The following is a 42382-nucleotide window of genomic DNA, read 5'->3' on the forward strand; positions in this document are numbered from 1 at the left end:
GACGTTGATAGGCCGGGTGTGTAAGCGCAGCGATGCGTTGAGCTAACCGGTACTAATGAACCGTGAGGCTTAACCTTACAACGCCGAAGATGTTTTGGCGGATTGAGAGATTTTCAGCTTAGATTACAGATTTCAGGAACGAAAGATAAAAGATTCGTTTCTGACAACAGAATTTGCCTGGCGGCGACAGCGCGGTGGTCCCACCTGACCCCATGCCGAACTCAGAAGTGAAACGCCGTAGCGCCGATGGTAGTGTGGGGTCTCCCCATGTGAGAGTAGGGAACTGCCAGGCATCAAATTAAGTGTGCTGATATGGCTCAGTTGGTAGAGCGCACCCTTGGTAAGGGTGAGGTCCCCAGTTCGACTCTGGGTATCAGCACCAGTTTTTAGGTTAAAGTTCGGCGATTTGAAAAGAATTTGCCTGGCAACGATAGCGCGGTGGTCCCACCTGACCCCATGCCGAACTCAGAAGTGAAACGCCGTAGCGCCGATGGTAGTGTGGGGTCTCCCCATGTGAGAGTAGGGCATTGCCAGGCATCAAATAAGTGAAAAGCCCATCCTGACGGATGGGCTTTTTGCGTTTATGCGGCTGAGAAAATATCCATTTATACCAGACCTGGCAATGACAATTTGCCCATTTGATCTTATCTAAAGGATCGTTTCCCGAGCTTCAGCTGCCGGTATTGCAGTTTAAGCATTGTGGAGCTTACCTTCGGGGAAAAGCAGTGCCGGAGCTCGCTCCGGCACCTGTCATGGCAGAGAAAAGAAAGGAATTAACGAGTCAACGCCACGATGCCGAGCGTCAGGCCAGCGACGGCAGCTGCGCCCCCGGCAATCGCGCCGGCGGTTTCCCAGTTATCCTGGGTCGTTCCTTTCATACAGGTATTGGTGTGCACTAATCTGCCTTCAGAATCATAGACCGGTACACACGGAGAGTCATGTGCACAGCCGGCGAGTAGCGTTGCCAGCAATGCCACTATAATAACTTTATTCATGATATTACCTCTAAATAATCCGCTTCGCTGTATTGGAGAACCCATACCTGCGCGGAACGGTTTATTTTATCATCAGCAATATGGGGTGCCGCTAGAGTAAATAATCTCAATTTATGAGTAACGTAAATATCATGAAGAAAACCAGAGAACTATGGGGAAATAATGTGTATTGGGTACCGCAGAAATAAATATATTTAATATCATCAGGATAGTTATCGAAACGCAGACGAAAAAAAGGCACCTGAAAGGTGCCTTTAGAAAAACATATTTACTCTGCGTGTTTCGTAAAGCGGCGTCTTACCACGACGAAGAAGACAGGAACAAAGAAGATCGCCAGTAATGTTGCCGTCAGCATTCCTCCCATAACGCCGGTACCGACCGCGTTTTGGGCGCCGCTGCCGGCTCCATGGCTAATAACCAGAGGCAGAACCCCGAGGATAAAGGCCAGCGAAGTCATCAGGATAGGGCGTAAACGCATACGCGATGCTTCAAGTGTGGCTTCGATAATTCCTTTGCCTTCTTTATCCATCAGGTCTTTCGCAAACTCCACGATAAGAATCGCGTTTTTCGCAGAGAGGCCGATAGTTGTTAATAAGCCCACCTGGAAATAAACGTCATTATTAAGCCCGCGTAACGATGCTGCCAGTAATGCACCAACTACCCCTAATGGAACGACGAGCATGACGGAGAAGGGAATAGACCAACTTTCATAAAGCGCCGCAAGACACAGAAAGACAACAATAAGCGAAATGGCATAGAGCGCGGGCGCCTGGTTACCGGATAAACGTTCTTGATAGGACATTCCTGTCCAGTCGTAACCAATACCGGCAGGAAGCTTGCTGGCTAACTGCTCCATTAAAATCATCGCATCGCCGGTACTTTTCCCCGGAGCAGCTTCACCCAAAACTTCCATAGAGGGTAAGCCATTATAGCGCTCCAGGCGCGGTGAACCATAAACCCAGCGTGAGGTGACAAAGGCGGAGAACGGAACCATTTCGCCATTCGCGCTGCGGACGTACATATTATTGATATCGCTCGGCAGCATACGGAATTTTGCATCGGCCTGAACGTAGACTTTTTTCACTCGTCCATGGTCAATAAAGTCGTTGACGTAGTAACCCCCTAGCGCCGCGGAAATGGTTTCATTGATATCGGATAGCGAAATACCCAGAGCCTGAGCTTTCTCCTGATCAACATCCAGCTTGAATTGCGGCGTGTCTTCGAGCCCGTTGGGGCGAACGCGTACCAGCTGGTCAGGATGCTCTCTCACCATACCCAGAAGTTGATTACGGGCCAGGGTTAACGCGCTATGGCCAAGGTTACCCTGATCGATAAGCTCAAAGTCAAAACCGGTCGCCGTACCCAGCTCGATAATTGCCGGCAGATTGAAAGGAAAGACCATAGCATCTTTAATCTGACTGAAGGCAACGGTCGCACGTTTGATGATTGCCTCAACGCCATTCTCTGCGCCACTGCGTTCTTCCCATGGCTTCAGGCTGACAAACGCCATACCGGAGTTTTGACCCTGACCGCTAAAGCTAAAGCCGTTAACGGTAAAGACGCTTTCAACATTCGCCTTCTCTTTATGCAGATAGTAATCGGTAACCGTATCAAGAACCTTTTGCGTGCGTTCCTGCGTTGCGCCTGAAGGAAGCTGGATCATGGTCATAAATACCCCCTGATCCTCATCCGGCAAGAAGGAGGTGGGCAGGCGCATAAACAGGACGGCCATACCCACAACGATCAGCAAATAGATGATCAGGTAGCGTCCGGTACAGCGCAGAATCCCGCTGACGCTGTTAGTGTAGTGGTTCACGCTACGATCGAATTTCGCATTAAACCAGCCAAAAAATCCTTTTTTCTCATGATGATCGGCTGATGCGGGTTTCAGTAATGTGGCACAAAGCGCGGGGGTCAGGATCAGCGCGACCAGTACGGACAGCGCCATGGCGGAGACGATGGTGATAGAAAATTGCCGATAGATCGCCCCCGTAGAGCCGCCAAAGAAGGCCATCGGGACAAACACTGCCGATAGCACCATGGCAATGCCGACCAGCGCCCCCTGAATTTGCGACATTGATTTTTCCGTCGCTTCTTTGGGGGGAAGCTTCTCTTCTACCATGACGCGTTCGACGTTTTCCACCACCACGATAGCATCGTCGACCAGAAGGCCTATTGCCAGCACCATACCAAACATCGTTAGCGTATTGATGGAGTAACCGAACATTGCCAGTACGGCAAAGGTCCCGAGCAGGACGACCGGAACCGCAATGGTGGGGATCAGCGTGGCCCGGATATTCTGTAAGAACAGATACATCACCAGGAAGACGAGGATAATCGCTTCAAACAGCGTCTTCACAACCTCATGAATAGAGATTTTCACAAACGGCGTAGTGTCGTAGGGATAGACGACCTTCATCCCCTGCGGGAAGTACGGCTGCAGTTCGGCAAGCTTCGCTTTAATCGCGGCGGCGGTATCGAGGGCATTGGCGCCGGTAGCGAGCTTAATTCCCAGTCCTGAAGCCGGTTTTCCATTGATTTTTGCGACAACGTTGTAGTTTTCACCTCCCAGCTCAATACGGGCCACATCTTTCAGGTGCACCACTGAGCCATCCGCGTTCACGCGCAGAGTCACTTTGCCAAACTCTGCCGGATCCTTCAGTCGCGTCTGAGCAATAATGGATGCATTTAGCTGCTGGCCTTTAAGGGCCGGCGTACCGCCAAGCTGGCCTGCTGCAATCTGATCGTTCTGTACCTGCAGTTGGTTAATGACGTCGACAGGCGTGAGGTTGTACTTATTCAGGAGATTACCATCCAGCCAGACGCGCATGGCATACTGCGCGCCGAAGAGCTGTACATCGCCGACGCCGTTAAGGCGGCTGATGGTATCTTTGACGTTCGATGCAACGTAGTCGGATATATCATCCTGAGTAGTGCTTGTGTTATCGGAGATGAATCCAGCAACCATCAGGAAACTACTGCTTGATTTCTCGACGCTAATCCCCTGCTGCTGTACTTCCTGAGGAAGAAGCGGCGTCGCCAGCTGCAGTTTATTCTGCACCTGAACTTGCGCAATATCCGGATCCGTACCTGATTTAAAGGTCAGGGTGATGGTAACGCCGCCTGCGGAATCGCTGGTTGAGGACATGTACATCAGATTATCGATACCGTTCATGTTCTGTTCGATAACCTGAGTCACCGTATCCTGAACGGTTTGTGCGTCCGCACCTGGATAGGTTGCGGAGATGGCCACCGCTGGCGGCGCGATAGTCGGGTATTGTGCAATCGGTAGCTGCATAATTGCGAGGCCACCGGCAATCATCATGATGATCGCCAGCACCCAGGCGAAGACCGGTCGATGGATAAAAAACTTAGACATAGGGATTTGTACCTTATTGCGCGACGGACGTCGCGGTATCCTCTTCGGCCTTCACGGTGACGCCGGGACGTACTTTCTGCAGACCGCTGACGATAACCTTTTCACCGGCTTTCAGACCGCTCGTGATTAACCACTTATCGCCAATCGCCTGTGAGGCGGTGACGGCTCGCGTTTCCACCAGGTTTTTATCATTAACGAGCATCACGCTGGCATCGCCGCGCGGCGTCCGGGTGACTCCCTGCTGAGGAACGAGAATGGCATTCGGTGAAACGCCCTCATCAATGCGGGCGCGAACAAACATCCCTGGCAGCAGAGCGTGCTGTGGGTTGGGGAAGATGGCGCGAAGCGTAATTGAGCCGGTGCTCTCATCTACCGTGACGTCAGAGAACTGCAGCGTGCCCTGAAGCGCATAAGGTTTTCCGTTTTCCATAATCAACTGCACGCTTTTGGTGTCACTGCCGTGCTGCAGGCTTTCCTGTTTCAGGCGCATGAAATCATTACTGGATTCGGTGACATCCACATAAATGGGATCGAGCTGCTGTACCGTCGCCATTGCGTCAGCCTGACCATTTGTCACCAGGGCACCTTCGGTCACGCTGGATTTGCCGATGCGGCCGCTGATTGGCGACGTCACTTTTGTGTACGCCAGGTTAATACGCGCGCTTTCCACGGCTGCTTTTGCGGCGATAACGTCGGCATCGGCCTGGCGCGCGGTCGCCACCGCCTGATCGTATTCTTGCTGGCTGATATATTTTGTGCCGAGAAGAGGCGCGTAGCGTTTGACCGTTAAGTGGGCGATAGCCGCCGCGGCTTCTGCTTTCGCTTCATCACCTTTTGTGCTGTTGTAAGCCGCCTGATAAGTCGCCGGATCGATTTGATAAAGAGACTGTCCAGCGGTGACATCGCTACCTTCGACAAAGTTACGTTGCAGGATAATCCCGCTGACCTGCGGGCGGACTTCCGCGACGCGGTAGGCAGATGTGCGGCCAGGTAGCTCCGTGGTGACGGACAGCGGCGCGCTGTGTACGACATAAACGGAGACCTGAGGTATCTGCGCATGCGGTTGCCGATCGCCTGAATTATCGCAACCGCTGAGCAGGATGGCCGGGATGATAAGGCTGGATAAAAGTGTAACCCTGACATGAGGTGTCATTGCTGTTCCTTATAGATTATGAGCCAGGCATGGCCACGAATCTGTGCAAGAAATAATGAATTAAAATGCGGTTTGTTATCCTACAAATAAAAAACGATGGATGTAAGACATAGTTATTTTTTAGCCATCAGCAAGGCACGTAAAAACAAAATATCAGGAATAATGTTTTTAGAATGAACTTAAATTAAAATTTGCTTACATTGATATTTAATATATGAATGTATTTATCTTAATTATTCTTGTGGTGTATTTATTGGGGAGCGTTTGAGATTTAACTCATCTGTATTTTTGCTAAACAATATTGATTGTCAGATGTTAGGTTTATAGGTATCCAGCGATTTCCCCACACTCTCAATCTGGCGTTGAGTGGAGCACCGTATGCCCAGAAGAACGAAAGAAGATGCGTTAAAGACGCGGCAGCTTCTGATTGAGTCTGCCATTCAGCAGTTTGCCTTACGTGGCGTGACCAGCACGACCTTAGCCGATATCGCTGATGCTGCTGGCGTGACGCGCGGAGCGGTGTACTGGCACTTTGCAAGCAAAGCTGAGCTATTTAATGAAATGTGGCAACAGCAGCTGCCGCTACGCGACCTGCTTCAGCATGAATTTAACCTTAAAGACGATCAGGATCCGCTCAGCACGCTACGAGAGAAATTTATTATTGGCTTACAATATATCGCTAATAATCCCCGTCAACGTGCCTTAATGCAAATTCTGTATCAGAAGTGTGAGTTTTCCAGCGACATGATGCCGGAAGCTGAGATTCGCAAGAGAATTGGTTTTAGCTATCCGATTATTCGCAGCATTTTGCAGCTCTGTATTCGTAACGGATTATTGCCAGCGGAAACCAATGTTGAAATTTCATTAATTGTATTACACAGCGCATTTACCGGTATTATTAAAAACTGGCTGGTGGAGCCCGGGCAATTCGATCTGTACCGCCAGGCACCCGCCCTGGTTGATAATATTATGTCGATCCTTTGCGGGGCTAACGGGCGGCAGACGATAGCCAGCCATTAAAATTCATGTAATAAAAAAGGCGCTTCCCCATGCCGAAGAGCGCCTTTTATATCAAACATTTAACTGATTAGTATCAGTTCATGCCGTATTTTTTCAATTTTTTACGCAGAGTACCACGGTTGATGCCCATCATCAGGGCAGCACGGGTCTGGTTACCGCGGGTGTATTGCATCACCATGTCCAACAGGGGCTGTTCTACTTCAGCCAGTACCAGCTCATACAGGTCATTAACATCCTGACCGTTCAGTTGAGCAAAATAGTTCTTCAGTGCCTGTTTAACCGAGTCACGCAGGGGCTTTTGAGTCACCTGATCCTGAGAGTTAACGGTAGAAACGGTCAGTACGTCAGAATTTACGCGTTGTTCGAACATAGTTCTGTCAGCTCTTTATTTCTATTACGCAAAATTTTCGAAGTATGCCTCCAACGCCTCCAGCTGTTCGCTGGAATCTTCTATGGCGTTGAATGTGCGCCGAAACTGGTCATCTGGAGCGTGTTCCTGCAGATACCAGGATACGTGTTTGCGTGCGATTCGGTACCCTTTTGCCTGGCCATAAAAGCCATGCAGTTCCCGAACGTGTGCACAAAGCAAGCGCTTAACCTCTGCCAACGGCAGCGGCGGCAGCAGCTCTCCAGTGTCCAGATAGTGCTGGATTTCCCGAAAGATCCAGGGTCTTCCCTGAGCTGCACGGCCTATCATAAGGGCATCTGCCCCCGTATAGTCGAGCACAGCTCTGGCTTTAAGCGGGTCAGTAATGTCACCATTCGCGATAACCGGAATGGAAACTTTCTGCTTAACTGCCCGAATACTGTCGTACTCAGCATCTCCGTTAAACAAACAGGCGCGCGTGCGTCCGTGAATAGTCAGAGCCTGAATGCCACATTCTTCAGCCAGTTGGGCAATTTCTACACAGTTACGGTGTTCCGGTTCCCAACCGGTGCGAATCTTGAGAGTTACGGGAACGTCCACTGCTTTGACGACCGCCGTCAGGATAGACTTCACCTGCTCGGGGTACTGCAAGAGGGCTGAACCTGCAAGCTTTCGATTCACTTTTTTAGCCGGGCACCCCATATTGATATCAATAATTTGGGCGCCGCTTTCCACGTTAATACGGGCGGCTGCAGCCATCTCTTCCGGTACGCTACCGGCGATTTGCACGGTACGAATACCGGGCTCATCAACGTGCACCATCCGTAAGCGTGACTTGTCGCTCTCCCAAACCTGCGGGTTGGAGGACATCATCTCGGATACGGTCAATCCTGCTCCCATCTCGTAACACAACGTGCGGAATGGTCTGTCAGTAATGCCAGCCATAGGCGCTGCGATGAGTCGATTCCTGAGCTGGTAGTGTCCGATGCGCATGAGTTAAGAAATGACCATACTGTGACTGCAAGGCGGCGTATATTACGCATTTTTTGCACGAGATGAAAGGCCAAACTTTGAGCAATCCTCTGCGGTGGATCAAAGAATCGCCTTGCAGGTCAGTGTGCATGAATAATTAGCTATATAAATCATTGCATTAAAAACATGTGATGAATTTATCTACACATATAATTTTGTCTAACTTCTCATTTTTTCTTCCCGACGCAGGGAACGGGCAAGATAATCTGCTGAAGAAATCAGCAAATTACCTTGGCTTTATGTGAGTTGGCTCTCATTTCAGAACATGATCGTGAAGCACAGCTGATGTTTATTCTATGACCACGCGACCATTCAGCGGCTGTACCGGACGATTGTTATCGTGATGCATAGCGTGGCTAAATTTTGCCAGCTGCGCTGATGAAAGTGTCAGGGGATGTTTAAGCACAATCCAGGTTACCCCCTCGGAGCAAGGCGGCGTGGTCAGGGAGCCGCTGAAACGCCAGTATGTCTTGTCTGCGGGAAGAAGGGCGTTGAGATCCATTTGGGTGACGATTTTAGCCGTCTGATCGGCTTTCTCGGGCATGGTGGCCCATAGTTTGTTCAGTTCGCTATTTTCCGCGCCCTGGTCGAACATCACCGCCACGACGGCAACGGCGCCTTGAGCGCTTTTATGTACCAGATGCATCTCCATCGCATAGTGCTTACCGTGAACGGTGTTTTCGCTCGGGGCATGAAAATGGAACTGCTGAAGGGTAAATGGCGTACCGTCAATCGTAACGGTATCCGCTGTTGTGGTCTTTAACCCCGCCTGGATAGTGTGACCATTGTTGATGAGCGTAATGGGGCCATCGATGTAGTGCGTATCCAGCGGTGAAAGGTGTGTCTTAAACGTGGTATCGATGTTGATAGGGGATTGATTCATACCATTTTGACAGGTTTTGTACTCCTCATTGAGCGCCCCCCAGTGTTCCGGCGAACCTTCGCCTTCATAGCTCCAGTGGGAAGCGAAAACCGTCACGGGCATCATGCTTAACGCCAGTAATGCCGCCTTGCCTAAAGTTGTTTTCATATCATTCGTCCAATGAATAAATTTATGATTTTATTGGTAACTACAATACGTTACCGCATCATCTTATTCTCATTGAGCGAATGATTTTGTGCAGAAAGCGCGAAAAGCGGTGGCCTGCGATGAGGCCACAGGGAGATTACTTTTTATAACCGGTGATCCGGCACCACTCCTCTTTCTCCACGACGGGATCGAGGTTAAAGAGATCGGCGTACGCTTCACAAACGCTTTCCGCCTGGCTGGCAAGGATGCCGGAAAGCCCCAGCAGACCGCCTGTAACCGGCAGCACGCTGATAAGCGGAGCCAGTTCGCGTAATGGGCCGGCCAGAATGTTTGCGACCACCACATCGGCTTTCATCGCCTCTGGCTGATCTTTAGGCAGATAGAGTTCCAGGCGTTCAGAAACCCCGTTACGCTCGGCATTATCGCGGCTGGCCTGAATGGCCTGCGGGTCGATATCAATACCGATAGCTTTCGCGGCGCCCAGCTTTAATGCCGCAATGGCCAGAATGCCTGAGCCACAGCCAAAATCGATAATCGTTTTGCCCGCGAGATCGAGGCCATCCAGCCACTGCAGGCACATCGCCGTGGTGGGATGCGTACCGGTACCAAACGCCAGGCCCGGGTCGAGCATCACGTTAACGGCGTTTTCATCCGGCACATCGCGCCAGCTCGGGCAGATCCACAGGCGTTTACCGAAGCACATAGGGTGGAAGTTATCCATCCATTCGCGCTCCCAGTCCTTGTCTTCCAGTTGTTCGATTTTATGCACGAAACCGGCGCCCAGCAGCGGATTCTGCTCCAGCATCGCAATCACTTCTTTCATATCGGTCTCGGCGTCAAACAGGCCGATAACGTCAGTATCGCCCCACAGACGGGTTTCGCCCGGCAGAGGTTCGAATACCGGCGTGTCGTGCGTATCCTGGAAAGTAATGGAAACGGAACCCGCTTCCATTAACGCATCGCTCAGTTCTTCCGCGTTCGCGCCGGTAGTGTTCAGTTTCAGTTGGATCCATGGCATGGCAAAACTCTTTATTTATCAGTAGTCAATACGGCGGCTTGCGGGGCGGAGGTACCGAACCGGTTTCCGACCAGGAAAGCCAATAAGCTTAACAGCAACGCGGGCACTATCGGATGGAAGCCCAGGTACTGCAGATTAAAAGTGGCGAGTATGGCATAGAGTACGCCGCCGACGATCATCGCGCTCAACGCCCCTTTCGCGTTCGCGCGTTCCCAGTACAGGCCCAGCACCAGCGGCCATAAGAACACGGCCTCCAGGCCGCCGAACGCCAGCAGGTTGAGCCAGATAATCATCTCAGGCGGACGCCAGGCTGCCAGCAGCAGTAAAGCGCCCAGCAGCAAGGTGATCGTTGCCGACATCCGCTTCAACCGGGCTTCATTTGTTATCTGCGCGGGGCGCAGATTCAGATACAGATCTTTAATGATCGTAGCGGAACTTTGCAGCAGCTGGGCGTTGATCGTCGACATAATGGCGGCCATCGGCGCGGCGAGGAAGATCCCGGCGGCAAAGGGCGGCAATACTTTCACCATGAGCGTCGGGATGACCAGATCCGGCACCGTCAGATCCGGGATCACCGCCCGGCCTAACGCACCCGCAAGATGCATCCCAAACATCAGGATCGCCACCACGATGGTGCCAATGATAATTCCCCGGTGCACCGCTTTGCTGTCTTTATAGGAGATGCAGCGAACGGCGGTGTGCGGGAGGCCAATTACCCCGAAGCAGACCAGCACCCAGAAGGAGGTCATAAAGGTGGGGGAAAGAATGTCATCAGCCCCCTGCGGGGAAACCAGCTTAGGATCGATGGTTTGCAGGGTTTCTACCGCATTATGTAGCCCGCCCGCCGCATGAACGACGCCAACCAGCAGGACGATAGTGCCGACCAGCATCACCATTCCCTGGAGCGTGTCGTTGAGGACGCTGGCACGAAAACCGCCGAACGCGGTATAGAGCGCGATACTCACGCCAAAAATCAGCAGACCGGTTTCGTAGGGAATACCCGCCGCGGTTTCCAGCAACCGCGCCCCGCCGATGAACTGCACCGTCATTGCCCCGACAAACGCCACCAGAAGGCTCAGGCTCGCGAGCCAGACCAGCAGACGGCTTTGGTAGCGGGCAAAGAGCATATCGTTCAGGGTTACGGCATTATAGCGGCGCGCCAGAATGGCGAATTTCTTACCCAAAATCCCCAGAGAAAGCCAGATCGCCGGCAGTTGGATCATCGCCAGCAGCACCCAGCCGAGGCCATATTTATAGGCCGCGCCGGGGCCGCCTATAAACGAACTGGCGCTGATATAGGTAGCGGTAAGCGTCATGGCTAATACAATGCCGCCCATCGAGCGGCTGCCGAGGAAATATTCGTTCAGGAAGGAACCCGTTGTGCGCTTACGCATTGCATAGATGGAGAGAGCAAACACCACCAGCAGGTAGGCGATAAGCGGCAGTATGACTTCAAGCTGCATCGTCATCCTCCAGAGGAATATCGCGATAGATAACTTTTACCATCGCCCAGCACAGCAGAATAAACACCAGCGGTACCAGCAGGCAGGCCATTTCGAACCAGTGCGGCAGGCCGGTTAGGCCAATACCGACGCCCGGCAGATAGGCGGCAGCCAGCCAGGCCGCAAGATAGAGAAGGGTTAGCCACAGCGCCCAGCGCGCCTCTTTATGGGCCTGAACAAAGCGTTTGTCCATTTTTTGTCCCTTGAGGATAAAGAAAGCGGGGATTGTACCGCATGGAAAAGAGGAGAGGAGAGAAAAAGAAAAAAGGCCGGATTATCCGGCCTTTTGCAGCGATGGCAGAATTACTTCTCCTGCAATCCGAGTTTTTTCTCCAGATAGTGGATATTGGTGCCACCATTCTGGAAATGCTCGTCGTTCATGATGCGAATCTGCAGATCAACGTTGGTTTTGATGCCATCGATAATCAGCTCCTGCAGCGCATTTTTCATGCGGGCAATCGCGACATCACGGTTTTCGCCATAGCAGATCAGCTTACCGATCATTGAGTCATAGTACGGAGGCACGGTGTAGCCCGCGTAGATATGAGACTCCCAGCGCACGCCAAAACCGCCCGGCGCGTGGAAGCGGGTAATTTTACCCGGGCTCGGCAGGAAGGTGTTCGGGTCTTCGGCATTGATACGGCATTCCACCGCATGGCCTTTAACCACAACTTCTTCCTGCTTGATGGACAGCGGCTGGCCGGCTGCGATGCGCAGCTGCTCTTTAATCAGGTCGACGCCGGTGATCATTTCGGTTACCGGGTGTTCAACCTGAATACGGGTATTCATTTCGATGAAATAGAACTCGCCGTTTTCGAACAGGAACTCAAAAGTACCCGCGCCGCGATAGCCGATATCGACGCACGCTTTGGAACAACGCTCGCCGATATAGCGACGCAGTTCCGGCGTAATGCCCGGTGCTGGCGCCTCTTCGACCACTTTCTGGTGACGACGCTGCATGGAGCAGTCGCGCTCAGCCAGATAGATAGCGTTACCCTGACCGTCAGCCAGTACCTGGATCTCGATGTGACGAGGATTCTCCAGGTATTTCTCCATATACACCATGTCGTTGTTAAACGCGGCTTTGGCTTCCGCTTTGGTCATGGAGATGGATTGCGCCAGCTCAGCATCGCTGCGCACAACGCGCATACCGCGACCGCCGCCGCCGCCGGAGGCTTTGATAATCACCGGGTAGCCAATACGTTTTGCATGGGCGCGGTTAACGTCCATATCTTCGCCCAGCGGGCCATCAGAGCCCGGTACGGTCGGAACGCCCGCTTTCTTCATCGCGGTGATCGCAGACACTTTGTCGCCCATCAGGCGGATTGTGTCAGCTTTCGGACCGATAAAGATAAAGCCGGAACGCTCAACCTGCTCAGCGAAGTTTGCGTTTTCGGACAAAAATCCGTAACCCGGGTGAATAGCCACCGCGCCGGTGATTTCAGCAGCGCTGATAATCGCCGGGATATTGAGGTAGCTTTTTACGGACGGAGCCGGGCCAATACAGACCGTCTCATCCGCTAACAATACGTGTTTTAAATCGCGATCCGCCGTTGAGTGCACAGCAACGGTCTTGATGCCCAGTTCTTTACAGGCACGCAGGATACGCAATGCAATCTCGCCGCGGTTGGCGATAACAATTTTATCCAGCATGTTCGCCTCGTTATTCGATGACGACCAGTGGCTCGTCAAATTCTACCGGTTGACCACTTTCGACCAGAATGGCTTTCACCACGCCGGATTTATCGGCTTCGATCTGGTTCATCATTTTCATGGCTTCAACGATGCACAGGGTATCGCCCGCGTTAACTTTCTGACCGATTTCGATGAAGGCTTTCGCGTCCGGGCTCGGGGTGCGGTAGAAAGTACCAACCATTGGGGAACGTACGATGTGGCCACTGATTTCCGCTGCCGCAGGGGCTTCCATTGCTGGCGTTGCCGCAGAGGCGACTGCGTTAGACAGCGCTGGCTGTTGCTGCATCATCGGTGCGGCGTAAGCCTGTTGCATCACCGGGAAACCTGCGTTTGGCGCGGCACGGCTGATGCGTACAGACTCTTCGCCTTCAGAAATTTCCAGTTCGGAGATGCCTGATTCTTCAACCAGCTCGATCAGTTTTTTAATCTTACGAATATCCATGAGTGGGTTCCGTACTCTTTGTTTAGTGTGATTGTGACAGGCGTGTTAGCACCGTCTGTAAAGCATATGAATTACTGCTGTTGCAAGACGCCGCGCTTCTTCAGAAGCCGACAGGTTAAGCCTCCGATGCTCGAAAGCAAAAAGCGAAACTTATCGGCCAATATGCGGCTATCTTCTGCCATTCTCGGGTAAAAAACAAAATATACCTTCGATGCGCGATTGTCACCTTTTCGGGACTCAAAAAGCCCGTCAGGAAAACCAAAGTCGCACATTATAACGATTTCGTAGCATTTGGCAGCTAAATACTGGTCTTATCAGGGAAGATTATCAACCGCTATCGTGTAAAGAGTGGCGGTTGATAAAAGAACTGCGGGAAACTGCACATATCCGGAATTAGCGCCACCACTGGCGGAACTTCTTATATCGCCATGCTAAAAGCAGGATCGCCAGCAGCGCATAAATGAGCGGTTGGGGGGATAAAATCTTCACCGACCATAGGTAGTGAATGGGGGCGAGGATCGCGACAACATAGACGAAGTTATGCAATGTTTGCCAGCGACGACCCAATCTTCGCTGCATCGCTTGCGTTGACGTCGCCGCCAGCGCCAGCAGAATCAGCCAGCTGATTAACCCCAGCGTCAGATAAGGGCGGGTGAGGACTTCTGTACCCAATAGCGCCAGATTGTTAATCCCAAGTTCGAGCAGCGTATAGCTGGTCAAATGCAGCGTAGCCCAGGCAAAGCACCATAAACCAAGTAAGCGCCGGGTGCGTATCAATAACGGCTGTTTAGCGTAGCGCGCCAGCGGCGAAACAAGCAAGGTAGCCAGCAGGAATTTAAGAGCCATCCTACCGGTAAAGTGCTGGATATCCTTTGCCGGGTCGGCGCTGAAATACCCCTGATGTCCGGCCCAGAAGAGCCAGACAAAAGGCAAAAATCCGGCCAGATGGAGAAGCACTTTCAGCCAGGTAATCTGCTTTACAGTCAGGCGCACTAGTAATTCTCCCGCAAATTCAGGCCCCGGTAGAGCGATGCTACTTCGTCAGCATAGCCGTTAAAGAGCAGTGTTGGCTGGCGTTTGACGTCGAGTACGCCGCCTGCGCCGATAAAGCGCTCAGTTGCCTGCGACCAGCGGGGGTGATCGACATGCGGATTGACGTTGGCGTAGAAGCCATACTCCTCAGGTCCGGCGAGGTTCCAGGTCGTGGGGGGACGTTCACGCGTCAGTTCGATACTGACGATAGACTTAATCCCTTTGAAACCGTACTTCCAGGGCACGGTGAGTCGGACCGGCGCACCGTTTTGCGGAGGCAGCGCTTTGCCATACACGCCTACGCTGAGCAGCGTCAGAGGATGCATGGCCTCGTCGAGCCGCAGCCCTTCGACATAGGGATACGCCAGCCCGCCGCCGATAAAACGGTCTTTTTGGCCCGGCATCTGCTCAGGCGCATAAAGCGTTTTAAACGCGACGTAGCGCGCATTGCTGGTGGGCTCGACCAGCGATAACAATTTATGCAGCGGGAAGCCGACCCAGGGAATCACCATCGACCAGGCTTCGACGCAGCGCATCCGGTAAATTCGCTCTTCCAGCGGAAATCGGCTGGTCAGGTCGTCATGATCGAGCGTAAGGGGTTTTGCCACTTCGCCGCCAATCGTCAGCGTCCAGGGGTCAGTGCGCAGGCTTCCGGCATTGGCCGCCGGATCGGCTTTATCCAGGCCGAACTCATAAAAGTTGTTGTAGCCTGATACCTTATCTTCCGGCGTGAGCGTGAGAGTGTTTTGCCATTGCGCCGGTTTATCGAACGTCAGCGCTTTACCTGCCGGCGCCGGCGGGCGGTCGTTGCCTTTAAACCAATCCAGCAGGTCAGCTTGCGCGGAGGGTGAGAGGGAAAGGGCGGTGGCGCTAATTCCCAACATTTTCAGGATCTGGCGACGCTGCAGCATAAAAACGGATTCTGCCGTTACGTCGGCTTCCGTCAGTTTTTTGGATTTCATGGCATCCTCCGTCGTGCGTTTTTCTTAGCATGACGGAGGCGGAGCGTTATTGCGAATATGTCACGAAAAATTGCAGATTAGGCGATTTTAACCAGCGTGCGCCCCTGAATCTTATTGGTCATGATCTTATCGGCAAATTCAGGGGCTTCGGCGAGGGAGATTTCCGTCGCGCTTTGCGCGTAGAAGGATTCCGGCAGATCGCGCACCAGACGCTGCCAGGCCTCGGCCCGGCGCGCGGCTGGCGTCATTACCGAATCAACGCCCTGCAGGCGCACGTTACGCAGAATAAACGGCATCACGGTCGTGGGCAGGGCAAAGCCGCCTGCCAGACCGCAGGCCGCCACGCAGCCGCCGTAGTTCATCTGCGCCAGCACTTTTGCCAGCACCTTATCGCCAACGGTATCAACGGCACCGGCCCACAGCTGTTTTTCCAGCGGGCGGGTTTCGGCGAACTCATCGCGGCTAAGAATGCGCTGCGCGCCGAGGCTTTTAAGATATTCATGGGTGCTTTCGCGCCCGGAAACCGCCGCCACCTTGTACCCGAGATGATGCAGCAAAGCGACCGCGGTGCTGCCGACGCCGCCGCTGGCCCCGGTGACCACGACTTCGCCATCTTCCGGACGAACCCCGGCGTCTTCCAGCGCCATCACGCACAGCATCGCGGTGAAACCGGCGGTCCCAATGACCATGGCTTTACGACCATCCAGGCCTTGCGGCATCGCCACCAGCCAGTCGCCTTTAACGCGAGCGCGCTCCGCCAGTCCGCCCCAGTGGTTTTCCCCTACGCCCCATCCGGTCAGCAGGACTTGCTGGCCGGCGTGGAAACGCGGATCCTCGCTGCTGTGGACAAAACCGGCAAAATCGATGCCAGGAATCATCGGAAAGTTGCGGATAATTTTTCCTTTACCAGTGATGGCCAGCGCATCTTTATAGTTAAGGCTGGACCAGTGGATATCCACTGTCACATCCCCCTGCGGCAGCTGGCTGGCGTCAATGGTTTGCACCGAAGAGAGAGTTTTGCCATCCTGCTGTTCTAAGATTAAAGCCTGCATGCGCCGGTCCTCATAGGTTGGATGATTGGAAAATTTTTTCTGCAGACTATACTCGCTAACGGCATTATTACACCGATGTAACGCAATAAATTGCCAGATGCGCCAGCTTTGATAGTATGCGTCGCTCTTTAGAAAGTTAGTGCTTACTTTAGTTTAGGCGCCAGCACAGGAGCCCGGATGTTTATCGGGTAGTCATTCACACGCGGAGTTAACACAGGGATGCGATTAACGACGAAATTCTCAGCGTTTGTCACGTTACTCACCAGCCTGACGATCTTTGTCACGCTGATTGGCGCTTCGCTGAGTTTTTACAACGGCATTCAGCTAAAAATGACCAACCGCGTTCAGGCGGTGGCGACCATGCTGGATAACCGTCTGGTCTCTATGTCTTTTGACCAGATTGAACCGCAGATGGATGAGCTGATGACGCCGATCGACGCGGCGCGCGTTGACTTTCAGCTTAATGGCAAATCGGTCTATAGCCATTCCCGCACCGATAACTATCGTCCTTTAGGTAGCAGCAATCAGTTTCGCGATATCACGGTACCGTCGCTCAAGCAGCCCGGTATGGCAATCCATCTGGTGTACCTGGATCCGATGGCCAATTACTTCCGTTCACTGCACATCACCGCGCCGCTCTCCATCGCCATTGGTTTTATGGTGCTGATTATCTTTTTTTCCGTGCGCTGGATCCGTCGCCAGCTGGCGGGCCAGGAGCTACTGGAACTCCGCACTGCGCGTATTCTTAATGGCGAACGCGGACCGCAGGTGCGAGGGTCGGTACACGAGTGGCCAGCGAATACCAGTAGCGCGCTGGATATGCTGCTATCCGAACTTCAGTTCGCCAGCGATCAGCGAAGCCGCATGGATACCCTGATCCGTTCCTATGTCGCGCAGGATTCAAAAACCGGGCTGAGTAACCGATTATTTTTTGATAATCAGCTGTCGACGCTGCTTGAAGATCAGGAGAAAGTGGGGTCATACGGCATCGTAATGATGATCCGCCTGCCGGATTTCGACCTGCTGCGCGATAACTGGGGGCGCGCAGCGACCGAAGAGCACTACTTTACGCTGATCAACATGCTTTCCACTTTTATTATGCGCTACCCTGGCGCACTGCTGGCTCGCTACCACCGCAGCGATTTTGCCGTTCTGCTTCCGCATCGCACGTTGAAAGAGGCGGACAGCATTGCCGGGTTACTCCTGAAAGCTATGGATGCCCTGCCGCCGACGCGAATTCTCGATCGTGACGATATGATGCATATCGGGATCTGCGCTTTCCGCAGCGGACAAACGGCGGCCCAGGTAATGGAGCATGCGGAAGCGGCCACGCGTAATGCGGTGCTGCAGGGCAGCAACAGCTGGGCCGTCTATGACGATTCTCTGCCGGAGAAAGGGCGTGGCAACGTGCGCTGGCGTACGCTTATCGAGCAAATGCTTAGCCGCGGCGGCCCGCGACTTTACCAGAAACCCGCCGTCACTCGTGATGGTCGCGTACATCATCGTGAGCTAATGTGCCGTCTTTATGATGGTAAGGAAGAGGTGATTGCGGCCGAATATATGCCGATGGTGCTGCAGTTTGGCCTGGCGGAGGAGTATGACCGTTTGCAAATTACGCGATTGCTGCCGTTTTTAGGCTTTTGGCCGGAAGAAAACCTCGCGCTGCAGGTGACGGTCGAGTCCTTGATCCGCCCTCGATTCCAGCGCTGGCTGCGCGATACTTTGATGCAATGCGAAAAATCGCACCGTCGACGTATTATTTTTGAACTTGCAGAGGCGGATGTTTGTCAATATATCGGCCGCCTGCAGCCGGTTATGCGGTTGGTTAACGCTTTAGGTATTCGAATTGCCGTGGTTCAGGCCGGTTTGACGCTGGTTGGAACCAGCTGGATCAAGCAGCTCGATGTTGAAGTGATTAAGCTGCATTCGGGGTTATCGCGCAATATAGAAAAACGCAGTGAAAATCAGCTGCTGGTGCAGAGCCTGGTAGAAGCCTGTAAAGGAATGCCGGTTCAGGTTTTCGCAACCGGGGTACTCAGCCGAAGCGAGTGGCAGGTGCTGTCTCAATGCGGTGTTACCGGTGGTCAGGGGGAATTTTTTGCCGCCTCACAGCCACTTGACACAAATGTGAAAAAATATTCGCAAAGATACTCTGTTTGATCTGCCGTTTAGCGTGATTTCACGTAGAATAATGCGCGCCATAGTGATGGGGGTGTGCTTGTCTACCTGCCGGATTGTCGCAATGTAAATGCCAGTGAATGACCTTTGACAGGTTGCAGATTCAAGCGCGGAGCGCTGCTGAAGATTTCTGCGTTGGACGGACTCAGTCAAATTTGTAACAAAGGTAACGAACTGCACTAATTTTCACCGCAGCAGATGATTTTTGCGCCTTGTCGCTGCTGCGCGTGGTTGGTAAAGTAAGCGGATTTTGTTTTCCGCCCCAGCTTTCAGGATTATCCCTTAGTATGTTAAAAAAATTTCGTGGCATGTTTTCCAATGACCTGTCCATTGACCTGGGTACCGCGAATACCCTGATTTATGTAAAAGGACAAGGCATCGTATTGAATGAGCCTTCCGTTGTGGCCATTCGTCAGGATCGTGCCGGATCGCCGAAAAGCGTCGCCGCTGTGGGTCATGAAGCGAAGCAGATGCTTGGGCGTACACCGGGCAACATTGCAGCTATTCGCCCAATGAAAGACGGCGTTATCGCCGACTTCTTCGTTACCGAAAAAATGCTCCAGCACTTTATTAAACAGGTGCACAGCAATAGCTTTATGCGTCCGAGCCCGCGCGTGCTGGTCTGCGTGCCGGTTGGTGCGACCCAGGTTGAACGTCGCGCGATTCGTGAGTCCGCACAGGGCGCTGGCGCCCGTGAAGTCTTCCTGATTGAAGAGCCGATGGCGGCTGCGATCGGCGCAGGCCTGCCGGTCTCCGAAGCAACCGGTTCAATGGTTGTGGACATCGGCGGCGGTACTACTGAAGTGGCGGTCATCTCCCTTAACGGCGTGGTTTACTCCTCTTCTGTCCGTATCGGCGGCGACCGTTTTGACGAAGCCGTCATTAATTATGTCCGTCGTAACTATGGCTCCCTGATCGGCGAAGCGACCGCAGAACGCATTAAGCACGAAATCGGCTCCGCTTATCCGGGTGATGAAGTCCGCGAAATCGAAGTTCGCGGGCGTAACCTTGCTGAAGGCGTTCCGCGCGGCTTTACTCTGAACTCCAACGAAATCCTCGAAGCGCTGCAGGAACCGTTGACCGGTATCGTCAGCGCGGTGATGGTCGCGCTGGAACAGTGCCCACCGGAGCTGGCTTCCGATATCTCCGAACGCGGGATGGTTCTGACCGGCGGCGGTGCTCTGCTACGCAACCTTGACCGTCTGTTAATGGAAGAGACAGGAATCCCTGTCGTAGTTGCAGAAGATCCACTGACCTGCGTCGCTCGTGGCGGCGGTAAGGCACTGGAAATGATCGATATGCACGGCGGCGACTTGTTCAGCGAAGAGTAGTCAGCCTGAGATCCGGGTAGCTGGCCTACGGCTGCCCCGATCTTAACTGACACGAGAATACGCATAGCCTATGAAGCCAATTTTTAGCCGTGGCCCGTCGCTACAGATTCGCCTTATTCTGGCGGTTTTGGTGGCGCTTGGCGTGATAATCGCCGACAGCCGCCTGGGTACGTTCAGCCAAATTAGAACGTACATGGATACAGCCGTCAGCCCTTTCTACTTTGTCTCTAATGGTCCCCGGGAACTGCTGGATAGCGTTTCGCAAACGCTGGCCACCCGCGATCAGCTCGAACTGGAAAATCGCGCGCTGCGTCAGGAGTTGCTGCTCAAGAACAGCGACTTACTGATGCTGGGTCAGTACAAACAGGAGAACGCGCGTCTGCGCGAGCTGCTGGGCTCTCCGCTGCGCCAGGACGAGCAAAAAATGGTGACCCAGGTCATCTCAACGGTTAACGACCCCTATAGCGATCAGGTGGTTATCGATAAAGGCAGCGTTAACGGCGTTTATGAAGGCCAGCCGGTTATCAGCGATAAAGGCGTTGTAGGTCAGGTGGTCGCGGTCGCGAAGCTGACCAGCCGCGTGCTGCTGATTTGCGATGCCACGCATGCGTTACCGATTCAGGTACTGCGTAACGATATTCGCGTCATTGCCGCAGGCAACGGTTGTACTGACGATTTACAGCTGGAACATCTGCCGGCCAATACCGATATTCGCGTCGGCGACGTGCTGGTCACTTCGGGTCTCGGCGGCCGCTTCCCTGAAGGGTATCCGGTCGGGGTGGTTTCGTCCGTTAAGCTGGATACGCAGCGTGCGTATACGGTGATTCAGGCGCGTCCGACTGCCGGTCTGCAGCGCTTGCGTTATCTGCTGCTGCTGTGGGGAGCCGATCGCAACGGCGCGAATCCGATGACGCCGGAAGAGGTTCATCGCGTAGCGAATGAACGCCTGATGCAGATGATGCCGCAGGTTCTGCCTGCGCCGGATGCGATGGGGCCGCAGATGCCCGCGCCGGCAACCGGTATGCCACAGCAGCCTCTGCCAGCAGGAGGGCAATAGTGGCAAGTTACCGTAGCCAGGGACGCTGGGTTATCTGGCTCTCGTTTCTTATCGCACTATTGCTGCAGATTATGCCCTGGCCGGCGGACATTAGCGTCTACCGGCCAAACTGGGTATTGCTTATCCTGTTGTACTGGATCCTCGCGCTACCCCACCGGGTTAACGTTGGCACAGGCTTTGTGATGGGCGCGATCCTCGATCTCATCAGCGGGTCGACGCTTGGCGTTCGCGCACTATCATTAAGTATTGTGGCTTATCTGGTTGCGCTAAAGTATCAACTGTTCCGTAACCTGGCGCTTTGGCAACAGGCGCTGGTGGTAGTCATGTTATCCCTCTCCGTGGATATCATTGTTTTCTGGGCAGAGTTTTTAGTGATCAACGTCTCTTTCCGTCCGGAAGTGTTCTGGAGTAGTGTAGTAAACGGTGTGCTCTGGCCATGGATTTTCCTGCTGATGCGTAAAGTGCGCCAGCAGTTTGCGGTGCAATAAGGTTGATATGACGATTCTGTATCTTGCTTCAGGTTCTCCGCGTCGGCAGGAACTGCTGACACAGCTTGGCCTCGCTTTTGAGCGCGTGGTTCCCGGTATTGAGGAACAGCGCCGCCCGCAGGAGAGCGCCCAGCAGTATGTGGTCCGGCTGGCGCGCGAAAAGGCCCAGGCTGGCGTCGCGCTGGCACCGCGCGATCTCCCGGTTTTAGGCGCGGATACCATTGTCATCCTTAACGGTGAAGTGCTGGAAAAACCGCGCGATGGCGGGCACGCCGCCGAGATGCTACGCATGCTTTCCGGAAAGACTCATCAGGTGATGACCGCCGTGGCGCTGGCTGATAAGCGGCAGACGCTGGATTGCCTGGTGGTCACGGAGGTCACTTTCCGCGTGCTCTCAGGGCAGGATATCGCCGATTATGTCGCCAGCGGCGAACCTTTAGATAAAGCAGGTGCATACGGTATTCAGGGGTTGGGTGGCTGTTTCGTCAGGAAGATAAATGGCAGCTATCACGCCGTCGTTGGCTTACCGCTGGTGGAAACGTATGAGTTGCTAAGTAACTTTAACTCACTGCGTGAAGAAAAGGGATAAAGATGACTGCTGAATTATTAGTTAACGTAACGCCATCAGAAACGCGCGTCGCTTACATTGATGGCGGTATTCTTCAGGAAATTCATATTGAGCGTGAAGCGCGACGCGGAATAGTAGGCAATATCTACAAGGGTCGTGTCAGTCGGGTGCTGCCGGGAATGCAGGCGGCTTTTGTAGATATTGGCCTGGATAAGGCCGCGTTTCTGCACGCTTCCGATATTATGCCGCACACCGAGTGCGTGGCGGGCGAAGAGCAAAAACAGTTCGCCGTACGCGATATCTCCGAGCTGGTGCGCCAGGGGCAGGATTTAATGGTGCAGGTGGTGAAAGACCCCCTCGGTACCAAAGGCGCCCGCCTGACCACCGATATCACTATTCCCTCTCGCTATCTGGTTTTTATGCCCGGCGCTTCGCACGTCGGCGTCTCTCAGCGTATTGAAAGCGAAGCGGAACGTGAACGCCTGAAAAAAGTGGTCTCTGAATACTGTGACGAGCAGGGCGGATTCATTATCCGTACCGCGGCGGAAGGCGTTCATGAGCAGGAGATGGCTGCTGATGCCGCCTATCTCAAGCGCGTCTGGACGAAAGTGATGGAACGCAAAAAGCGCCAGCAGACCCGATATCAAATGTACGGCGAACTGGCGCTGGCGCAGCGCGTGCTGCGTGATTTCGCCGATGCGCATCTTGACCGGATTCGCGTTGACTCTCGTCTGACTTACGAATCGCTGCTGGAGTTTACCGCCGAATATATTCCGGAGATGACCAGCAAGCTGGAGCACTACAGCGGCCGTCAGCCGATTTTCGATCTCTTTGACGTGGAAAATGAAATCCAGCGCGCTCTGGAACGCAAAGTTGAGCTGAAATCAGGTGGTTATCTGATCATTGACCAAACGGAAGCGATGACCACCGTTGATATCAACACCGGGGCATTCGTCGGTCACCGTAATCTTGACGATACTATCTTTAATACCAATATTGAGGCGACCCAGGCGATTGCCCGCCAGCTGCGGCTGCGCAATCTCGGTGGGATTATCATCATCGATTTCATTGATATGAATAATGAAGATCACCGCCGTCGGGTGCTGCACTCTCTTGAGCAGGCGCTGAGCAAAGACCGGGTTAAAACCAGCATCAACGGCTTCTCCCAGCTTGGGCTGGTAGAGATGACCCGCAAGCGTACTCGCGAAAGCGTGGAGCATGTGCTGTGTAATGAGTGCCCTACCTGCCACGGTCGCGGTACGGTGAAAACGGTGGAAACGGTGTGCTATGAAATCATGCGCGAGATCGTGCGCGTGCATCATGCCTACGATTCCGACCGGTTCCTGGTCTATGCTTCTCCTGCGGTAGCGGAAACGCTGAAAGGGGAAGAGTCGCACGCGCTGGCAGAAGTCGAGATCTTTGTCGGTAAGCAGGTCAAAGTGCAAATTGAACCGCTCTATAATCAAGAGCAGTTTGATGTAGTAATGATGTAATCATCCGTTTTGCTTGCTGATGTCGGGATAAAGAGGCGGGCAAAAGGATGACGCGTAACAGGCTGACAAGGAGAGATGCGTGAGGCGACTGCCCGGGATATTACTGCTCACCGTGGCAACATTGATTGTTGTCGTCGCACTGCTGGTGAGCGGTCTGCGTCTCGTTCTGCCGCAGTTAAACAGCTGGCGTCCGCAGGTGCTGGAAAAAGTCTCCGCGATGGCCGGCGTACCGGTCGATGCTTCAAATATTGTCGCCAGCTGGCAGACTTTTGGCCCGACGCTTGATGTCCGCGATGTTAAGGCCGGCCTGAATGATGGCGGCGAGCTTTCCGCTAAACGCGTCACCCTGGCGCTCGACGTCTGGCAAAGCCTGCTGCATATGCGCTGGCAGTTTCGCGATCTGACCTTCTGGCAGCTGCAGGTTCATACCAATACCCCCATTCAAACGAATAATAGCGGTGAAGGGCTGAAAACCGACCGTATCAGCGATCTTTTCCTCCGCCAGTTCGATCACTTTATTCTTCGCGATAGCCATCTGAGCTTTCTGACCATCTCCGGCCAGCGTGCGGAGCTCGCCATTCCGCAGCTTACCTGGCTGAACGGTAAAAATCGCCATCGCGCGGAGGGGCAGCTTAGCCTCAGCAGCCTGACCGGCCAGCACGGCGTGATGCAGGTGCGAATGGACCTGCGCGATGAAGACGGCCTGCTCAATAAGGGGCGCGTCTGGCTTCAGGCGGATGATATCGACGTTAAGCCGTGGCTTGGGCGCTGGATGCAGGACAACATCGCCCTGCAGAGCGCGCGGTTTAGCCTGGAAGGCTGGATGACTATCGACAAGGGCGATGTCGCCAGCGGCGATGTATGGTTGAAAAAAGGCGGCGCCAGCTGGCAGGGCGATAAAGAGAAGCACCATCTGTCGGTTGATAATCTGACGGCGCACATCTATCGCGATAATCAAAGTTGGGGCTTTCACATCCCTGATACGCGCATCTCGATGGATGACAAACCCTGGCCGCGCGGCGCGCTGTCGATGGCGTGGATCCCGGCTCAGGATGTGGACGGAAAAAATGGTCAACGCAGCGATGAGCTGCGCATTCGCGCCAGCAACCTTAACCTTAGCGGTCTGACCGGGTTGCAGCCGATGGCGGATAAACTGGCTCCGTCGCTGGGCGAAATCTGGCGTACGACGCAGCCGGACGGCAAAATCAATCTTCTGGCGCTGGATATTCCGCTGCAAATGGCGGAAAAAACGCGCTTCCGGGCGGACTGGAGCGACATGTCCTGGAAGCAGTGGAAGCTGCTGCCAGGGGCTGAGCATTTCTCCGGCAACATTGCCGGGAGCGTAGAAAACGGTACTCTGCATGCCAGCATGACGCAGGCGAAAATGCCCTACGAAACGGTCTTTCGCGCGCCGCTGGAGATCGCCAAAGGCGATGCGACCCTCAGTTGGGTGAAGAATGACAAGGGTTTTATGCTCGATGGTCGCGATATTGACGTACAGGCTACCGGCGTTCGCGCTCGCGGTGGGTTCCGCTATCTGCAGCCGCAGGGCGACGAACCCTGGCTCGGTATTCTGGCCGGTATCAGTACCAACGATGGCGGACAGGCCTGGCGCTACTTCCCGGAAAATCTGATGGGCAAAGCGCTGGTGGATTACCTCAGCGGAGCCATTAAAGGCGGTCAGGCCACCGATGCGACGCTGGCTTATGGCGGTAACCCGCATCTTTTCCCGTACAAGCATAATGAGGGGCAATTCCAGGTCACGGTGCCGCTCAAGAACGCCACCTTTGCCTTTCAGCCTGACTGGCCCGCGCTTACCGGGCTTAATATCGACCTTAACTTTATCAATGATGGGCTATGGATGAAGGCCGATAAGGCGATGCTCGGCAACGTGACCGCCAGCAATCTCGATGCGGTGATTCCCGACTATTCGCGAGAAAAGCTGCTGATTGATGCCGACGTTAACGGCCCGGGTAAAGAGGTTGGCCCTTATTTTAACGAGACGCCGCTGAAAGAGACCCTGGGCGCGGCGCTGGATGAGCTCCAGCTGGACGGTAATGTTAGCGCTCGCTTACATCTTGATATCCCCCTGGATGGCGAGATGACCACCGCTAAAGGTGATGTCCGGTTGAACAATAACAGCTTGTTTATCAAGCCTATCGATACCACATTGCACAACCTGAGCGGTAAATTCAGCTTTGTAAACGGCGACCTGAAAAGCGAACCGATGAGCGCGAGCTGGTTTAATCAGCCGCTGAATCTTGATTTCTCGACCACCGAAGGCGCGAAAGCATTTCTCGTGAACGTCGGGATGAACGCCAGCTGGCAGCCTGCGCGTACCGGTTTATTGCCGAAATCCCTGGACGGCACCCTGAGCGGCAGCGTGCCCTGGGACGGAAAAGTCGCGATTGAGCTTCCGTATCGCGGTAGCGCGGCCTATAAGGTTGACCTCAACGCTGACCTGAAGAGTGTAAGTAGTCACTTACCTGCGCCGTTAGATAAGCAGGCCGGGGAGCCGTTGCCGGTAAAAATTAAGGTCGATGGCGGCTTAAGCAGTTTTAATCTGGCCGGCTCAATGGGGGCGAAGAACCATATTAATAGCCGCTGGCTGCTGGGTCATAAGCTGACCCTGGACCGCGCTATTTTAACCACGGACAGTAAAGCCGTTTCTCCGCTTCCCGAGCAGCCAGGCGTGGAGCTGAATATGCCGCCGATGGATGGCGCGCAGTGGCTGGCGCTGTTCCAGGGCGGAGCGGCGAATGACGTCAGCAGTAATCTCGTCTTCCCGGAGCAGGTCACGCTGCGAACGCCGGCGTTAACGATGGCGGGCCAGAGCTGGAATAACGTTAGCCTTGTCTCCCGGCCCGATGCCGGGGGAACGAAGATTGAAGCCCAGGGGCGTGAAGTCAACGCAACCCTGACGATGCGGAAGAACGCCCCGTGGCTGGCGGCCATTCGCTATCTCTACTACAACCCAACGGCGGCGAAAAGCCGCGGGACAGAAAAAAGCAGCGCCCCGCTGGCCGATACCAACATTGATTTCCACGGCTGGCCGGACCTTCAGCTTCGCTGCGCCGAGTGCTGGCTGTGGGGGCAAAAATATGGCCGTATCGAAGGGGATTTTGATATTCGCGGCGATACCCTGACGCTGGCGAACGGACTGGTCGATACCGGTTTTGGCCGTCTGACGACCGATGGCGTATGGGTGAGCGCGCCGGCGGGCGTACGAACCTCTTTGAAAGGTAAGCTGCACGGTAATAAAACTGACGATTTCGTGAACTTCTTCGGCGTCTCCACGCCGGTAAAAGGTTCGTCGTTTGATATCGATTATGACCTGCACTGGCGTGCGCCGCCGTGGCAGCCCGACGTTGCCTCGCTTAATGGGATCCTCAAAAGCCGTCTTGGAAAAGGCGAATTTACCGACCTCAGCACCGGTCATGCCGGCCAGCTTCTGCGTTTGTTGAGCGTTGACGCGCTCCTGCGCAAGCTGCGCTTCGACTTTAGCGATACGTTCAGCGAAGGGTTCTACTTTGATTCCATTCGCAGTACGGCGTGGATTAAAGACGGCGTTCTGCATACCGACGATACGCTGGTCGATGGTCTGGAAGCGGATATCGCCATGAAGGGGTCGGTGGATCTCGTGCGTCGTCAGCTGGATATGCAGGCCGTGGTCGCGCCGGAGATTTCTGCGACCGTGGGCGTCGCCGCGGCCTTTGCCGTTAACCCGATTATCGGCGCCGCGGTCTTTGCTGCCAGTAAGGTACTGGGGCCGCTGTGGAACAAGGTCTCTATTTTGCGCTATCGCATCACCGGTCCTATCGATCAGCCGCAAATTAACGAAGTGCTGCGCCAGGCGCGGAGCGACAAAAAGCAATGATTTGACGATTGTGCGTAATTACCGCACTCTCAATAGATAGCCTTTTTTATTTCCGCCCCTGAGGCGGCAACAAACGAGTAGCAAAACGATGAGTCTGAACCTGGTAAGTGAACAATTACTGTCGGCAAACGGCCTGAATCATCAGGATCTGTTTACCATTCTTGGCCAGCTGGCCGAGCGCCGTCTGGATTACGGCGATCTCTATTTTCAGTCGAGCTATCACGAGTCCTGGGTTCTTGAAGACAGCATCATTAAAGATGGTTCGTACAATATCGACCAGGGCGTTGGCGTCCGCGCGGTGAGCGGGGAAAAAACCGGCTTTGCCTATGCTGACCAGATTAGTCGACTGGCGCTGGAACAGAGCGCACAGGCGGCCCGCACCATTGTACGCGACCATGGGGATGGTAAAGTGCATACCCTTGGCGGGGTGGAACATCGTTCCCTCTATACCAGCATCGATCCGCTGCAAAGTATGAGCCGGGAAGAGAAGCTGGATATTCTGCGCCGGGTGGATAAAACCGCCCGCGCGGCCGATAAGCGGGTGCAGGAAGTTTCCGCCAGCCTGACCGGCGTCTACGAGTTAATTCTTGTCGCCGCCACCGACGGCACGCTGGCGGCGGACGTTCGCCCGCTGGTTCGCCTTTCCGTCAGCGTGCTGGTGGAAGAGGATGGTAAACGCGAGCGCGGCGCCAGCGGCGGCGGCGGCCGCTTTGGCTACGACTATTTCCTGGACTCGCAGGATGGCGACGTTCGCGCGGATGTTTGGGCGAGAGAAGCCGTGCGTATGGCGCTGGTCAACCTGACCGCCGTCGCGGCGCCTGCCGGGATGCTGCCGGTTGTGCTGGGCGCGGGCTGGCCTGGCGTCCTGCTGCATGAAGCCGTCGGTCACGGCCTGGAAGGTGACTTTAACCGTCGCGGGACGTCGGTATTCAGCGGCCATATGGGCGAACTGGTGGCCTCTGAGCTGTGCACCGTAGTGGATGATGGCACCATTGCTCACCGTCGCGGCTCCCTTGCCATTGATGATGAAGGCACGCCGGGCCAGTATAACGTTTTGATCGAAAACGGCATTCTCAAAGGCTATATGCAGGACAAGCTCAACGCCAGGCTGATGGGCGTGGCGCCAACCGGTAACGGTCGTCGCGAATCCTACGCGCACCTGCCTATGCCGCGTATGACCAACACCTACATGCTGGCGGGGAAATCTACGCCGCAGGAGATTATCGAATCGGTCGATTACGGCATCTACGCGCCGAACTTCGGCGGCGGTCAGGTGGATATCACCTCCGGGAAATTTGTCTTCTCCACGTCTGAAGCCTACCTGATTGAAAAAGGTAAAGTGACCAAAGCGGTGAAGGGCGCGACGCTTATCGGTTCAGGTATCGAAGCGATGCAGCAGATTTCGATGGTGGGGAACGATCTGAAGCTGGACAGCGGCGTCGGTGTTTGCGGCAAAGAGGGCCAGAGCGTACCGGTTGGCGTCGGTCAGCCTACGCTCAAAGTGGATAAACTCACCGTCGGCGGTACTGCCTGATACTTCTCAATGCGCTTTCGCCCGCGGCGAAAGCGCAAATCACCTCCGCGGAGTCGCGATGAAAGCCGCGCGTCAGCAGCAGATAGTCGAACTACTCAACCAGCATCACACCTTAACCACCGAAGCGTTGTCCCATCTGCTGCAGGTCAGTATCGAGACCATTCGTCGCGATTTGAGCGAGCTGCAGAAGCAGGGGCGTATTCAGCGTAGCCACGGGCAGGCGCGCGTTCTCCAGCGTAACAATCACAACGGCGAGAAGCCTTTTCAGCGCCGCGTGAAAAGCCATTATGCCCATAAATCTGATATCGCGCGTACGGCGCTGGCGTGGATTGATGAAGGGATGACGATCGCCCTGGATGCCAGCTCAACCTGCTGGTTTCTGGCGCGTCAGCTACCGAATATGACCCTGACGGTGTTTACCAATAGCCATCCGGTCTGCGTAGAGCTGGGCCGCCGTGAGCGGATCCAGCTGATCAGCGCCGGGGGGCAGCTCCTGCGTCAGTATGGCTATTATGTTAATCCGGCGCTGTTTTCTCAGGTCAAATCGCTGGAGATCGATCTGTTTATTTTTTCCTGCGAGGGGATCGATAACGATGGCGTACTCTGGGATTCGAGCGCCAATAATGCCGCCTACAAATCGCTGCTTCTGAAACGTGCGGCGCAGTCGCTATTATTAATCGACAAAAGCAAATTTGATCGTTCCGGGGAGGTGCGTATCGGCAATCTCCGCGACGTAACGCAGATTATTTCCGATGCCGGGCCCGATAATCTGTTCTTACCCTCTGTGGCGGGCTCGGGCCGCTAGCGGGCAATCCCCCGGCCGTGCATCCCCTGGTAAATCTTCGCCACCCCGACGAAATACTCAGTCAGGTAATTAATGCATACCTGTACCTTCAGCGGTAGCTTATCTTTCTCGGTATACAGCGCGTATACCGGTCGCGGATCGGACTGGTAGCTCGGCAGCAGGATCTCCAGTTCGCCGCGGTTGATCTCTTCGATCGCCCACATCAGCGGAACGTAAGCCACGCCGACGCCTGCCGTCAGCCAGCGCACCAGCGTCATCGGATCGTTGGTGACGAATCTGCCCTGAGGGATCAGCTTGGTTGAAATCCCTTCCGGAGCGATGATTTCAAATTCGTTATCCGGCCGGACGCTGTATTCCAGCCACGAGTGGCTGGCGAGATCCGCCGGTTTTTCCGGACATCCGGCGTGCTGAAGGTAGCTTTTTGCCGCGCAGAGCACCATCGGCATGGAGCCCAGGCGGCGGGAAAAGAGGCTGGAATCCTGCAGCGCTCCCACGCGAATAACCACATCCAGGCCGTCCGCAATCAGGTCCGGCGCGGGAATGCCTGTGACCAGATTGATTGAGAGACCCGGGTGCTCTTTGAGCATATCGGCGGTTATGCGAGCCAGGACATTCTGTGCCATAGTTGAAGAACAGCCGATGCGCAGCGTACCGATGGGCGTATTGTTAAACGCGTACAGCTGTTCATGGACATCCTGGACTTCGAACAGCATTCGCCGACAGCCTTGATAATATATTTTTCCCGCTTCTGTTAAGCCAAGGCTGCGCGTACTGCGGTTGAGCAGCTTAACCTGCAGTTCATCTTCCAGTTTGGCTACCGTCTGGCTGATGGAAGAAACGCTCATCTGGAGCTGGCGGGCCGCGGCGGTGAATGAACCTAATTCGACCACTCTGGCAAAAACGGACATGCGTTTTAATCGTTCCATTATTCACTCTGGCTTAAAAGTGATTTAGATCACACATTATAGATAAGACCGCAATTGTTACGTTACTATATAGTTAGCTTAATAATAAACGCATCGCGCATATCACCTGTACGCTTCTTATCAAGGTCATCATGAGTCTGTTTCCTGTCATTGTGATTTTCGGCTTGTCGTTTCCGCCGATCTTCTTTGAATTGCTATTGTCGCTAGCCATCTTCTGGCTGGTGCACCGCCTGCTGGTTCCAACGGGCATCTATGATTTTGTCTGGCACCCGGCACTGTTTAATACCGCGCTATATTGCTGCCTGTTTTATCTGATATCACGTTTGTTCGTTTGAGGTTGATGTGAAAACACTAACAAGAAATATCCTCCGTACCGCAATCACTGTGATACTGGTTATCCTTGCATTTATGGCGATTTTTCGCGCATGGGTGTATTACACCGCCTCGCCCTGGACGCGCGATGCGCGTTTTAGTGCGGATATTGTGGCCATCGCTCCCGATGTCTCCGGCCTGATTTCGCAGGTGAATATCAAGGATAACCAACTGGTTAAGAAAGACCAGGTTTTGTTCGTCATTGACCAGCCGCGTTACCAGAAGGCGTTAGCCGAGGCTGAAGCCGATGTCTCCTACTATCAGACTCTGGCGCAGGAGAAACGCGTCGAAGCCGGCCGTCGTAACCGCCTTGGCGTCCAGGCCATGTCCCGGGAAGAGATAGACCAGGCGAATAACGTTCTGCAAACCGTTGAGCATCAATTAGCCAAAGCGACGGCAAGTCGCGACCTGGCGAAGCTTGACCTTGAACGTACGGTGATTCGCGCCCCGGCCGACGGCTGGGTGACCAACCTGAACGTTTACCGCGGCGAGTTTATCACCCGAGGCTCCACCGCGGTTGCGCTGGTGAAGCAGAATACCTTCTATGTTATGGCCTATCTTGAAGAGACCAAGCTTGAGGGCGTGCGCCCCGGTTTTCGTGCTGAAATTACCCCGCTGGGAAGCGTACACACCCTCAGGGGCACCGTCGACAGCATTGCTGCAGGCGTCACCAATGCCAGCAGCAGCAGCGATTCAAAAGGGCTGGCCTCTATTGATTCTAACCTTGAATGGGTACGTCTGGCACAGCGGGTGCCGGTACGTATTCGCCTCGATCAACAGCAGGGCAATCTCTGGCCAGCGGGTACCACCGCGACGGTGGTGATTACCGGTAAAGAGGATCGCGATACTCGCCAGGCAAACTTCTTCCAGAAACTGGCGATGCGCCTGCGTGAGTTCGGTTAATCGCCATGGGGATCTTCACCATCGAACTCCGGCATCTCCGCTTCGCCGTTAAGTTAGCCTGCGCGGTGGTGCTGGCGTTATTCGTCGGTTTTCATTTTCAGCTGGAAACGCCGCGCTGGGCGGTGCTTACCGCCGCCATCGTTGCTGCCGGCCCGGCGTTTGCCGCAGGCGGGGAGCCTTACTCCGGGGCGATCCGCTATCGCGGGATGCTGCGTATCGCCGGCACCTTTATCGGCTGTATCGCCGCGCTGGCGATCATCATCCTGATGATCCGCGCCCCGCTGCTGATGGTGCTGGTATGCTGCCTGTGGGCCGGATTCTGCACCTGGATCTCCTCGCTGGTGCGGGTTGAGAACTCCTATGCCTGGGGCCTGGCGGGCTATACCGCGCTTATCATTATTATCACTATTCATGAAGAGCCGATGCTGGCGCCGCAGTTCGCCGTTGAGCGATGCAGTGAGATTGTCATCGGTATCGTCAGCGCCATTGTGGCCGACCTGCTGTTTTCTCCGCGTTCGATTAAAAAAGAGATCGACCTTGAACTGGATAATCTGCTGATCGATCACTATCGCCTGATGCAGCTTTGCGTGGCGCATGGTGATAAAGATGACGTCGATAAGGCCTGGAGCGCGCTGGTGCGTCGTACCAACGGGCTGGAAGGGATGCGCGGCAACTTGATCATGGAGTCCTCGCGCTGGGCAAAAGTGAATCAGCGGCTGAAGGCGATCAATACCCTCTCTCTGACCTTAATTACTCAGGCCTGTGAAACCTATTTGATTCAGAATACCCGGCCTGAGATGGTGACGGATGATTACCGCGAGCTGTTTGCTGAACCGGTCGAGACCGTGCAGGACGTGCACCGCCAGCTAAAGCGGATGCGCCGCTTCTTGACCTGGAAGGGAGAGCACAATACGCCGGTAACAATCTACAGCTGGGTAGGCGCTGCGACGCGCTATCTGCTTTTGAAGCGGGGCGTGGTCGGCAATACCAAAATCAGCCGTATTGAAGAAGAAGTGCTGCAAGGCGAAGTGGTGGTGAAGGCGGAATCCGCCGAGCGGCACCATGCGATGGTCAACTTTTGGCGTACGTCTATCTCCTGTATCCTCGGTACGCTGTTCTGGCTGTGGACCGGCTGGACTTCAGGAAGCGGGGCGATGGTCATGATTGCGGTTGTCACGGCCTTAGCGATGCGTTTACCTAATCCGCGGATGGTAGCTATAGATTTCCTCTACGGCACGTTGGCGGCGTTACCGCTGGGGGCGCTGTTTTTCCTCGTGATTATGCCCGCGACGCAGCAAAGTATGCTGCTGCTGTGTATCAGCCTGGCGGTGATGGCCTTTTTTATCGGCATCGAGGTACAAAAGCGGCGGCTGGGCTCGCTGGGGGCGCTGGCCAGCACCATTAATATTCTGGTGCTCGACAATCCGATGAAGTTTGAATTCAACCAGTTTCTTGATAGTGCCCTGGGCCAGATCGTCGGATGCTTCCTTGCGCTGATGGTGATCCTGCTGGTTCGTGATAATTCGCAGGCCCGTACCGGCCGCGTGCTGCTCAACCAGTTTGTCTCGGCGGCGGTATCATCGCTGACCACCAATATGGCGCGACGTAAAGAGAACCACTTGCCGGCCCTGTATCGTCAGCTCTTTTTGTTGCTGAATAAATTCCCTGGCGATATCGCCCGCTTTCGTCTGGCGCTGACCCTGATTATCGCGCATCAGCGTCTGCGCGATGCGCCGGTACCGATAAATGACGATCTGTCGGCCTTTCACCGGCAGCTGCGACGTACCGCGGATCGCGTCATTTCAGCCAGTAGTGATGATAAGCGCCGCTACTATTTTGCCCGCTTGCTTGATGAACTGGATATCTACCAGCAAAAATTACAGCATTGGGAAGCCTCTCCGCAGGTGACCGAGCCGGTACGCAGGCTGGTGGAGATGCTGCATAAGTACCAGCATGTGTTAACCAACAGCTAACCGCCAGAACCGACGCCGAAGCGTCGGTTTTTTTATCGCTATACTTAACGCTCAGAGTATGAATTCCGCCGTCAGAGTGGAACTACACGCCGGGATGACCGGGCTATGAAAAGTTGCAGGTGTGGACGGGATGCGGGCAATGACTACCTATACCTTTGATTTTGATGAAATAGCTGAGCAGCAGGATTTTTATCGTGAGTTTTCTCGTACCTTTGCTTTAGCGCGTGAGAAAGTGAATAACCTGGATTCTCTGTGGGAGGCCGTGACCGCCGGGCTGTTACCCTTACCGCTGGAGATTGAGTTTATTCATTTAAGCGATAATCAGCGGCGGCGTTTCGGCGCGTTAATTCTGCTCTTTGATGAGGCGGAAGAGGAGCTGGAAGGGGAGCTGCGTTTTAATGTGCGGCAGTCATAAAAAAGCCCCCGACGGAGCGGGGGCAAGTCGTCGGATAAGACGACGAGGGTTTATTTGTACAGCTCAGCCGTAGCGTGCCAGTTATCGCCGGTACGGGCTTCAATAATACGGTAGCTGCTGGCGCCTTCTTTCTCAGCTTTAGCCGCCAGTTCCTGACGCATATCCATCGGCGCGCTGCCTACCTGAGAAACGGAAACGGTGCCCATGGACTGCAGATTTTGCGCCTGTTCGGCGTTCACTTGATTAACGGCGGCGTTTGCGCCGAAAGAGAGAACGGAAGCCAGACCCAGGGATGCGATGATAATTGCGCTTTTCATAATTTTTTCTCCAACCTTCATATTTGCAGCGGCGGGAGGCTTAATGAACCTGGGGCCGCTGGAGAGATTCTGTTTCAGTTAATGACCGACAATCGTTAAATCTTATTTATAAAGTTCAGCCGTTGCGTGCCAGTGGTCACCGGTACGTGCTTCAATAATGCGGTAGGAAGAAGCACCTTCTTCTTGTGCTTTTTTGTTCAGCATTTCGTGCATATCCATCGGGGAAGAACTTACCGCGCCGACGGAAACGGTGCCGATTGCCTGACGGCCTTGAGCCTGTTCGCTGTTGATAGAGTCAGCGGCGAAGGCGCCAAAAGACAGAACGGAAAGGATGCTTAATGCTGCTACAGTGGTTTTGATTTTCATGATGTTCACCTCGTCGAATCTTTTTGTTGGGGCCTTTGTTTCGTGACCCTCATCACAAAATCAAGTATACACTAATCACAGAAAAAATTAATACCTTGCTAATTGTTTTTCATGTAAATAATTACAAAGAAATGTCTTTTTTATAACATATAAGAATTAGAAATGTCTTTTCTTCGCCACGTGTGGTCATTATTGCTAATAAAATCATAATGATAGGTGAATTTGATCTTTTGTGCGCTTAAGCCGGTTTCATCACGTAAATGAATGTATAGAAGCGGAAAAACACACAAAATGTTAAAGAAATGATAATTTTTTGAAGGGATACCCTCTGGCGCTAACCAGAGGGAAGGGCATCAGAGTTCCTGCTCAAACAGGACGAGAATGGCGTCATGCAGCTCTTTAACGGTAAAACCTCTGGCCGGGGTGGTAAAGATAGTGTCATCACCCGCAATGCTGCCGAGAATCCCTTCGGCTTTGCCAAGGGAGTCCAGAAGCCGGGCGATCAGCTGCGCTGCGCCTGGGCTGGTATGAATAACCACGACCGAATCGTTATAATCGATATCCAGCACCAGGTTTTTTAGCGGGCTGGAGGTCGTCGGGACGCCAAGCTCGGCGGGCAGGCAGTAAACCATTTCCATTTTGGCGTTACGCGTGCGTACGGCGCCAAACTTGGTGAGCATACGTGAGACTTTCGATTGGTTGATATTATCGAAGCCTTCCTCTTGCAGGGCCTGAACGATTTCACCTTGAGAGCTGAATTTCTCTTCTTTAAGCAGCGCTTTAAACGCTTTAACCAGTTCTTCTTGTTTTGCCGAACTACGCATAAGTCACCCAATTATGGTGGTAAAAACAACATCATTATGCATAAGCATGCATTTTTATGCAAATAATCCGCAGGGGAGAAGCGTAAATAATGTTATGAAGGGCGCATATTTTAGCAAAAAACACTAATAAGGAACATGCTTTCGTCACGGCGCGCAAATTGCCACAAAAGTAAATGAAATGTTATTAAATGATGTTGTTCTGCTCAATACGCTGGGTGTATTGTAACCAACAGTCGATCCGGTACTACGCTTTGCTGGATGGTCAGTCTCAGGGAGGAAAATGCGAAGCTGCTGCATCGCTGCGCACGACCACGCATTCTTCAGCCATAATTATTGTAATTGTTCATCTTGTGAATTAAGGTCCAGGCGACGGAGTAACGAAAGACTATTTTAACCATAATAAGGAGTTTAGGATGAAAGTTGCAGTCCTCGGCGCCGCTGGTGGAATTGGCCAGGCGCTTGCCCTACTACTTAAGACCCAACTGCCTTCAGGTTCAGAACTCTCGTTGTACGACATTGCTCCGGTAACCCCGGGCGTGGCGGTTGATCTAAGCCATATCCCTACCGATGTAAAAATCAAAGGTTTTTCCGGCGAAGACGCCACCCCTGCGCTGGAAGGCGCTGATGTGGTGCTGATATCCGCGGGCGTAGCGCGTAAGCCCGGCATGGATCGCTCCGATTTATTCAATGTTAATGCCGGTATTGTGAAAAATCTGGTACAGCAAATCGCCAAAACCTGTCCGCAGGCCTGCGTCGGGGTGATTACCAACCCGGTGAACACCACCGTGGCGATTGCCGCAGAAGTGCTGAAAAAAGCCGGTGTTTACGATAAGAACAAGCTCTTTGGCGTTACAACGCTGGATATTATCCGCTCGAATACCTTTGTTGCCGAACTGAAAGGCAAATCTTCATCAGAGGTTGAGGTTCCGGTGATTGGCGGCCACTCAGGCGTGACTATCCTTCCTTTATTGTCACAAATTCCGGGCGTCAGCTTCAGCGAGCAGGAAGTGGCCGATTTGACTAAGCGCATTCAAAATGCCGGTACTGAAGTTGTGGAAGCAAAAGCCGGTGGCGGCTCAGCAACGCTCTCGATGGGACAGGCCGCCGCGCGATTCGGTCTCTCCTTAGTTCGCGCCATGCAGGGAGAGAAAGGGGTAGTGGAATGCGCCTACGTTGAAGGTGATGGTCAATATGCCCGTTTCTTCTCACAGCCGCTGCTGTTAGGCAAAAATGGCGTAGAGCAGCGTCAGTCTATCGGCACGCTGAGCGCGTTTGAGCAGCAGGCGCTGGAGGGGATGCTGGATACGCTGAAGAAAGATATCGCCCTTGGCGAAGACTTTGTGAATAAATAACGTTTCATGAAAAGAAAAGCCGGAGCCTGGGTTCCGGCTTTTTTATGGCTTTCTCCCACCCCTGAATGACTCAACCTGCTGGTAAATCTGCTAAACTCCCCGCGTCTTGAGCGGTAATAAACGAGGACGTTGTGAAAAAAATCGAAAGAAAGCAGACCAGGGACCACATTACGCAAATGCTCCGTTACGAGATCCTTTCCGGTAGCATGAAACCGGGGGATGAACTCGCGCAGGAGAGTATTGCGGAACAGCTGGGGCTTTCTCGTATGCCGGTTCGGGAAGCGCTACAGGCCCTTGAGCAGGAAGGGTTTCTGGTGCGTTTGCCAAACCGCCATATGCAGGTCGCCAGGCTGGCGCCTGACCACGTCAGTCATATTTTCCGGGCCATTGCGGTGATGGCAACGGAGCTTTTTTCATTGGTACCCGCAGCGGCGTGCGAATCGCTGGCGGCCAGCGCGCGCGCGCTGGGGCATCCCGGTGAGCGAGCGCGAGAGCTGGCGTTCCACGAGACGCTCATTTCTTATATTGATAATCGCTATCTGGAAAAAATTTATCAGCAGTTTTTGGATGGTTATATCGGTTATGTCATTCTGTATCTGAAAGAGGATAATCAGGAGTCGGCGCAAATACTCAGCTCTCTGATGGAGGCTATTCGTCAGGGCGATCGCGCCGAGATCGCGCAGGAAACGCAGCGTTATTTCCTCTCTCTGGCAGAAATAATGCGTCAACACATGAAGGATTGGGAAAGTGCAGAAGCCTCGATTAGGGAAAATTAAGCTTCTTTCAGCGAAAGAGCAGGTCGCGGCAGTATTACGTAAAGCTATACTGTCGCGAGATTTAGTTGAAGGGCAAGAAATTACCCTTGAAGGGATCGCCACCATGGTCGGCGTGTCCAGTATGCCCGTGCGTGAAGCATTTCAGATACTGGCTGCGGATGGGCTGATTAAAGTCCGGCCCAATAAAGGGGCGGTCGTGCTGGGAATTAACGAACAAACGATCCGCGAGCATTATGAGATTCGCGCGCTGCTGGAGAGTGAAGCAGTCGCTAAAGCGTGCCGTCCCGGGACGGACATTTCGCGCATTGCCGAAGTGCATTACTCTGCGGAAAAAGCGCTGGCGGAAAATAACTCAGCTGAATATTCAGACCTGAACCAGGCGTTTCATATGGAGATATGGAACGCGGCGGGAAATGGCAAAATGAAGCTGCTGCTCAGCAATATGTGGAACGGGCTTTCGATGGGGCATAAGGTCACTGAGGAAGAGTACGCGATCATTTCCATCCGCGAGCACAAGGGGATTTTACAGGCCCTGGAGCAGCATAATGAAGCGCTGGCGCGCCAGCGAATGCGCGAGCATATCATCCGTTCGATGGAGAACATGCTAACGCGCTACGTCGAAGAACCCTCCGCTTGATCGCATCGCCTGTAGGATCGCTGCAGGCGTCTTACTTATTCATTTCATAAATAAGTTTCGATAAGTGACTGCTTTCGCGAGATTTTGATAAAGATCTCAATCCTGAAGCTTTCGAAAAAAACGCGTTGACTTACTCTTTGTATGGGAATAATTTCCCCTCGTCAATATTGGATACAATATCATATATCATTGATGGGATAACTATAAATATGGAACCGATTACCATTACCCTATGTTTGCTGGTGTTTGCTATCGCCATGTTCGTGTGGGAAAAAATCCCCCTTGCGGTCACGTCTATGGTGGTTTGCGTCGTGCTGGTGCTCACCGGCGTGCTCAATCTCAAGCAGGCTTTCGCCGGCTTTATCGACACCAACGTTATTCTCTTCGTCGCCATGTTTATCGTCGGCGGGGCGCTATTTGAAACCGGAATGGCGAATAAGGTGGGGGGCGTGATTACGCGCTTCGCGAAAACGGAAAAACAGCTGATTTTTACCATTATGGTTGTGGTTGGCGTGATGTCCGGTTTTCTCTCCAATACCGGTACCGCAGCCGTACTGATCCCGGTCGTTATCGGCGTGGCGGCGAAATCAGGCTTTGCCCGTTCCCGGTTGCTGATGCCGCTGGTTTTTGCCGCCGCGCTCGGCGGTAACCTGTCGTTGATTGGCGCGCCGGGCAACCTGATTGCGCAGTCAGCTTTGCAGAATATTGGCAGCGGTTTTGGCTTTTTTGAATATGCCAAAGTCGGTTTACCGATGCTGATTTGCGGCGTTATTTACTTCCTGACCATCGGCTATAAATTCCTGCCCAATCACCCGAACAGCGGTGCAGTTGGCAGCATCGGTGAACAGCGCGATTACAGCCACGTTCCGCGCTGGAAGCAAATCCTCTCTTTGGTTGTTCTGATCGCCACGATCCTCGGCATGATTTTCGAAAAGCAGACCGGTGTGAGTCTGGCGGTAGCGGGCTGTATCGGCGCGCTGGTGCTGGTGGTTACCGGCGTACTTACAGAAAAGCAGGCCTATAAAGCCATAGATTCTCAGACCATTTTTATCTTCGGCGGCACGCTGGCGCTGGCGAAAGCGCTGGAAATGACCGGGGCGGGAAAACTGGTGGCGGATCACGTGATTGGCATGCTGGGGCAAAACTCTTCGCCGTTTATGCTGCTGGTGGTGGTCTTTGCGCTGTCCATCATTATGACTAACTTCATGTCCAACACCGCGACCGTCGCGCTGTTAGTACCGGTGAGCCTGTCGATTGCCGCGGGCATGGGCGCCGATCCTCGTGCGGTGCTAATGGCGACGGTTATTGGCAGTTCTTGCGCCTACGCTACGCCAATCGGTATGCCTGCCAACATGATGGTGCTGTCGGCAGGTGGCTATAAGTTTGTCGACTACGCCAAATCCGGCATCCCTCTGATTATCGTTTCCACCATTGTCAGCCTGATTCTGCTGCCAATCCTTTTCCCTTTTCATCCGTAATGAACGGAAGCTGTCCTGACTAAGGAGCCTGTATGAGCAAAAGTGAACAGATATCCCATATGACCAATGTGATGGCCAAATTTGTGGGGTATACCGGCAAAGTCTTACCTGATGACGTCACTGCAAAACTGGAAGATTTGCATAAGAAAGAGACCAGTAAACTGGCTGACGTTATCTTTACGACCATGATTGAGAACCAGCGTCTGGCAAAGGAGCTGGATCGCCCTTCCTGCCAGGATACCGGCGTGATTCAGTTTCTGGTGGAGTGCGGGGCTAACTTCCCGCTGATCGGCGAGCTGGAAGCGCTGCTGCGTGAAGCGGTGATTAAAGCGACCGTGGATTCCCCGCTGCGCCACAACAGCGTTGAGACTTTTGATGAATACAATACCGGCAAAAACGTGGGTAAAGGCACGCCGACGGTGTTCTGGGAGATTGTCCCCAATTCTGACCAGTGCAGCATTTATACCTATATGGCTGGCGGCGGCTGTTCCCTGCCGGGGAAAGCGATGGTGCTGATGCCGGGCGCGGGTTATGAAGGTGTTACCCGCTTTGTTCTCGACGTGATGACCAGCTACGGTTTGAACGCGTGTCCGCCGCTGCTGGTCGGCGTGGGCGTGGCGACCTCCGTTGAAACGGCGGCGCTGCTGTCGAAAAAAGCGCTGATGCGTCCGATCGGTTCGCATAATGAAAATGAACGTGCGGCCTCGCTGGAAAAAATGCTGGAAGACGGTATTAACAAAATTGGCCTTGGGCCGCAGGGGATGTCCGGTAATACCTCCGTTATGGGCGTGAATATTGAAAACACCGCGCGTCATCCTTCCACCATTGGGGTGGCGGTGAACGTGGGCTGCTGGTCGCACCGGAAAGGGCATATCGTTTTTGATAAAGACTTGAACTACACCATTATGTCTCACAGCGGAGTGAATTTCTGATGACGAAAAAAATCCTTACTACGCCAATTAAAGATGAAGATTTAGCCGATATTAAAGCTGGCGATATTATTTATCTCAATGGCCATATTGTTACCTGCCGTGATGTGGCGCACCGTCGCTTAATTGAAGGTGGCCGTGAATTACCCGTTGATGTTAGCGGCGGCGCTATTTTACACGCCGGGCCTATTGTCCGTCCGATTAAAGGCGAAGACGATAAGTTTGAAATGGTCTCCGTCGGACCAACGACCAGCATGCGCATGGAAAAATTCGAAAAAGAATTTATTGCAAAGACCGGCGTGAAATTAATTGTTGGTAAAGGCGGTATGGGGAAGGGCACTGAAGAGGGCTGCGCGGAGCATAAAGCGCTGCACTGCGTATTCCCGGCCGGCTGCGCGGTAGTAGCCGCGGTGTGCGTGGAAGAAATTGAAGATGCGCAGTGGCGCGATCTGGGGATGCCGGAAACGCTGTGGGTATGTCGGGTGAAAGAGTTTGGCCCGTTAATTGTTTCTATTGATACTCATGGTAATAACCTGTTTGAACAGAACAAAGTTATTTTCAATCAGCGTAAAGAGATTGTCGCTGATGAAATATGCCAGAACGTAAGTTTCATCAAATAAACCTGATTACGTAAATTGCACGGTAATGGTGGTAATGCGTTATGACGATAATAATAACCAAGGGTTCTGGCCGGGGGCGGCTCAGGGAAATCCACCCTTGTTATTTCTTCGTCATAAATAGCACCATTATCGTGCCTCCTGCCTGAAGGCTATTTTATGACTGATGCAGCACTGCTATTAGGTGAAGGCTTCACCCTGATGTTTCTCGGCATGGGGTTCGTGCTGGCGTTTCTGTTTCTGCTGATTTTCGCCATCCGCGGCATGTCCGCCGCCGTCAACCGCTTCTTCCCGGAACCGGCTCCCGCGCCGAAGGCCGCACCCGCCGCCGTAGCGCCCGCTGACGACTTCGCCCGCTTAAAGCCGGTGATTGCCGCCGCTATCCACCACCATCGCCGACTTAACCCTTAATTCACGGAGGAATCCATGACCGTTGCCATTACCGATGTCGTCCTGCGCGACGCCCACCAGTCCCTTTTCGCCACCC

Annotated in this window: 40 protein-coding genes, 1 tRNA gene and 3 rRNA genes; 26 read left to right on the plus strand and 18 right to left on the minus strand. The window is 53.7% G+C overall.

The genetic code is table 11. The features are described 5' to 3' along the window. The 4 genes from FQK12_RS20725 to rrf (FQK12_RS20740) all read left to right on the plus strand — a co-directional run. Positions 1 to 77 (plus strand): 23S ribosomal RNA (locus FQK12_RS20725); the annotation flags it as partial. A gap of 99 nt (positions 78 to 176) precedes the next feature. After that, positions 177 to 292 (plus strand): 5S ribosomal RNA (gene rrf / locus FQK12_RS20730). A gap of 14 nt (positions 293 to 306) precedes the next feature. After that, a tRNA-Thr gene (locus FQK12_RS20735) sits at positions 307 to 382 on the plus strand. 38 nt (positions 383 to 420) lie between these two features. Continuing rightward, positions 421 to 536: ribosomal RNA gene (rrf, locus tag FQK12_RS20740) — 5S ribosomal RNA — on the plus strand. A gap of 237 nt (positions 537 to 773) precedes the next feature. Here rrf (FQK12_RS20740) and FQK12_RS20745 read toward each other — a convergent pair. From FQK12_RS20745 to FQK12_RS20755, 3 genes are all read right to left on the minus strand, one after another. Further along, positions 774 to 995: a hypothetical protein gene (locus tag FQK12_RS20745; RefSeq protein WP_004854727.1), complete on the minus strand. Its 222-nt coding sequence runs from the start codon at positions 993 to 995 to the stop codon at positions 774 to 776. Between the two features lie 268 nt (positions 996 to 1263). Further along, positions 1264 to 4374, minus strand: a complete 3111-nt coding sequence (locus FQK12_RS20750; RefSeq protein WP_014227025.1) for an efflux RND transporter permease subunit — start codon at positions 4372 to 4374, stop codon at positions 1264 to 1266. A gap of 13 nt (positions 4375 to 4387) precedes the next feature. Beyond that, complete coding sequence (locus FQK12_RS20755) at positions 4388 to 5527, minus strand: efflux RND transporter periplasmic adaptor subunit (protein WP_014227024.1); 1140 nt, start codon at positions 5525 to 5527, stop codon at positions 4388 to 4390. A gap of 378 nt (positions 5528 to 5905) precedes the next feature. On the opposite strand from FQK12_RS20755, the gene envR reads away from it, so the two are divergent. Further along, positions 5906 to 6547 (plus strand): acrEF/envCD operon transcriptional regulator, encoded by a 642-nt coding sequence (gene envR, locus FQK12_RS20760; protein ID WP_004854718.1) that lies wholly within the window; start codon positions 5906 to 5908, stop codon positions 6545 to 6547. Between the two features lie 73 nt (positions 6548 to 6620). Here the strand turns inward: envR and fis are convergent, their stop codons facing one another. The 11 genes from fis to FQK12_RS20815 form a co-directional block, all read right to left on the minus strand. Beyond that, positions 6621 to 6917, minus strand: a complete 297-nt coding sequence (fis, locus tag FQK12_RS20765) for a DNA-binding transcriptional regulator Fis (protein ID WP_000462905.1) — start codon at positions 6915 to 6917, stop codon at positions 6621 to 6623. 24 nt (positions 6918 to 6941) lie between these two features. Continuing rightward, on the minus strand, positions 6942 to 7907 hold the full coding sequence (gene dusB, locus FQK12_RS20770; protein WP_014227023.1) for a tRNA dihydrouridine synthase DusB: 966 nt from the start codon (positions 7905 to 7907) through the stop codon (positions 6942 to 6944). Between the two features lie 328 nt (positions 7908 to 8235). After that, positions 8236 to 8976 (minus strand): carbonic anhydrase, encoded by a 741-nt coding sequence (locus tag FQK12_RS20775; RefSeq protein WP_014227022.1) that lies wholly within the window; start codon positions 8974 to 8976, stop codon positions 8236 to 8238. Between the two features lie 136 nt (positions 8977 to 9112). Next, on the minus strand, positions 9113 to 9994 hold the full coding sequence (gene prmA / locus FQK12_RS20780; RefSeq protein WP_014227021.1) for a 50S ribosomal protein L11 methyltransferase: 882 nt from the start codon (positions 9992 to 9994) through the stop codon (positions 9113 to 9115). Between the two features lie 11 nt (positions 9995 to 10005). Next, positions 10006 to 11457 (minus strand): sodium/pantothenate symporter, encoded by a 1452-nt coding sequence (gene panF, locus FQK12_RS20785; RefSeq protein ID WP_014227020.1) that lies wholly within the window; start codon positions 11455 to 11457, stop codon positions 10006 to 10008. After that, positions 11447 to 11689, minus strand: a complete 243-nt coding sequence (locus FQK12_RS20790) for a YhdT family protein (RefSeq protein WP_004125848.1) — start codon at positions 11687 to 11689, stop codon at positions 11447 to 11449. Before FQK12_RS20790 ends, panF begins: the two co-directional genes overlap by 11 nt. A gap of 110 nt (positions 11690 to 11799) precedes the next feature. After that, positions 11800 to 13149 carry an acetyl-CoA carboxylase biotin carboxylase subunit gene (accC, locus tag FQK12_RS20795; protein WP_004125846.1) on the minus strand — a complete coding sequence of 450 codons (1350 nt, stop codon included), beginning with the start codon at positions 13147 to 13149 and terminating at the stop codon, positions 11800 to 11802. A 10-nt stretch (positions 13150 to 13159) separates the two neighbouring features. Further along, positions 13160 to 13633: an acetyl-CoA carboxylase biotin carboxyl carrier protein gene (accB, locus tag FQK12_RS20800; protein ID WP_004125844.1), complete on the minus strand. Its 474-nt coding sequence runs from the start codon at positions 13631 to 13633 to the stop codon at positions 13160 to 13162. 393 nt (positions 13634 to 14026) lie between these two features. Next, a complete protein-coding gene (gene msrQ, locus FQK12_RS20805) occupies positions 14027 to 14626 on the minus strand; it encodes a protein-methionine-sulfoxide reductase heme-binding subunit MsrQ (protein ID WP_014227019.1) in 600 nt (199 codons plus the stop codon). Then, positions 14626 to 15627, minus strand: coding sequence for a protein-methionine-sulfoxide reductase catalytic subunit MsrP (gene msrP, locus FQK12_RS20810; protein ID WP_014227018.1), 1002 nt, complete (start codon positions 15625 to 15627; stop codon positions 14626 to 14628). Before msrP ends, msrQ begins: the two co-directional genes overlap by 1 nt. A 77-nt stretch (positions 15628 to 15704) precedes the next feature. Further along, complete coding sequence (locus FQK12_RS20815; protein WP_014227017.1) at positions 15705 to 16679, minus strand: MDR family oxidoreductase; 975 nt, start codon at positions 16677 to 16679, stop codon at positions 15705 to 15707. Positions 16680 to 16898: 219 nt separating this feature from the next. Here FQK12_RS20815 and csrD point away from each other — a divergent pair, with 219 nt between their 5' ends. The 9 genes from csrD (at position 16899) to fucR (ending at position 30010) form a co-directional block, all read left to right on the plus strand. Continuing rightward, positions 16899 to 18839: an RNase E specificity factor CsrD gene (csrD, locus tag FQK12_RS20820; protein WP_014227016.1), complete on the plus strand. Its 1941-nt coding sequence runs from the start codon at positions 16899 to 16901 to the stop codon at positions 18837 to 18839. A 305-nt stretch (positions 18840 to 19144) separates the two neighbouring features. Beyond that, positions 19145 to 20188, plus strand: coding sequence for a rod shape-determining protein MreB (mreB, locus tag FQK12_RS20825; RefSeq protein WP_002918653.1), 1044 nt, complete (start codon positions 19145 to 19147; stop codon positions 20186 to 20188). 70 nt (positions 20189 to 20258) lie between these two features. Continuing rightward, positions 20259 to 21245: a rod shape-determining protein MreC gene (gene mreC, locus FQK12_RS20830; protein WP_004106252.1), complete on the plus strand. Its 987-nt coding sequence runs from the start codon at positions 20259 to 20261 to the stop codon at positions 21243 to 21245. Next, on the plus strand, positions 21245 to 21733 hold the full coding sequence (gene mreD / locus FQK12_RS20835; protein WP_004125830.1) for a rod shape-determining protein MreD: 489 nt from the start codon (positions 21245 to 21247) through the stop codon (positions 21731 to 21733). Before mreC ends, mreD begins: the two co-directional genes overlap by 1 nt. Before the next feature lie 7 nt (positions 21734 to 21740). Beyond that, a complete protein-coding gene (locus tag FQK12_RS20840) occupies positions 21741 to 22322 on the plus strand; it encodes a Maf family protein (protein WP_014227015.1) in 582 nt (193 codons plus the stop codon). A gap of 2 nt (positions 22323 to 22324) precedes the next feature. Next, positions 22325 to 23794, plus strand: coding sequence for a ribonuclease G (gene rng / locus FQK12_RS20845; protein WP_004125826.1), 1470 nt, complete (start codon positions 22325 to 22327; stop codon positions 23792 to 23794). Positions 23795 to 23873: 79 nt separating this feature from the next. Continuing rightward, positions 23874 to 27671 (plus strand): AsmA2 domain-containing protein YhdP, encoded by a 3798-nt coding sequence (yhdP, locus tag FQK12_RS20850; RefSeq protein WP_014227014.1) that lies wholly within the window; start codon positions 23874 to 23876, stop codon positions 27669 to 27671. Positions 27672 to 27759: 88 nt separating this feature from the next. After that, positions 27760 to 29205, plus strand: a complete 1446-nt coding sequence (gene tldD, locus FQK12_RS20855) for a metalloprotease TldD (protein WP_004854666.1) — start codon at positions 27760 to 27762, stop codon at positions 29203 to 29205. 58 nt (positions 29206 to 29263) lie between these two features. Continuing rightward, a complete protein-coding gene (gene fucR, locus FQK12_RS20860) occupies positions 29264 to 30010 on the plus strand; it encodes an L-fucose operon activator (protein WP_014227013.1) in 747 nt (248 codons plus the stop codon). Here fucR and aaeR read toward each other — a convergent pair. Beyond that, the gene (aaeR, locus tag FQK12_RS20865; protein WP_004854659.1) at positions 30007 to 30936 is read right to left on the minus strand and encodes an HTH-type transcriptional activator AaeR; all 930 of its coding nucleotides are present in this window, start codon (positions 30934 to 30936) and stop codon (positions 30007 to 30009) included. The genes fucR and aaeR overlap by 4 nt on opposite strands. A gap of 131 nt (positions 30937 to 31067) precedes the next feature. On the opposite strand from aaeR, the gene aaeX reads away from it, so the two are divergent. From aaeX to FQK12_RS20885, 4 genes are all read left to right on the plus strand, one after another. Continuing rightward, complete coding sequence (gene aaeX / locus FQK12_RS20870; protein WP_002918640.1) at positions 31068 to 31271, plus strand: p-hydroxybenzoic acid efflux pump operon protein AaeX; 204 nt, start codon at positions 31068 to 31070, stop codon at positions 31269 to 31271. 7 nt (positions 31272 to 31278) lie between these two features. Then, positions 31279 to 32211: a p-hydroxybenzoic acid efflux pump subunit AaeA gene (gene aaeA / locus FQK12_RS20875; protein WP_004854657.1), complete on the plus strand. Its 933-nt coding sequence runs from the start codon at positions 31279 to 31281 to the stop codon at positions 32209 to 32211. A 5-nt stretch (positions 32212 to 32216) separates the two neighbouring features. Continuing rightward, entirely contained in the window at positions 32217 to 34184 is a 1968-nt protein-coding gene (gene aaeB / locus FQK12_RS20880; protein ID WP_014227012.1) for a p-hydroxybenzoic acid efflux pump subunit AaeB, read from the plus strand. 139 nt (positions 34185 to 34323) lie between these two features. Next, positions 34324 to 34599 (plus strand): barstar family protein, encoded by a 276-nt coding sequence (locus FQK12_RS20885; protein WP_004854654.1) that lies wholly within the window; start codon positions 34324 to 34326, stop codon positions 34597 to 34599. 50 nt (positions 34600 to 34649) lie between these two features. Here FQK12_RS20885 and yhcN-B read toward each other — a convergent pair whose 3' ends face one another. The 3 genes from yhcN-B to argR all read right to left on the minus strand — a co-directional run bounded on the left by yhcN-B (position 34650) and on the right by argR (position 36106). Further along, positions 34650 to 34916: a DUF1471 family stress response protein YhcN-B gene (yhcN-B, locus tag FQK12_RS20890; RefSeq protein ID WP_004106229.1), complete on the minus strand. Its 267-nt coding sequence runs from the start codon at positions 34914 to 34916 to the stop codon at positions 34650 to 34652. Between the two features lie 102 nt (positions 34917 to 35018). Beyond that, entirely contained in the window at positions 35019 to 35282 is a 264-nt protein-coding gene (gene yhcN, locus FQK12_RS20895) for a peroxide/acid stress response protein YhcN (RefSeq protein ID WP_004106226.1), read from the minus strand. Between the two features lie 353 nt (positions 35283 to 35635). Then, positions 35636 to 36106: a transcriptional regulator ArgR gene (gene argR / locus FQK12_RS20900; RefSeq protein WP_004106225.1), complete on the minus strand. Its 471-nt coding sequence runs from the start codon at positions 36104 to 36106 to the stop codon at positions 35636 to 35638. 413 nt (positions 36107 to 36519) lie between these two features. Between argR and mdh the strand changes: the two genes are divergently transcribed. The 8 genes from mdh to FQK12_RS28015 form a co-directional block, all read left to right on the plus strand. Beyond that, on the plus strand, positions 36520 to 37458 hold the full coding sequence (mdh, locus tag FQK12_RS20905; RefSeq protein ID WP_014227011.1) for a malate dehydrogenase: 939 nt from the start codon (positions 36520 to 36522) through the stop codon (positions 37456 to 37458). A 131-nt stretch (positions 37459 to 37589) separates the two neighbouring features. Further along, positions 37590 to 38234 carry a GntR family transcriptional regulator gene (locus FQK12_RS20910; protein ID WP_014227010.1) on the plus strand — a complete coding sequence of 215 codons (645 nt, stop codon included), beginning with the start codon at positions 37590 to 37592 and terminating at the stop codon, positions 38232 to 38234. Next, positions 38206 to 38871 carry a GntR family transcriptional regulator gene (locus FQK12_RS20915; protein WP_014227009.1) on the plus strand — a complete coding sequence of 222 codons (666 nt, stop codon included), beginning with the start codon at positions 38206 to 38208 and terminating at the stop codon, positions 38869 to 38871. The genes FQK12_RS20910 and FQK12_RS20915 overlap by 29 nt, the downstream gene beginning before the upstream one ends. 209 nt (positions 38872 to 39080) lie before the next feature. Beyond that, a complete protein-coding gene (locus FQK12_RS20920) occupies positions 39081 to 40349 on the plus strand; it encodes an SLC13 family permease (RefSeq protein WP_014227008.1) in 1269 nt (422 codons plus the stop codon). 32 nt (positions 40350 to 40381) lie between these two features. Then, positions 40382 to 41281 carry a L(+)-tartrate dehydratase subunit alpha gene (ttdA, locus tag FQK12_RS20925; RefSeq protein WP_014227007.1) on the plus strand — a complete coding sequence of 300 codons (900 nt, stop codon included), beginning with the start codon at positions 40382 to 40384 and terminating at the stop codon, positions 41279 to 41281. Further along, entirely contained in the window at positions 41281 to 41898 is a 618-nt protein-coding gene (gene ttdB, locus FQK12_RS20930; RefSeq protein WP_014227006.1) for a L(+)-tartrate dehydratase subunit beta, read from the plus strand. The genes ttdA and ttdB overlap by 1 nt, the downstream gene beginning before the upstream one ends. Before the next feature lie 156 nt (positions 41899 to 42054). Next, entirely contained in the window at positions 42055 to 42306 is a 252-nt protein-coding gene (locus FQK12_RS20935) for an oxaloacetate decarboxylase subunit gamma (protein ID WP_038423748.1), read from the plus strand. Between the two features lie 15 nt (positions 42307 to 42321). Then, positions 42322 to 42382: hypothetical protein (locus FQK12_RS28015; RefSeq protein WP_370380338.1), on the plus strand; the 61-nt coding region annotated here is incomplete at its 3' end.

Origin of the sequence: Klebsiella sp. ME-303 (assembly GCF_007910085.1) — a bacterium.
GTDB lineage: Bacteria > Pseudomonadota > Gammaproteobacteria > Enterobacterales > Enterobacteriaceae > Klebsiella > Klebsiella michiganensis.

Excerpts from the sequence above, each read along its gene's own strand:
- FQK12_RS20745 (WP_004854727.1), bottom strand. The coding sequence starts at position 995 with ATGAATAAAGTTATTATAGTGGCATTGCTGGCAACGCTACTCGCCGGC.
- FQK12_RS20750 (WP_014227025.1), bottom strand. The coding sequence starts at position 4,374 with ATGTCTAAGTTTTTTATCCATCGACCGGTCTTCGCCTGGGTGCTGGCG.
- FQK12_RS20755 (WP_014227024.1), bottom strand. The coding sequence starts at position 5,527 with ATGACACCTCATGTCAGGGTTACACTTTTATCCAGCCTTATCATCCCG.
- envR (WP_004854718.1), top strand. The coding sequence starts at position 5,906 with ATGCCCAGAAGAACGAAAGAAGATGCGTTAAAGACGCGGCAGCTTCTG.
- fis (WP_000462905.1), bottom strand. The coding sequence starts at position 6,917 with ATGTTCGAACAACGCGTAAATTCTGACGTACTGACCGTTTCTACCGTT.
- dusB (WP_014227023.1), bottom strand. The coding sequence starts at position 7,907 with ATGCGCATCGGACACTACCAGCTCAGGAATCGACTCATCGCAGCGCCT.
- FQK12_RS20775 (WP_014227022.1), bottom strand. The coding sequence starts at position 8,976 with ATGAAAACAACTTTAGGCAAGGCGGCATTACTGGCGTTAAGCATGATG.
- prmA (WP_014227021.1), bottom strand. The coding sequence starts at position 9,994 with ATGCCATGGATCCAACTGAAACTGAACACTACCGGCGCGAACGCGGAA.
- panF (WP_014227020.1), bottom strand. The coding sequence starts at position 11,457 with ATGCAGCTTGAAGTCATACTGCCGCTTATCGCCTACCTGCTGGTGGTG.
- FQK12_RS20790 (WP_004125848.1), bottom strand. The coding sequence starts at position 11,689 with ATGGACAAACGCTTTGTTCAGGCCCATAAAGAGGCGCGCTGGGCGCTG.
- accC (WP_004125846.1), bottom strand. The coding sequence starts at position 13,149 with ATGCTGGATAAAATTGTTATCGCCAACCGCGGCGAGATTGCATTGCGT.
- accB (WP_004125844.1), bottom strand. The coding sequence starts at position 13,633 with ATGGATATTCGTAAGATTAAAAAACTGATCGAGCTGGTTGAAGAATCA.
- msrP (WP_014227018.1), bottom strand. The coding sequence starts at position 15,627 with ATGAAATCCAAAAAACTGACGGAAGCCGACGTAACGGCAGAATCCGTT.
- FQK12_RS20815 (WP_014227017.1), bottom strand. The coding sequence starts at position 16,679 with ATGCAGGCTTTAATCTTAGAACAGCAGGATGGCAAAACTCTCTCTTCG.
- csrD (WP_014227016.1), top strand. The coding sequence starts at position 16,899 with ATGCGATTAACGACGAAATTCTCAGCGTTTGTCACGTTACTCACCAGC.
- mreB (WP_002918653.1), top strand. The coding sequence starts at position 19,145 with ATGTTAAAAAAATTTCGTGGCATGTTTTCCAATGACCTGTCCATTGAC.
- mreC (WP_004106252.1), top strand. The coding sequence starts at position 20,259 with ATGAAGCCAATTTTTAGCCGTGGCCCGTCGCTACAGATTCGCCTTATT.
- FQK12_RS20840 (WP_014227015.1), top strand. The coding sequence starts at position 21,741 with ATGACGATTCTGTATCTTGCTTCAGGTTCTCCGCGTCGGCAGGAACTG.
- rng (WP_004125826.1), top strand. The coding sequence starts at position 22,325 with ATGACTGCTGAATTATTAGTTAACGTAACGCCATCAGAAACGCGCGTC.
- tldD (WP_004854666.1), top strand. The coding sequence starts at position 27,760 with ATGAGTCTGAACCTGGTAAGTGAACAATTACTGTCGGCAAACGGCCTG.
- fucR (WP_014227013.1), top strand. The coding sequence starts at position 29,264 with ATGAAAGCCGCGCGTCAGCAGCAGATAGTCGAACTACTCAACCAGCAT.
- aaeR (WP_004854659.1), bottom strand. The coding sequence starts at position 30,936 with ATGGAACGATTAAAACGCATGTCCGTTTTTGCCAGAGTGGTCGAATTA.
- aaeX (WP_002918640.1), top strand. The coding sequence starts at position 31,068 with ATGAGTCTGTTTCCTGTCATTGTGATTTTCGGCTTGTCGTTTCCGCCG.
- aaeB (WP_014227012.1), top strand. The coding sequence starts at position 32,217 with ATGGGGATCTTCACCATCGAACTCCGGCATCTCCGCTTCGCCGTTAAG.
- FQK12_RS20885 (WP_004854654.1), top strand. The coding sequence starts at position 34,324 with ATGACTACCTATACCTTTGATTTTGATGAAATAGCTGAGCAGCAGGAT.
- yhcN-B (WP_004106229.1), bottom strand. The coding sequence starts at position 34,916 with ATGAAAAGCGCAATTATCATCGCATCCCTGGGTCTGGCTTCCGTTCTC.
- yhcN (WP_004106226.1), bottom strand. The coding sequence starts at position 35,282 with ATGAAAATCAAAACCACTGTAGCAGCATTAAGCATCCTTTCCGTTCTG.
- argR (WP_004106225.1), bottom strand. The coding sequence starts at position 36,106 with ATGCGTAGTTCGGCAAAACAAGAAGAACTGGTTAAAGCGTTTAAAGCG.
- mdh (WP_014227011.1), top strand. The coding sequence starts at position 36,520 with ATGAAAGTTGCAGTCCTCGGCGCCGCTGGTGGAATTGGCCAGGCGCTT.
- FQK12_RS20920 (WP_014227008.1), top strand. The coding sequence starts at position 39,081 with ATGGAACCGATTACCATTACCCTATGTTTGCTGGTGTTTGCTATCGCC.
- ttdA (WP_014227007.1), top strand. The coding sequence starts at position 40,382 with ATGAGCAAAAGTGAACAGATATCCCATATGACCAATGTGATGGCCAAA.
- ttdB (WP_014227006.1), top strand. The coding sequence starts at position 41,281 with ATGACGAAAAAAATCCTTACTACGCCAATTAAAGATGAAGATTTAGCC.
- FQK12_RS20935 (WP_038423748.1), top strand. The coding sequence starts at position 42,055 with ATGACTGATGCAGCACTGCTATTAGGTGAAGGCTTCACCCTGATGTTT.